At 62.3% G+C, this 55,274-nt stretch carries 57 protein-coding genes (1 of these 57 cut by a window edge); 36 read left to right on the top strand and 21 right to left on the bottom strand.

Annotated features, from left to right (window positions below; genetic code table 11):
* From HU767_RS13375 to HU767_RS13360, 4 genes are all read left to right on the top strand, one after another.
* Nucleotides 1-336, top strand: partial view of a TRAP transporter substrate-binding protein gene (locus tag HU767_RS13375; RefSeq protein WP_186729726.1) — the 3' end only. The gene continues 633 nt to the left of window position 1, outside the view; the window shows 336 of its 969 coding nt (coding positions 634-969); the start codon falls outside the window, past its left edge; its stop codon occupies nucleotides 334-336.
* Between the two features lie 76 nt (nucleotides 337-412).
* Complete coding sequence (locus tag HU767_RS13370) at nucleotides 413-940, top strand: TRAP transporter small permease (RefSeq protein ID WP_186706158.1); 528 nt, start codon at nucleotides 413-415, stop codon at nucleotides 938-940.
* Nucleotides 940-2,220, top strand: a complete 1,281-nt coding sequence (locus HU767_RS13365) for a TRAP transporter large permease (RefSeq protein ID WP_186706157.1) — start codon at nucleotides 940-942, stop codon at nucleotides 2,218-2,220. The genes HU767_RS13370 and HU767_RS13365 overlap by 1 nt, the downstream gene beginning before the upstream one ends.
* Nucleotides 2,221-2,418: 198 nt before the next feature.
* Entirely contained in the window at nucleotides 2,419-3,288 is an 870-nt protein-coding gene (locus tag HU767_RS13360; RefSeq protein WP_186729725.1) for an aldose 1-epimerase, read from the top strand.
* A gap of 176 nt (nucleotides 3,289-3,464) precedes the next feature.
* Here the strand turns inward: HU767_RS13360 and HU767_RS13355 are convergent, their stop codons facing one another.
* A complete protein-coding gene (locus tag HU767_RS13355) occupies nucleotides 3,465-4,265 on the bottom strand; it encodes a sulfite exporter TauE/SafE family protein (protein WP_186729724.1) in 801 nt (266 codons plus the stop codon).
* Nucleotides 4,266-4,491: 226 nt separating this feature from the next.
* Between HU767_RS13355 and HU767_RS13350 the strand changes: the two genes are divergently transcribed.
* Nucleotides 4,492-5,355 (top strand): MBL fold metallo-hydrolase, encoded by an 864-nt coding sequence (locus HU767_RS13350; protein ID WP_186729723.1) that lies wholly within the window; start codon nucleotides 4,492-4,494, stop codon nucleotides 5,353-5,355.
* A gap of 252 nt (nucleotides 5,356-5,607) precedes the next feature.
* Here HU767_RS13350 and bkdR read toward each other — a convergent pair whose 3' ends face one another.
* Nucleotides 5,608-6,096: a Bkd operon transcriptional regulator BkdR gene (gene bkdR / locus HU767_RS13345; protein WP_003202929.1), complete on the bottom strand. Its 489-nt coding sequence runs from the start codon at nucleotides 6,094-6,096 to the stop codon at nucleotides 5,608-5,610.
* Nucleotides 6,097-6,290: 194 nt separating this feature from the next.
* Here bkdR and HU767_RS13340 point away from each other — a divergent pair, with 194 nt between their 5' ends.
* The 5 genes from HU767_RS13340 to HU767_RS13320 all read left to right on the top strand — a co-directional run bounded on the left by HU767_RS13340 (nucleotide 6,291) and on the right by HU767_RS13320 (nucleotide 12,542).
* On the top strand, nucleotides 6,291-7,526 hold the full coding sequence (locus HU767_RS13340) for a 3-methyl-2-oxobutanoate dehydrogenase (2-methylpropanoyl-transferring) subunit alpha (RefSeq protein WP_030141238.1): 1,236 nt from the start codon (nucleotides 6,291-6,293) through the stop codon (nucleotides 7,524-7,526).
* A gap of 1 nt (nucleotide 7,527) precedes the next feature.
* Nucleotides 7,528-8,586, top strand: coding sequence for an alpha-ketoacid dehydrogenase subunit beta (locus tag HU767_RS13335; protein ID WP_030141237.1), 1,059 nt, complete (start codon nucleotides 7,528-7,530; stop codon nucleotides 8,584-8,586).
* The gene (locus tag HU767_RS13330) at nucleotides 8,587-9,855 is read left to right on the top strand and encodes a dihydrolipoamide acetyltransferase family protein (protein WP_186729722.1); all 1,269 of its coding nucleotides are present in this window, start codon (nucleotides 8,587-8,589) and stop codon (nucleotides 9,853-9,855) included. It begins immediately after the preceding gene.
* A 3-nt stretch (nucleotides 9,856-9,858) separates the two neighbouring features.
* A complete protein-coding gene (lpdA, locus tag HU767_RS13325; RefSeq protein WP_186729721.1) occupies nucleotides 9,859-11,241 on the top strand; it encodes a dihydrolipoyl dehydrogenase in 1,383 nt (460 codons plus the stop codon).
* A 281-nt stretch (nucleotides 11,242-11,522) separates the two neighbouring features.
* A complete protein-coding gene (locus HU767_RS13320) occupies nucleotides 11,523-12,542 on the top strand; it encodes a branched-chain amino acid aminotransferase (RefSeq protein WP_186706271.1) in 1,020 nt (339 codons plus the stop codon).
* 105 nt (nucleotides 12,543-12,647) lie between these two features.
* Here HU767_RS13320 and HU767_RS13315 read toward each other — a convergent pair whose 3' ends face one another.
* Nucleotides 12,648-13,577, bottom strand: coding sequence for a DMT family transporter (locus HU767_RS13315; protein ID WP_186729720.1), 930 nt, complete (start codon nucleotides 13,575-13,577; stop codon nucleotides 12,648-12,650).
* Between the two features lie 113 nt (nucleotides 13,578-13,690).
* On the opposite strand from HU767_RS13315, the gene HU767_RS13310 reads away from it, so the two are divergent.
* Nucleotides 13,691-14,485 (top strand): helix-turn-helix transcriptional regulator, encoded by a 795-nt coding sequence (locus tag HU767_RS13310; RefSeq protein WP_186706150.1) that lies wholly within the window; start codon nucleotides 13,691-13,693, stop codon nucleotides 14,483-14,485.
* Nucleotides 14,486-14,830: 345 nt separating this feature from the next.
* Here the strand turns inward: HU767_RS13310 and HU767_RS13305 are convergent, their stop codons facing one another.
* Entirely contained in the window at nucleotides 14,831-15,586 is a 756-nt protein-coding gene (locus HU767_RS13305) for a metalloregulator ArsR/SmtB family transcription factor (protein WP_186729719.1), read from the bottom strand.
* A gap of 82 nt (nucleotides 15,587-15,668) precedes the next feature.
* Here HU767_RS13305 and HU767_RS13300 point away from each other — a divergent pair, with 82 nt between their 5' ends.
* Nucleotides 15,669-16,790: a cytochrome P450 gene (locus tag HU767_RS13300; RefSeq protein ID WP_186729718.1), complete on the top strand. Its 1,122-nt coding sequence runs from the start codon at nucleotides 15,669-15,671 to the stop codon at nucleotides 16,788-16,790.
* Nucleotides 16,791-16,805: 15 nt separating this feature from the next.
* Here the strand turns inward: HU767_RS13300 and HU767_RS13295 are convergent, their stop codons facing one another.
* Nucleotides 16,806-17,147: an FKBP-type peptidyl-prolyl cis-trans isomerase gene (locus tag HU767_RS13295; RefSeq protein ID WP_092254046.1), complete on the bottom strand. Its 342-nt coding sequence runs from the start codon at nucleotides 17,145-17,147 to the stop codon at nucleotides 16,806-16,808.
* Between the two features lie 144 nt (nucleotides 17,148-17,291).
* On the opposite strand from HU767_RS13295, the gene HU767_RS13290 reads away from it, so the two are divergent.
* Both HU767_RS13290 and HU767_RS13285 read left to right on the top strand, forming a co-directional pair.
* Nucleotides 17,292-18,353, top strand: coding sequence for a M4 family metallopeptidase (locus HU767_RS13290; protein WP_186706147.1), 1,062 nt, complete (start codon nucleotides 17,292-17,294; stop codon nucleotides 18,351-18,353).
* Nucleotides 18,353-18,676, top strand: a complete 324-nt coding sequence (locus HU767_RS13285; protein WP_053122893.1) for a protealysin inhibitor emfourin — start codon at nucleotides 18,353-18,355, stop codon at nucleotides 18,674-18,676. Before HU767_RS13290 ends, HU767_RS13285 begins: the two co-directional genes overlap by 1 nt.
* On the opposite strand, the gene HU767_RS13280 is transcribed toward HU767_RS13285, so the two are convergent.
* Entirely contained in the window at nucleotides 18,673-18,981 is a 309-nt protein-coding gene (locus HU767_RS13280; protein ID WP_186706146.1) for an RcnB family protein, read from the bottom strand. The two genes, HU767_RS13285 and HU767_RS13280, sit on opposite strands and share 4 nt — an antisense overlap.
* Before the next feature lie 296 nt (nucleotides 18,982-19,277).
* Here HU767_RS13280 and HU767_RS13275 point away from each other — a divergent pair, with 296 nt between their 5' ends.
* Nucleotides 19,278-20,378, top strand: coding sequence for a DNA alkylation repair protein (locus HU767_RS13275; RefSeq protein ID WP_186729717.1), 1,101 nt, complete (start codon nucleotides 19,278-19,280; stop codon nucleotides 20,376-20,378).
* Nucleotides 20,379-20,385: 7 nt separating this feature from the next.
* Here the strand turns inward: HU767_RS13275 and HU767_RS13270 are convergent, their stop codons facing one another.
* Entirely contained in the window at nucleotides 20,386-22,464 is a 2,079-nt protein-coding gene (locus HU767_RS13270; protein WP_186729716.1) for an EAL domain-containing protein, read from the bottom strand.
* 445 nt (nucleotides 22,465-22,909) lie between these two features.
* Here HU767_RS13270 and HU767_RS29075 point away from each other — a divergent pair, with 445 nt between their 5' ends.
* Complete coding sequence (locus HU767_RS29075; RefSeq protein WP_272972273.1) at nucleotides 22,910-23,044, top strand: hypothetical protein; 135 nt, start codon at nucleotides 22,910-22,912, stop codon at nucleotides 23,042-23,044.
* 38 nt (nucleotides 23,045-23,082) lie between these two features.
* Nucleotides 23,083-23,724, top strand: coding sequence for a DUF1345 domain-containing protein (locus tag HU767_RS13260; protein WP_186706143.1), 642 nt, complete (start codon nucleotides 23,083-23,085; stop codon nucleotides 23,722-23,724).
* Between the two features lie 87 nt (nucleotides 23,725-23,811).
* On the opposite strand, the gene HU767_RS13255 is transcribed toward HU767_RS13260, so the two are convergent.
* The 4 genes from HU767_RS13255 to HU767_RS13240 form a co-directional block, all read right to left on the bottom strand.
* Nucleotides 23,812-25,113 carry an ATP-binding protein gene (locus HU767_RS13255; protein WP_186729715.1) on the bottom strand — a complete coding sequence of 434 codons (1,302 nt, stop codon included), beginning with the start codon at nucleotides 25,111-25,113 and terminating at the stop codon, nucleotides 23,812-23,814.
* A 4-nt stretch (nucleotides 25,114-25,117) separates the two neighbouring features.
* The gene (locus tag HU767_RS13250) at nucleotides 25,118-25,819 is read right to left on the bottom strand and encodes a response regulator transcription factor (RefSeq protein WP_122566285.1); all 702 of its coding nucleotides are present in this window, start codon (nucleotides 25,817-25,819) and stop codon (nucleotides 25,118-25,120) included.
* Nucleotides 25,820-26,027: 208 nt separating this feature from the next.
* Complete coding sequence (locus HU767_RS13245) at nucleotides 26,028-27,212, bottom strand: aminotransferase class I/II-fold pyridoxal phosphate-dependent enzyme (protein WP_186729714.1); 1,185 nt, start codon at nucleotides 27,210-27,212, stop codon at nucleotides 26,028-26,030.
* Nucleotides 27,213-27,451: 239 nt separating this feature from the next.
* Nucleotides 27,452-28,588: a glycerate kinase gene (locus HU767_RS13240; RefSeq protein WP_186729713.1), complete on the bottom strand. Its 1,137-nt coding sequence runs from the start codon at nucleotides 28,586-28,588 to the stop codon at nucleotides 27,452-27,454.
* Between the two features lie 401 nt (nucleotides 28,589-28,989).
* Here HU767_RS13240 and HU767_RS13235 point away from each other — a divergent pair, with 401 nt between their 5' ends.
* Nucleotides 28,990-30,003, top strand: a complete 1,014-nt coding sequence (locus HU767_RS13235) for an aldo/keto reductase (RefSeq protein WP_186709346.1) — start codon at nucleotides 28,990-28,992, stop codon at nucleotides 30,001-30,003.
* A gap of 153 nt (nucleotides 30,004-30,156) precedes the next feature.
* Nucleotides 30,157-31,041 (top strand): EamA family transporter RarD, encoded by an 885-nt coding sequence (rarD, locus tag HU767_RS13230; RefSeq protein WP_186729712.1) that lies wholly within the window; start codon nucleotides 30,157-30,159, stop codon nucleotides 31,039-31,041.
* A gap of 174 nt (nucleotides 31,042-31,215) precedes the next feature.
* Here the strand turns inward: rarD and hppD are convergent, their stop codons facing one another.
* Nucleotides 31,216-32,292 carry a 4-hydroxyphenylpyruvate dioxygenase gene (gene hppD, locus HU767_RS13225; protein WP_186729711.1) on the bottom strand — a complete coding sequence of 359 codons (1,077 nt, stop codon included), beginning with the start codon at nucleotides 32,290-32,292 and terminating at the stop codon, nucleotides 31,216-31,218.
* A 252-nt stretch (nucleotides 32,293-32,544) separates the two neighbouring features.
* Nucleotides 32,545-33,489 (bottom strand): DMT family transporter, encoded by a 945-nt coding sequence (locus HU767_RS13220; RefSeq protein WP_186709332.1) that lies wholly within the window; start codon nucleotides 33,487-33,489, stop codon nucleotides 32,545-32,547.
* Between the two features lie 222 nt (nucleotides 33,490-33,711).
* On the opposite strand from HU767_RS13220, the gene HU767_RS13215 reads away from it, so the two are divergent.
* The 3 genes from HU767_RS13215 (at nucleotide 33,712) to HU767_RS13205 (ending at nucleotide 36,944) form a co-directional block, all read left to right on the top strand.
* The gene (locus HU767_RS13215; RefSeq protein WP_186729710.1) at nucleotides 33,712-34,575 is read left to right on the top strand and encodes a LysR family transcriptional regulator; all 864 of its coding nucleotides are present in this window, start codon (nucleotides 33,712-33,714) and stop codon (nucleotides 34,573-34,575) included.
* A 235-nt stretch (nucleotides 34,576-34,810) separates the two neighbouring features.
* Nucleotides 34,811-36,355, top strand: coding sequence for an EAL domain-containing protein (locus tag HU767_RS13210; protein WP_186729709.1), 1,545 nt, complete (start codon nucleotides 34,811-34,813; stop codon nucleotides 36,353-36,355).
* Nucleotides 36,356-36,578: 223 nt separating this feature from the next.
* Nucleotides 36,579-36,944: a histone-like nucleoid-structuring protein, MvaT/MvaU family gene (locus HU767_RS13205; protein ID WP_072411532.1), complete on the top strand. Its 366-nt coding sequence runs from the start codon at nucleotides 36,579-36,581 to the stop codon at nucleotides 36,942-36,944.
* A 100-nt stretch (nucleotides 36,945-37,044) separates the two neighbouring features.
* Here the strand turns inward: HU767_RS13205 and HU767_RS13200 are convergent, their stop codons facing one another.
* Nucleotides 37,045-37,572 carry a DUF4946 domain-containing protein gene (locus tag HU767_RS13200; RefSeq protein WP_186729708.1) on the bottom strand — a complete coding sequence of 176 codons (528 nt, stop codon included), beginning with the start codon at nucleotides 37,570-37,572 and terminating at the stop codon, nucleotides 37,045-37,047.
* Between the two features lie 193 nt (nucleotides 37,573-37,765).
* Here HU767_RS13200 and gloA point away from each other — a divergent pair, with 193 nt between their 5' ends.
* Complete coding sequence (gene gloA, locus HU767_RS13195; RefSeq protein WP_186729707.1) at nucleotides 37,766-38,287, top strand: lactoylglutathione lyase; 522 nt, start codon at nucleotides 37,766-37,768, stop codon at nucleotides 38,285-38,287.
* A gap of 276 nt (nucleotides 38,288-38,563) precedes the next feature.
* On the opposite strand, the gene ahpF is transcribed toward gloA, so the two are convergent.
* The 4 genes from ahpF to galU form a co-directional block, all read right to left on the bottom strand.
* Nucleotides 38,564-40,126 (bottom strand): alkyl hydroperoxide reductase subunit F, encoded by a 1,563-nt coding sequence (ahpF, locus tag HU767_RS13190; RefSeq protein ID WP_186729706.1) that lies wholly within the window; start codon nucleotides 40,124-40,126, stop codon nucleotides 38,564-38,566.
* A 123-nt stretch (nucleotides 40,127-40,249) separates the two neighbouring features.
* Entirely contained in the window at nucleotides 40,250-40,813 is a 564-nt protein-coding gene (gene ahpC, locus HU767_RS13185; protein WP_053122943.1) for an alkyl hydroperoxide reductase subunit C, read from the bottom strand.
* Nucleotides 40,814-41,041: 228 nt separating this feature from the next.
* On the bottom strand, nucleotides 41,042-42,397 hold the full coding sequence (gene gorA, locus HU767_RS13180) for a glutathione-disulfide reductase (protein WP_186729705.1): 1,356 nt from the start codon (nucleotides 42,395-42,397) through the stop codon (nucleotides 41,042-41,044).
* 318 nt (nucleotides 42,398-42,715) lie between these two features.
* Complete coding sequence (galU, locus tag HU767_RS13175) at nucleotides 42,716-43,555, bottom strand: UTP--glucose-1-phosphate uridylyltransferase GalU (RefSeq protein ID WP_003182953.1); 840 nt, start codon at nucleotides 43,553-43,555, stop codon at nucleotides 42,716-42,718.
* Nucleotides 43,556-43,788: 233 nt separating this feature from the next.
* Between galU and HU767_RS13170 the strand changes: the two genes are divergently transcribed.
* Complete coding sequence (locus tag HU767_RS13170) at nucleotides 43,789-44,001, top strand: hypothetical protein (protein WP_060741669.1); 213 nt, start codon at nucleotides 43,789-43,791, stop codon at nucleotides 43,999-44,001.
* Between the two features lie 129 nt (nucleotides 44,002-44,130).
* Complete coding sequence (locus tag HU767_RS13165) at nucleotides 44,131-44,412, top strand: hypothetical protein (RefSeq protein ID WP_186709309.1); 282 nt, start codon at nucleotides 44,131-44,133, stop codon at nucleotides 44,410-44,412.
* A gap of 13 nt (nucleotides 44,413-44,425) precedes the next feature.
* Here HU767_RS13165 and HU767_RS13160 read toward each other — a convergent pair whose 3' ends face one another.
* Together HU767_RS13160 and HU767_RS13155 are read right to left on the bottom strand one after the other, a co-directional pair.
* Nucleotides 44,426-44,656, bottom strand: coding sequence for a hypothetical protein (locus tag HU767_RS13160; protein WP_186709307.1), 231 nt, complete (start codon nucleotides 44,654-44,656; stop codon nucleotides 44,426-44,428).
* A gap of 109 nt (nucleotides 44,657-44,765) precedes the next feature.
* Nucleotides 44,766-45,116, bottom strand: coding sequence for a hypothetical protein (locus tag HU767_RS13155; protein ID WP_053122953.1), 351 nt, complete (start codon nucleotides 45,114-45,116; stop codon nucleotides 44,766-44,768).
* A gap of 202 nt (nucleotides 45,117-45,318) precedes the next feature.
* Between HU767_RS13155 and HU767_RS13150 the strand changes: the two genes are divergently transcribed.
* From HU767_RS13150 to ada, 5 genes are all read left to right on the top strand, one after another.
* Nucleotides 45,319-45,621 carry a DUF1883 domain-containing protein gene (locus tag HU767_RS13150; protein ID WP_003182962.1) on the top strand — a complete coding sequence of 101 codons (303 nt, stop codon included), beginning with the start codon at nucleotides 45,319-45,321 and terminating at the stop codon, nucleotides 45,619-45,621.
* 28 nt (nucleotides 45,622-45,649) lie between these two features.
* Entirely contained in the window at nucleotides 45,650-45,820 is a 171-nt protein-coding gene (locus HU767_RS13145) for a hypothetical protein (protein ID WP_186709303.1), read from the top strand.
* Between the two features lie 277 nt (nucleotides 45,821-46,097).
* Nucleotides 46,098-46,817, top strand: coding sequence for a 2OG-Fe(II) oxygenase (locus HU767_RS13140; RefSeq protein WP_186729704.1), 720 nt, complete (start codon nucleotides 46,098-46,100; stop codon nucleotides 46,815-46,817).
* Nucleotides 46,804-47,484, top strand: coding sequence for a DNA oxidative demethylase AlkB (gene alkB, locus HU767_RS13135; RefSeq protein ID WP_186729703.1), 681 nt, complete (start codon nucleotides 46,804-46,806; stop codon nucleotides 47,482-47,484). The genes HU767_RS13140 and alkB overlap by 14 nt, the downstream gene beginning before the upstream one ends.
* Before the next feature lie 87 nt (nucleotides 47,485-47,571).
* Complete coding sequence (gene ada / locus HU767_RS13130) at nucleotides 47,572-48,645, top strand: bifunctional DNA-binding transcriptional regulator/O6-methylguanine-DNA methyltransferase Ada (RefSeq protein ID WP_186729702.1); 1,074 nt, start codon at nucleotides 47,572-47,574, stop codon at nucleotides 48,643-48,645.
* Here the strand turns inward: ada and HU767_RS13125 are convergent.
* On the bottom strand, nucleotides 48,609-49,097 hold the full coding sequence (locus HU767_RS13125) for a GyrI-like domain-containing protein (protein ID WP_186709297.1): 489 nt from the start codon (nucleotides 49,095-49,097) through the stop codon (nucleotides 48,609-48,611). The genes ada and HU767_RS13125 overlap by 37 nt on opposite strands.
* A gap of 149 nt (nucleotides 49,098-49,246) precedes the next feature.
* On the opposite strand from HU767_RS13125, the gene HU767_RS13120 reads away from it, so the two are divergent.
* From HU767_RS13120 to HU767_RS13095, 6 genes are all read left to right on the top strand, one after another.
* The gene (locus HU767_RS13120) at nucleotides 49,247-50,320 is read left to right on the top strand and encodes a nitronate monooxygenase family protein (RefSeq protein WP_186729701.1); all 1,074 of its coding nucleotides are present in this window, start codon (nucleotides 49,247-49,249) and stop codon (nucleotides 50,318-50,320) included.
* A 396-nt stretch (nucleotides 50,321-50,716) separates the two neighbouring features.
* The gene (gene modA, locus HU767_RS13115) at nucleotides 50,717-51,427 is read left to right on the top strand and encodes a molybdate ABC transporter substrate-binding protein (RefSeq protein ID WP_238349465.1); all 711 of its coding nucleotides are present in this window, start codon (nucleotides 50,717-50,719) and stop codon (nucleotides 51,425-51,427) included.
* Nucleotides 51,428-52,108, top strand: coding sequence for a molybdate ABC transporter permease subunit (modB, locus tag HU767_RS13110; protein WP_186729699.1), 681 nt, complete (start codon nucleotides 51,428-51,430; stop codon nucleotides 52,106-52,108).
* A 3-nt stretch (nucleotides 52,109-52,111) separates the two neighbouring features.
* Complete coding sequence (gene modC, locus HU767_RS13105; RefSeq protein ID WP_186709289.1) at nucleotides 52,112-53,191, top strand: molybdenum ABC transporter ATP-binding protein; 1,080 nt, start codon at nucleotides 52,112-52,114, stop codon at nucleotides 53,189-53,191.
* Between the two features lie 206 nt (nucleotides 53,192-53,397).
* On the top strand, nucleotides 53,398-54,453 hold the full coding sequence (locus HU767_RS13100) for a DNA topoisomerase IB (RefSeq protein ID WP_186709287.1): 1,056 nt from the start codon (nucleotides 53,398-53,400) through the stop codon (nucleotides 54,451-54,453).
* A 118-nt stretch (nucleotides 54,454-54,571) separates the two neighbouring features.
* On the top strand, nucleotides 54,572-55,135 hold the full coding sequence (locus tag HU767_RS13095; RefSeq protein ID WP_186709285.1) for an ATP-dependent Clp protease proteolytic subunit: 564 nt from the start codon (nucleotides 54,572-54,574) through the stop codon (nucleotides 55,133-55,135).
* Nucleotides 55,136-55,274: the final 139 nt, after the last annotated feature.

The raw sequence follows: 55,274 nt of genomic DNA, 5'->3' as shown, positions 1-55,274 counted from the left end.
ACCATGCTCGAGCACAACCACTACCAGAACGCCAAGTTCTACAGCCTGACCGGCCACCTGATCCTGCCTGAGCCAATCGTGATGTCGAAAATCACCTGGAACAAGCTCACCCCAGAGCAGCAGGACATGGTGAAAAAAGCCGCCAAGGCTGCCCAGGCTGAAGAGCGCGTGCTGTGGGACAAGAAGTCCGCCGCCAGTGAAGAAAAACTCAAGGCCGCCGGCGTCGAGTTCATCACCGTCGACAAGAAACCCTTCTATGACGCCACTGCGCCAATCCGGGCCAAATACGGTGCGCCGTACGCCGACCTGATCAAGCGCATCGAAGCTGTCCAGTAAGGCCTCTTAATCTGTACTCATGAAACGGCTGGGCGCGCCTGCGGTTAAGAGGCGCGCCCAGTTACGGTGGAACCCGATGAAGAATTTGCTGCTGCGTATCAACGACAAGATTTACATGACTTGCATCTGGGTCGCCGGCCTCTCCGTCCTGGCAGTTGCCCTGATGATTCCATGGGGGGTATTCGCCCGCTACGTGCTGGGCTCAGGCTCGAGCTGGCCGGAACCCACCGCCATTTTGCTGATGATCGTCTTCACCTTCATCGGTGCCGCCGCCAGTTACCGCTCCGGCTCGCACATGGCCGTGGACATGGTCACCAGCCGCCTGCCACCTCACTTGAAAAACGCAGCGTCGATTTTCTCCCAGCTGCTGATGGCGGCCGTGTGCATTTTCATGACTATCTGGGGCACCAAGCTGTGCATGACCACCTGGAATCAATTCATGAGCGCCATCCCCACCTTGCGCGTCGGCATCACGTACATGCCGATCCCGGTCGGTGGCTTCCTGACCCTGATTTTTGTCCTGGAAAAACTCTTGCTGGGTGATCAAAGCCAGCGTCGGGTCGTGCAGTTCGACCTGGTTGAAGAAAACGAAGGTGCCGCTTAATGGACGCTCTGATTCTGCTGGGCAGTTTTTTGCTGTTGATCCTGATCGGCATGCCGGTCGCCTACGCGCTGGGCGCTGCCGCCCTGATCGGGGCGTGGTGGATCGATATTCCGTTCCAGGCCATGATGATTCAGATAACGGGCGGGGTGAACAAATTCTCGCTGCTGGCCATTCCGTTCTTCGTCCTGGCCGGTGCGATCATGGCCGAGGGCGGCATGTCCCGCCGCTTGGTGGCCTTCGCCAGCGTGCTGGTAGGTTTCGTGCGCGGTGGCTTGTCCCTGGTCAACCTCGTGGCCTCGAGTTTCTTTGGCGCGATCTCCGGTTCCTCGGTGGCCGATACCGCCTCGGTCGGCTCGGTGCTGATCCCGGAAATGACACGCCGGGGCTACCCGCGTGAATACGCCACCGCCGTCACCGTCAGTGGTTCGGTACAAGCGCTGCTGACACCGCCCAGCCACAACGCGGTGCTGTACTCCCTTGCCGCCGGCGGCACCGTCTCCATCGGTTCGCTGTTCATGGCCGGCATCGTCCCCGGCATCATGATGAACCTCTGCCTGATGGCGCTGTGCCTGGTTTTCGCGAAAAAGCGCAATTACCCCAAGGGCGAAGTGATTCCGCTCAAACAAGCGTTGAAGATCTGCAAGGAAGCCATGTGGGGCATGATGACCTTGTTCATCATCCTTGGCGGCATTCTCTCGGGTGTGTTCACCGCCACTGAATCGGCCGCCATTGCCGTGGTGTGGGCGTTCTTCGTCACCATGTGCATCTATCGCGACTACAAGTGGAGCGAGTTGCCGAAACTGATGCACCGTACGGTGCGCACCATCTCCATCGTGATGATCCTGATCGGCTTCGCCGCCAGCTTCGGCTACATCATGACGCTGATGGAAATCCCGGCGAAGATCACCACCGCGTTCCTGACCCTGTCGGACAACCGCTACGTGATCCTGATGTGTATCAACGTGATGTTGCTGCTGTTGGGCACCGTAATGGACATGGCGCCGCTGATCCTGATCCTGACGCCGATCCTGATGCCAGTGATCGTCGGCATCGGCGTGGACCCGGTGCAGTTCGGCATGATCATGCTGGTGAACCTGGGTATCGGCCTGATCACGCCACCGGTGGGCGCGGTGTTGTTCGTCGGTTCCGCCATCGGCAAGGTCAGCATCGAAAGCACGGTCAAGGCCCTGCTGCCGTTCTACGCCATGCTGTTCCTGGTGCTGCTGCTGGTGACCTACGTGCCTGCCATTTCGCTGTGGTTGCCGCATTTGGTGTTGTAACCCTGTAGGCGAGCAAGCCCCCTTGTGGCGAGGGAGCTTGCTCCCGCTGGACTGCGCAGCAGGCCCACCCGGTTTGAACTCGGGCGTCTGCTCCGCAGCCGAACGGGAGCAAGCTCCCTCGCCACAAAAGCTATCTGCCCTTCCCAAAAAAGCTATCTGCCCGTCCTATATCTGCTCTTCCCAATAGACGCGACCACCATGACGCAGCCCCTTCTCTACCTCGAAGACGAACTGACCCACCTGACCCTGGCCCCGCACCTGGGCGCCAGCCTCGTTGAATGGACATTGCGCAGCACCGGCGCTCCCCTGCTACGCCCGCCCGCGCCGCACGCACTGGAAAACGGCCTGCCAGGCAAACTCGGCTGCTTCCCGTTGATCCCGTGGTCGAACCGGATCGCCCAAGGCGGTTTCGATTGCCCAAGCGGCTGGCTCGCCCTGGAGGCCAACAGCCCCAACGATCCGTTTCCGATCCATGGCAGTGCCTGGCAGCAACCGTGGCAGGTCACCGAACAGAACGACCAGGAAGCGCTGCTGCAACTCGACAGTCGAACCCCGTTCGCCTATTGCGCCAGCTTGCGGATCCGCTTGAGTGGCGGCCAGTTGCAAATGGCATTGCATGTGACACATATGGCCGAACAGGCCGCCTGGCACGGGCTGGGTTTGCATCCGTATTTCCCGCGCACAAGCGGTACCCGTCTGCAAACCGGTGCCAGCGAAGTGTGGATGTGCGACGCCTCGAAACTGCCAACGAAATTGAGGGGCGTTCCCTCGGAGTGGGATTTCCAGCAATCCCGGTTACTGCCGGACACCCTTGTCGACAACGGCTTCGGTGGCTGGGATGGGCAGTGCCTGATCCAACAACCGGACCTGGGTTATGAACTGGAATGCCGTGCCAGCGGCAGCGAATTTTTCCTGCTGTACTGTCCAGTCGGTTTGGATTTCTTCTGCATCGAACCGGTCAGTCATCCGGTCAATGCCCACCACCTGCCAGGACGGCCGGGGTTGCGTTTGCTTGAGCAAGGACAATCGGTGGCGTTGGGGTTTTCGATGCAGTGCCGAACGTTGTAAACATCACGCGATCCCTGTGGTTAGGCGGATCACATCGCCCCCTGTGGCGAGGGAGCTTGCTCCCGCTCGGCTGCGAAGCAGACGCCGTGGGTCAAGACCGTATGGGCCTGCTTCGCAGTCCAGCGGGAGCAAGCTCCCTCGCCACAAAGGCAATGTGCAATCCTGATTCGTCGTTGCTAAGCCCGCACCAACATGAACACCGCCACCCCCAGGCACACCCCGGCAAACCCCACCTGCAACGCCCGGGCCGGGACCTGGGTCGACAATCGCCGCCCGAGCACCATCCCAGCAATACTCGCCGCAATGAACACCGCACCGACCCGGTCGATGCTCACGCCGGCATGAAACGCGCCCACCACTCCAATCAGCGAAATCAGGCTGATGACCATCAAGGACGTCGCGACGATCCCGCGCATCTGCACGTCAGTCAGTTGCTTGAACGCCGGCACGATCAGGAAGCCGCCGCCCACGCCCAGTAGCCCCGAGACCATGCCTGTCACTGCCCCCAATGCCGACAGCGTAGCTGTGCAGCGGGCGGTCCAGGCCAGGCGCCCGGTCTGGCGGTCGAGCATGCAATTCTTCTGGCCCCAACTGGCGGCACCGTGATCGCTGGGCCCCGCTTGCGGCGTTTCCCGGCGCAACATGCGCGCCGCCACCAGCACCATCAACAGGCTGAACAGGATCATCAGGATTTTTTCCGAAAGCTGGTGGGCAAGGTAGATGCCCAGCGGCGAGAACACCGCACCCAGCAGCGCAATCAGCAATGCCGCCCGATAGCGCACCAGCCCATGACGCAGCCCATCGATGGCCCCCACCGCCGCGGCGCTGCCCACCGCGAACAACGCCACCGGCGCGGCCTGGGTCATGCTCCAGCCCAGGCCCAACACCAATGCTGGCACCGCCAGGATGCCGCCGCCCGCGCCCGTCAGGCCAAGGACCAGGCCCATGACCACACCAAAAAAACTTGCCAGTAACATTCCGGTTCTCTCAAGCCGAGCACACCTGTTGGCAGGTGCGATCGCATTTGCAGGACGCCTTGGTCCTCACTAAGCTGCGGACCATAAGTTGTAAACCTCAAGGTTTGCAACACATGCCATTTATCCAAGATAGAGAGGTGGCGAGGGAGCTTGCTCCCGCTGGGCCGGTCCGACGCCTCGGGCGTAGCAGCCCCCTCATGAGTTCTTCCCGCATAGGTTCGCTGTCATGCCCGCGCAGATCCAAAGTTTTCTCGACCCCGCCTCCAAGACCTTTACTTACGTCGTGTACGAACACGACGGCGGGTACTGCGCGGTGGTCGATCCGGTGCTCGACTACGACCCGGCTTCAGGCCGTAGCGGCACCGTGCAGGCCAATCGGGTAATCGCGTTTGTGCGTGAACATCGGTTGACGGTGCAATGGCTGCTGGAAACCCATGCCCACGCCGATCACCTGTCCGCCGCGCCTTATCTGCGTCGGGAACTGGGCGGCAAGATTGCCATTGGCGAGTCCATCGGCCAGGTGCAGAACGTGTTCAAGGCCCTGTTCAACCTGGAGCCGCAATTCGCCGTCGACGGTTCGCAATTCGACCACCTGTTCGCGGCCGACGAGTCCTTCCTGATCGGCAACCTCAAGGCCACCGCGCTGCACGTGCCCGGCCACACCCCGGCGGACATGGCCTACCTGATCGATGGCGACGTGATATTGGTGGGCGACACGCTGTTCATGCCCGACGTGGGCACCGCCCGTTGCGACTTTCCCGGTGGCAACGCCCGTCAGCTTTACGCCTCGATCCGCAAGCTGCTGGCCTTCCCCGCGGGCGTGCGGCTGTATGTGTGTCATGACTATCCACCGGAGGAGCGGGAGCCCCAGTGCGTGAGTACCGTGGGTGAACAGCGCCAGCACAATATTCATGTCCGCGATGGGATCGATGAAGCCGCGTTCGTGGCCATGCGTACCCAGCGCGACAAGACCCTGGGCATGCCAACCCTGCTGCTGCCAGCGATCCAGGTGAATGTGCGCGCCGGACACCTGCCACCGGCCGAGGGCAATGGCGTGACTTATCTGAAGATTCCGATCAACCAGCTCTAAGGTCGCCACCTATCCAATGTGGGAGCGAGCCTGCTCGCGATAGCGGTGGGTCTGCTTACATCAGAGCTGAATATGCCGACGCCTTCGCGAGCAGGCTCGCTCCCACAGGGTTCAGCGGTGATCGCAGAACTCGACCAACAGTACAATCCGGTGTGGGAGCGAGCCTGCTCGCGATGGCGGTGGGTCAGGCAACAATGAGCCGTCAGCAAACCACAACTGTAGGAGCTGCCTAAGGCTGCGATCCTTTGATGTTCAGGTGCCCAAGGTCAACCCATTGGCCGGCAACGGTAGCGCGGTCTTGTAGCGCACCTGCTTGAGGGCAAAGCTGGAGCGGATGTTCGCCACGCCCGGGACCTTGGTCAAAAAGTCCATCATGAACCGCTCCAACGACTGGATCGTCGGCACCAGCACGCGAATCAGGTAATCCGGGTCGCCGGCCATCAGGTAACACTCCATCACCTCCGGCCGGTCGGAAATCGCCTCCTCGAAGTGCTGCAGCGCCTCTTCCACCTGCTTCTCCAGGCTCACATGGATGAACACGTTGACGTGCAACCCCAACAAGTCGGCATCCAGCAGCGTGACCTGCTCGCGAATCACCCCCAGCTCTTCCATGGCCCGGACGCGGTTGAAGCACGGCGTGGGTGACAGGTTGACCGAACGGGCGAGATCGGCGTTGGTGATGCGGGCGTTTTCCTGAAGGCTGTTCAGAATGCCGATGTCGGTGCGATCCAATTTACGCATGAGACAAATAGTCCTGTTTTTTATCGTTGTGCAGATTTTTTATCTGCAAATGATCTGAACAGCAAGCGAACAGAGAAAAATATTCTTCTTCGTCGAGCCTATGATTGTTGTAGGACAATTTCCCACCTACCCAGGGAAATTCGTCAGCTAGCGCGCCCACTACAAGAAATTCACAAGATCGAGCGTAGAAAGCCATGAACCCAGCGTATGAACCGCTACGCCTGCACGTTCCCGAACCCTCGGGCCGTCCCGGCTGCAAGACCGACTTTTCCTACCTGCATCTGTCCGATGCCGGCACGGTGCGCAAACCACCCATCGACGTCGAACCCGCCGACACCGCCGACCTGGCCCGCAGCCTGATCCGCGTGCTCGATGACCAGGGCAATGCCCTGGGCGATTGGGCTGCGGATATCCCCGTCGAGATCCTGCGCAAGGGCATGCGTGCCATGCTCAAGACGCGCATCTACGACAACCGCATGGTGGTCGCCCAGCGCCAGAAAAAGATGTCGTTCTACATGCAGAGCCTTGGCGAAGAAGCCATCGGCAGCGCCCAGGCCCTGGCGTTGAACATCGACGACATGTGCTTCCCCACCTACCGCCAGCAAAGCATCCTGATGGCCCGCGAAGTGCCGCTGGTGGACCTGATCTGCCAACTGCTGTCCAACGAGCGCGATCCGCTCAAGGGCCGGCAGTTGCCGATCATGTACTCAGTCAAGGACGCCGGTTTCTTCACCATTTCCGGCAACCTCGCCACGCAATTCATCCAGGGCGTGGGTTGGGGCATGGCCTCGGCGATCAAGGGCGACACCAAGATCGCCTCGGCCTGGATCGGTGATGGCGCCACCGCCGAATCGGACTTCCACACCGCCCTTACCTTCGCCCACGTCTACCGCGCGCCGGTGATCCTCAACGTAGTCAACAACCAGTGGGCGATTTCCACCTTCCAGGCCATTGCCGGCGGTGAAGCCACCACCTTCGCCGGACGCGGCGTCGGTTGCGGCATCGCCTCCCTGCGTGTCGATGGCAACGATTTCATGGCGGTCTACGCCGCCTCGCGCTGGGCCGCCGAACGCGCCCGCCGCAACCTCGGCCCGGCGCTGATCGAATGGGTCACCTACCGCGCCGGCCCGCACTCCACCTCGGACGATCCCTCCAAGTACCGCCCCGCCGACGATTGGAGCCACTTCCCCCTGGGCGATCCGATTGCCCGCCTCAAGCAGCACATGGTGAAGATCGGCCAGTGGTCCGAAGAGGAACATGCCGCCGTCACCGCCGAACTCGAAGCCGAGGTGATCGCCGCGCAGAAGGAAGCCGAGCAGTACGGCACCCTCGCCGGCGGGCAGATTCCAAGCGCCGCGACCATGTTCGAAGACGTCTACAAAGAGATGCCGGAGCACTTGAAGCGCCAGCGTCAGCAGTTGGGGATCTGACATGAACGATCACAACAACAATATTGCGTTGGACACCGCCATGACCACTACCACCATGACCATGATCCAGGCCCTGCGCTCGGCCATGGACGTGATGCTCGAGCGCGACGACAACGTCGTGGTGTTCGGCCAGGACGTCGGTTACTTCGGCGGCGTGTTCCGCTGCACCGAAGGCCTGCAGAACAAGTACGGCACCTCGCGGGTATTCGACGCACCGATTTCCGAAAGCGGCATCGTCGGCGTGGCAGTGGGCATGGGCGCCTATGGGCTGCGACCGGTGGCCGAAATCCAGTTCGCCGACTACGTCTACCCGGCGTCGGACCAGATCATTTCCGAAGCGGCGCGCCTGCGCTATCGCTCGGCCGGCGAGTTCACCGCGCCGATGACCCTGCGCATGCCCTGCGGCGGTGGTATCTATGGCGGCCAGACCCACAGCCAGAGCATCGAGGCGATGTTCACCCAGGTCTGCGGCCTGCGCACCGTGATGCCGTCCAACCCCTACGACGCCAAGGGCCTGCTGATCGCTTCCATCGAAAACGATGACCCGGTGATCTTCCTCGAACCCAAGCGCCTGTATAACGGCCCGTTCGACGGCCACCACGACCGCCCGGTGACGCCGTGGTCCAAGCATCCGCAGGCACAAGTGCCGGACGGTTACTACACCGTGCCGCTGGACGTCGCCGCCATCACCCGTCCGGGCAAGGACGTGACCATCCTCACCTACGGCACCACGGTCTACGTTTCCCAGGTCGCCGCCGAGGAGACCGGCATCGACGCCGAAGTCATCGACCTGCGCAGCCTCTGGCCGCTGGACCTGGAGACCATCGTCAAGTCGGTGAAGAAAACCGGCCGCTGCGTGGTGGTCCACGAAGCCACCCGCACCTGCGGTTTCGGCGCCGAGCTGGTGTCGTTGGTGCAAGAACATTGCTTCCACCACCTGGAAGCGCCCATCGAGCGTGTCACCGGTTGGGACACCCCCTACCCGCACGCGCAGGAGTGGGCGTATTTCCCAGGGCCGTCCCGTGTGGGCGCGGCGTTGAAACGGGTCATGGAGGTCTGAATGGGCACGCACGTTATCAAGATGCCGGACATCGGCGAAGGCATCGCGGAAGTTGAACTGTCGGTGTGGCACGTCAAGGTCGGCGACATGGTGGTCGAAGACCAGGTGCTGGCCGATGTCATGACCGACAAGGCGATGGTCGACATCCCGTCGCCGGTGCATGGCCGGGTCATCGCCCTGGGTGGCGAGCCCGGTGAAGTGATGGCGGTGGGCAGCGAACTGATCCGCATTGAAGTCGAAGGTGCGGGTAACTTGAAAGAATCGGCGCAACCGGCTCCAGCAGCGGCGGCTGTACAGGCGCCAACGCCAGCGCCAGTGGCCACGCCTGAACCGGTGGTGGAAAAAGCCGCCGCGCCACGCTGCGCCCCGCAAGCGCCTGTGGCCCGCGACCCGGAAGAGCGCCCATTGGCCTCGCCGGCCGTGCGCAAACACGCGCTGGACCTGGGCATCCAGTTGCGCCTGGTCCAGGGCAGCGGCCCTGCCGGGCGAATTCTGCATGAAGACTTGGAAGCCTATCTGGCCCAGGGTTCGTCGACCCAGGCCAAGGGCCGCTCGGGTTATGCCGAGCGCCATGACGAGCAGCAGATCCCGGTGATCGGCATGCGCCGCAAGATCGCCCAGCGCATGCAGGAAGCGACCCAGCGCGCCGCGCACTTCAGCTACGTCGAGGAAATCGACGTCACCGCATTGGAAGAGCTGCGGGTTCACCTGAATGAAAAACACGGCGCCAGTCGCGGCAAGCTGACCTTGCTGCCGTTCCTGGTCCGCGCCCTGGTCGTGGCCCTGCGGGACTTCCCGCAAATGAACGCGCGCTACGACGACGAGGCCCAGGTCATCCATCGCTCCGGTGCGGTGCATGTCGGTGTTGCCACCCAGAGCGACGTCGGCCTGATGGTGCCGGTGGTGCGTCACGCCGAGGCTCGCAGCCTGTGGGACAGCGCGGCGGAAATTTCCCGCTTGGCCACGGCGGCCCGCACGGGCAAGGCCAGTCGCGATGAACTCTCCGGCTCGACCATCACCCTGACCAGCCTTGGCGCGTTGGGCGGCATCGTCAGCACGCCGGTGTTGAACCTGCCGGAAGTGGCGATTGTCGGCGTGAACAAGATCGTCGAGCGGCCCATGGTGATCAAGGGCCAGATCGTGATTCGCAAGATGATGAACCTCTCCAGTTCCTTCGATCACCGGGTGGTCGACGGCATGGACGCGGCGCAATTCATCCAGGCCCTGCGTGGCTTGCTCGAACAACCTGCCACTTTATTTGTGGAGTAAGCCATGCAAACTCTGAACACCAAGCTGCTGATCATCGGCGGCGGCCCGGGCGGTTACGTAGCGGCAATCCGCGCCGGCCAACTGGGCATTGAAACGATCCTGGTGGAAGGCCAGGCGCTGGGCGGTACCTGCCTGAATATCGGCTGCATCCCGTCCAAGGCGTTGATCCATGTGGCCGAGCAGTTCCACCAGACCCGGCATCACAGCCAGGGCTCAGCCTTGGGCATCACGGTTTCGGCGCCATCGCTGGACATCGGCAAGAGCGTGGAATGGAAGGACGGTATCGTCGATCGCCTGACCACCGGCGTCGCCGCGTTGCTGAAGAAGCACAAGGTCCAGGTCATTCACGGCTGGGCCAAGGTCATCGATGGCAAGACTGTCGAGGTCGGTGATACCCGCATCCAGTGCGAACATCTGCTGCTGGCCACCGGCTCGAAAAGCGTCAACCTGCCGATGCTGCCCGTGGGCGGGCCGATCATTTCCTCCACCGAAGCCCTCGCCCCCACCTCGGTGCCCAAGCACCTGGTGGTGGTCGGCGGTGGCTACATCGGCCTGGAGCTGGGCATTGCTTATCGCAAGCTCGGCGCCGAGGTCAGCGTGGTCGAGGCCCAGGAGCGCATCCTCCCGGCCTACGACGGCGAGCTGACGCAACCGGTGCACGAGGCGCTCAAGCAATTGGGCGTGAAGTTGTACCTCAAGCACAGCGTTGAAGGTTTCGACGCCCAGGCCAGCACCTTGCAAGTGCGTGATCCCAATGGCGACACGTTGAACCTGGACACCGACCGGGTGCTGGTGGCGGTTGGGCGCAAACCCAACACCCAGGGCTGGAACCTCGAAGCACTGAACCTGGCGATGAACGGTGCGGCGGTGAAGATCGACAGCCGTTGCCAGACCAGCATGCGCAATGTCTGGGCCATCGGCGACTTGAGCGGCGAACCGATGCTCGCCCACCGGGCCATGGCCCAGGGCGAGATGGTCGCCGAGCTGATCGCCGGCCAGCACCGGGAGTTCAACCCGACGGCCATCGCGGCGGTGTGCTTCACCGACCCGGAACTGGTCGTGGTGGGCAAGACGCCGGACGAGGCCAAGGCTGCCGGTCTGGATTGCATCGTGTCGAGCTTCCCGTTCGCCGCCAACGGCCGGGCCATGACCCTGGAATCGAAAAGCGGTTTCGTCCGCGTCGTGGCGCGCCGGGACAATCACTTGATCGTCGGCTGGCAAGCGGTTGGCGTGGGCGTGTCGGAGCTGTCCACCGCATTCGGCCAATCCTTGGAAATGGGTGCGCGCCTGGAGGACATCGCCGGCACCATCCATGCCCATCCAACCCTGGGCGAGGCCGTGCAGGAAGCGGCGTTGCGGGCGTTGGGGCATGCGTTGCATCTGTAGGCTTGCGCTGCACCCGTGGCGAGGGAGCTTGCTCCCGCTGGGCTGCGAAGCGGCCCTAATCCAAGCGACGGGATTATCCAGTCACACCGCGTTCACCGGGATACGACTGCTTCGCAGCCGAGCGGGAGCAAGCTCCCTCGCCACGGGGAGTCGGCAGCAAATATCTCCTGCTCCTCATCGCGCAGGCTGCGAAACACCCCCGGAATGAAGTATTGTTGTCCCCATTCAAAACGTCAGAAGCCTTGAACCGTTTCGACGGTTGTCAGGAAATAGAGGGTGTCATGGGTAACGAGAGCATCAATTGGGACAAACTGGGCTTTGACTACATCAAGACCGACAAGCGCTACCTGTCGCACTGGCGCGATGGCGCCTGGGACACAGGCACCCTGACCGAAGACAACGTGCTGCACATCAGCGAGGGCTCCACTGCCCTGCACTACGGTCAGCAGTGCTTCGAAGGCCTGAAGGCCTATCGTTGCAAGGACGGTTCGATCAACCTGTTCCGCCCGGACCAGAACGCCGCCCGCATGCAACGCAGCTGCGCCCGCCTGCTGATGCCGCACGTAGACACCGAGCAGTTCGTCGAAGCCTGCAAGCAAGTGGTCCGCGCCAACGAGCGCTTCATCCCGCCGTATGGCACCGGCGGCGCGCTGTACCTGCGCCCGTTCGTGATCGGCGTGGGTGACAACATCGGCGTGCGCACCGCACCCGAGTTCATCTTCTCGATCTTCTGCATCCCGGTCGGCGCCTACTTCAAGGGCGGCCTGACCCCGCACAACTTCCTGATCTCCAGCTTCGACCGTGCCGCCCCGCAAGGCACCGGTGCGGCCAAGGTCGGTGGCAACTACGCCGCCAGCCTGATGCCCGGTTCCCAGGCCAAGAAGGCCAGTTTCGCCGACTGCATCTACCTGGATCCGCTGACCCACTCGAAAATCGAGGAAGTCGGCTCGGCCAACTTCTTCGGCATCACCCACGACAACAAATTCATCACCCCCAATTCCCCTTCGGTCCTGCCGGGCATCACCCGCCTGTCACTGATCGAACTGGCCAAATCGCGCCTGGGCCTGGAAGTGATCGAAGGCGACGTGTTCATCGACAAACTGGCGGACTTCAAGGAAGCCGGCGCCTGCGGTACCGCTGCGGTGATCACGCCAATTGGCGGCATCAGCTACAAGGACAAGCTGCACGTGTTCCACAGCGAAACCGAAGTCGGCCCGATCACCCAGAAGCTCTACAAAGAGCTGACCGGCGTGCAGACCGGCGACGTGGAAGCGCCGGCGGGTTGGATCGTCAAGGTTTGAGCCAAAGCTTTTGTGGCCACACCTGACTGAGTGGTGAGGTCAGTAACAAAAAGCCCACGCCTGTTCTTGCAGGGGTGGGCTTTTTTTACACTTCACTTCGCTCAGTTACTCGCGCCGTAAAACCGGCCATCGCCCCCAACGCTGGCGAAACCATCCGTAACCACTGACCAGCAAGATCCCGCCGAGCACCATCACCGCGCCAACGATAAAGTTCGGCTCCAGCGGCTCATCCAGCAACCAGACGCCAAATCCGACGCCGTACAGCGGCGTCATGAACGACAGCACCCCCAGTTGCGAAGCCAGGTAACGGCGTAGCAGGGAGAACCAGACCAGGAAACTGGCGAAGGACACCAGCAACACCTGGAACGCCATACTGGCGATGAGTTGCGGCGTGGGATTGATCGTCGTTTGTCCCAGCACCGCCGACATTCCGATCAACAGCACCCCGGCGCCCACCAATTGATACAGCAGCGTCTGGCTGGCCGGTACGTCGGTCAACCGCGAACAACGAACCGTCACCGTGGTTGCGCCCCACAGCGCACCCGCCAGCAAGCCCATGCCATCGCCAAGCAATGAGCTACCGTTCGCTGCACCCGAGCCGCCACTGAAGGCCACCACGACCCCGCCGAATGCAACGGCGATGCCCAACCATTGCGCCGGTTTGAGACGCTCGCTCGGCAGTTTCCAGTGCAAGCCGAGGGCGGCGAACATCGGTGCGGTGTAGAGGAAAATCACCATGTGCGAAGCCGTCGTATGGCGCAGGCCTTCGCCCACCAATACGAACTCCAAGGCAAACAACAACCCCACCAGCAGGCCGGGGCGCCAACTGCCATCGGTCAGGGACAGACGCTCACCGCGGGCCAGCACCAACAGCCAGACCAGTACCGCGGCGATGGCCGAGCGCACGCCCAGTTGCAGCATCGGCGCCATGTCGACGGCACCGGCCTTGATCGCGACTTGCTGGAAACCCCAAATGGCACAGAGGCCGGTCATCAGGGCGCAGACCTGGCCATCCAGGGCACGGCGGGTGGTCATGGGAAAGGTCCTTTGGGCAGAAATAACAGATGAAAGGATTGTCTGCCTGACACCTTTGCTGGATATAGTGATTACCCGACAAGCCATCCCGGTAATCCGCCATTGCGGTCGATATGCAGCCTCCAGCCCAACACCTGAAGATTCCTCCGTTCGACGCGGCCCTGCCCTCGCCGATTTTCTTCCGCAGCGCCTGCATGCCGGCCCACGCCACTTACCCGCGGCACCGGCATGCCTGGGGTGAGTTCGTCTATTCCTACAGTGGGGTGATGGAAATCGAGATCGCCCAGCACCATTACCTGGCGCCACCGCAGTACGGCATCTGGCTGCCGCCGGACATGGAACACGTGGGCTTCAATCGGCATGAGGCCTGCCATTGTTCGCTGTACCTGGCGGCTGAACTGTGCGCTGCGCTGCCGGCGGTACCCTGCGCGCTGACCTTGAGCCCGCTGATCCGCGCGTTGCTGGAAGAGCTGCGCAGCGACCCACCGAGCCAACCGCAGACGCCCGAGCAGCAGCGCTTGTTGCAGGTGCTGGTGGACAAGCTGACGCAAGCGCCCCATGTCGGCAGTTACTTGCCTTTCTCCGATGACCCACTGCTGGGGCCCGTATTGCGGGCCCTGGAGGCGAACCCCAGCGACCCGCGTTCCTTGCCGCAACTGGCCCGCGCCGCCAACACCACCGAGCGCACACTGATGCGCCGGGCCCAACGGGACCTGGGCATGTCCTTGGTGGAATGGCGCCAGCGCCTGAAAGTCATCGAGGCCCTGGCCCTGCTCGAACGCGGCCAGAGCGTGGAAACCATCGGCCTGGACCTGGGCTACAGCAGCGCCTCGGCATTCATCAGCATGTTCCGCAAAATGATGGGCACCACGCCGGATGAATATCGGCGCAGGCACATGGCTGGATGACGAGGGTGGTGCTGGAATGGCTATCGCGAGCAGGCTCGCTCCCACAGGGATCTTGGGTGGTCAGGGGTCTTGTGTTCAGCGCAGATCCACTGTGGGAGCGAGCCTGCTCGCGAAAGCGGTGGATCAGCTTGCATGGAGGGTGGATGTGAAGGCCCCTTCGCGAGCAGGCTCGCTCCCACAGGGATCTTGGGTGGTCAGGGGTCTTGTGTTCAGCGCGGGTCCACTGTGGGAGCGAGCCTGCTCGCGAAAGCGGTGGATCAGCTTGCATGGAGGTTGGATGTGAAGGCCCCTTCGCGAGCAGGCTCGCTCCCACAGGGGATTTGGGGGTGGCCATGAGTCTTGTGTTCAGCGCAGGTCCACTGTGGGAGCGGGCTTGCTCGCGATAGCGCCAGTGGGTTTGACGTCGATTTCGGCATTGATCCCAAACCGCGACACCATCTCCCTGCGACCACTGGCCGTCACTCCCAGCGCCCGGCTGTCCAAATCCTGGATCACCCATTTGCGCTTGATCGCCACTTGCAGCAACGCCGCGCCCAAGGCTCCCCCCAGATGCGGGCGGCGCATGCTCCAGTCCAGGCAGGGGCAGGCAAATCGGCGGCGTTGCGTGGCCAGGCGCTGGACATCGATACCCAATCCGTCGAACAGCGCCTCGCCGGATTCACTCAGTCGATAACCCTCGCCCTCCACCTCCACCAACCACCCCATCTCGAGCATGCGATCGTGCAGGCGCACCGCCAAGGTGCCGGCCATGTGGTCGTAGCAGGTGCGGGCAAATTGCAGGCGATCCGGCGTGCGCGGCGTGAAGGTCGGCGCGGCGCTCTGGCCGATCACCATCAGCGCCTCCAGTGCCTGGGCCACGCGCGGGTCCGCCAGACTGTAATAACGATGCCGCCCCTGGACATGCAGGCGCACCAGGGTCATCTGCTTGAGTTTCGCCAGATGGGCGCTGGCGGTTGAAGCGCTGACCTCGGCGATGCTCGCCAACTCGGTACTGGTGCGGGCATGGCCGTCCATCAGCGCACAGAGCATTCGGGTGCGGGCCGGCTCGGCGATGGCCGCGGCCACGTGGGACACACCCAGATCATGCTGTTCTGCGTTCATATTTCGCTCCCTGACGAATCAAGCCATGCATCGACTGGAGATAGTAGCAACACTTTCTTCCTCACGAACAAGGCAGCGCTTCATGGACCCGATCACCGCCGCGACGCATCCCGACCCTTACCCTTTCTACGCCACCCTGCGCGCCGCCGGCGGTCTGGCCTTCGACCCCGGGCTGAACCTGTGGATCGCCAGCAGCGCCGAGGCAGTGTGTGCAGTCTTGCATCATCCCGATTGCCACGTGCGCCCGGCCCACGAGCCCGTGCCCAAGGCCATCGCCGCGGGGCCGGCCGGCCGCGTGTTCGGCCACCTGATGCGCATGAACGAAGGTGAACGCCAGCGGTGCCCGAGGGCAGTGATTGCGCCGGGGTTGCAGGACATCACCCCCCGACAGGTCGAAGCACGGGTCAGGGCCCGCTTGCTCCGGGACGGCGCCGAAGGCCTGCATCAGGCCCAGTTCATCGGGCCGGTCAGCGTGGTCGCGGCGTTGCTGGGTTTCAACCCGACGGACAGTCACCTGATCAGCGAATTGACAGGGAGCTTCGTCGCCTGCCTGTCGCCCCTGAGCCAGGCGCCGCAACTGGACGCGGCGCACCGGGCCAGCGAGCAACTGGCCAGGTTGTTCGAGGAACGGATCGAGGCGCAGGACAACCCTTTGTTGACGCACATTGATCAAGGCTTCGAAAACACGGCGCCGGACAGCAAGATCGCCAACCTGATCGGCCTGCTCTCGCAAACCTACGAAGCCACGGCTGGCCTGATCGGCAACGCGCTGCTGGCGCTGATCGGCGACCCGGCGTTGCGCCAGGCACTGCGGGACGATCCGGCACAACTCGGCCCGTTGCTGGCCGAAGTCCAGCGTTTCGACCCGCCCGTGCAGAACACCCGCCGCTTCGTCGTCGCCCCTTGCGAAATCCTCGGCAGCGCCTTGAACCCCGGCGAAACGATCCTGGTGCTGCTGGCCTCGGCCAACCGCGACCCGCAGCTCAACCCACGACCGGACACGCTGTTGCTCGACCGACCGAACCGCCGCAGTTTCAGCTTCGGCAGCGGCCGTCATGAATGTCCGGGCCAAACCCTGGCCATGGGCATCGCCCACGCCACCCTGGCGGTACTTCTGGAAAGCGAACCCGGATTGGAGCAGTTGACCTGGCGCTACCGTCCCTCGGTCAACGGACGCATCCCAGTGTTCAGCGAGCGATCCTGACCCGCTCCACGCCCCTCAATCGTCCCGGGTCAGGACTTCCAGCAACTCGATTTCGAAAATGAGGTTGGCGTTGGGCTTGATATGGGCGCCCATGGACCGCTCACCGTAGGCCAGGTGCGCCGGCACCAGCAGCTTGCGCTTGCCGCCGACTTGCATGCCCATCAGGCCCAGGTCCCAGCCCTTGATGACGCGGCCGGTGCCGATCACGCATTGGAAGGGCTTACCGCGACTGTAGGACGAATCGAATTCGGTGCCGTCTTCAAGGGTGCCGCGGTATTGGGTGGTGATCAGCGCACCTTTGACTACGCTTTTGCCGTCGCCCTGTTGCAGGTCGATGATTTGCAGTTCTTCATTCATGGCGTATCCCTCGTGTGATCCAGGCGCGGGGTTTTCGCAGAAATCAGGGCCCATGGCAAACGTTGTCTGCCATGGCCAGGGAACCGCAACGGCCTCTTCGGTTCACATGGGTATCGACCCTGCATTTCAGATAAGGATTTTCTGATGATCGACTCTCGCCCGCTCCACGGTTTCATTCCGCCGTACATCCTCAATCGCATCATTGCCCATGGCTCCGAGCAGCAACGCTCCAGCGCCCTCGGCACCTTGACCCACGTGCGCAACCTGCGGCACAACCCTGGACCGCCCAGCCACCCGCCCGTCGCGGCCGCGCTGCCCAAGCCCGGCAAGGCCGGACACCCGCAACGCAGCGTGCACGACGCCCAGAACCGCATGGAACTGCCCGGCCAGCCGGTACGCCTGGAAGGCCAGCCGGCCAGTGGCGACCCGGCCGTGGACGAAGCCTACGATGCCCTCGGCGCCACCTATGATTTTTTCTGGAAGGTCCTGGGGCGCGACTCCATCGACAACAAAGGCTTCGCCCTGGTGGGCAGCGTGCATTATGGCCAGGGCTATGAAAACGCCTTCTGGAACGGCGCGCAGATGGTATTCGGCGACGGCGATGGCGAAATCTTCCAGCGCTTCACCCGCTCCCTCGACGTGGTGGCCCACGAACTGGCCCATGGCGTCACCGAAAGCGAAGCCGGGTTGATCTACGCCAACCAGTCCGGTGCGCTGAACGAGTCCATCTCCGACGTGTTCGGTGTGCTGGTCAAGCAGTTCGTGCTCGAACAGACCGCCGACCAGGCCGACTGGCTGATCGGCGCCGACCTGCTCACCGACAAGATCAACGGCGACGGCCTGCGCAGCATGTCCAACCCCGGCACCGCCTACGACGACCCGTTGCTGGGCAAGGACCCACAACCGGCGCACATGCGCGAGTTCGTGATCACCCGTGAAGACAACGGTGGCGTGCACATCAACTCGGGCATTCCCAACCGGGCCTTTTATCTGGCGGCGACCACGCTGGGCGGATTTGCCTGGGAAAAGGCCGGCCGGATCTGGTATGAAACCTTGTGCGACCGAAGACTGGCCAATGACGCGTCCTTCAGCGCCTTCGCCCGCCTGACTGTCGAGCACGCCCGCCAGCGCTTCGGCACGCGGGAAGTGCAAGCGGTGCAGAACGGCTGGGCCCAGGTCGGCGTCGACCTGACACAGGAGAACTGATGAAAACCCTTCCAGACCTCGACGACAAGGCCGTGGTACGGCTGTCGCGCCAGGGCGGCGTGGCCGCCATCCATGCGCTGACCCGGCCACGGGAAATCGAGTTCGCCCAGTGCGACCTCGACCAGCGCACCCGCATCTGCTCGGTCCTGGAGGGCTGCCTGCCACTGACCTCCTCCACGCCCGGGCGCGGGGACCAGCGGTTTTTCCAGATCGAGGTGCGTTATCGCGCCAACGATCAGGACGACGAGATGGTGCTGCAGGTGCCCGAGGACCGGGCACCTGGCGAGTTGGTGCATTTGTGGGACAAAGGCGAAGTGCTTTAACGGGTGGCCGGAACGATCTTGACGATGGCACCGGACACGGTTTCGATCAGCAAGTACTTGTCGTCGATCTGCACCCATTGCTGGTCGTTTGTCGGCTGCTCGAGTTCCTTCTGCTTCCAGTCTTTCACGGCCCTGTCCGCACGCTGGTAGTCCGCCGGTACCCGGTCGTTCTCCACCAACCTGCGGCCATTGCTCGGCGAATGCTCCAGGGCGTCACCGGTTTTCTCGACCGCTTGCGCGACAGGCCCAAAGGCGGTGAGGCCGGCGATCAGGAACAGGCTGGCGATCAGGGTGGGTTGGCGCATAGAAAAACTCCAAATTATTCAAAAGACTAGAATCTGGGACTGCGCGGGCGGCGAATCATTCCGTTTACTGTAGTGCCTGGAATCTCGGAACCCTCCATATCCCCGTGGCGAGGGAGCTTGCTCCCGCTGGGTTGCGCAGCGACCCCAATCCAGGCAACGCGTTCATCCAGTGAGACCGCATTCACCGGGTTTGCGACTGCTGCGCAGCCGAGCGGGAGCAAGCTCCCTCGCCACAGGTGGTACCTGGCATGGCATAGTGACGGGCCTTGGCCCAACACCCGCCGGACGGACCCACCATGAGCACCACCACCTCTTCCCCTGCCCTCAAGGAAATCTTCAACAACGCCCGCCTGGAGCACATCGCCGGCGAAATGCGCGGGGTGTACCCTGCCTTCGACGCCAAGGCGTTCTTGCACATGGCCAACGATGGGCTGGCCGATTTGTCGGTGATGCAGCGCATGGCCCGGGTCAGTGAGTGCCTGCACGCGGTGCTGCCCCTCGATTACGAGGCGTCGCTGGAGGTGCTGCGCGCCCTGGCCCCGCGCCTGAACAGCATGTTCGTCAGCATGTTCCTGCCGCACTATGTGGCGTCCTACGGCCGGCAGCACTTCGACGTGTCGTTGGACGCGCTCAAGTATTTCACCCGGTTCGGTTCGTCGGAGTTCGCCGTGCGCCACTTTCTGCGCGATGACCTGGAACGCACCCTCAAAGTCATGCACGACTGGGCGCTGGACGCCAACGAGCACGTGCGCCGCCTCGCCAGCGAAGGCAGCCGGCCCCGCCTGCCGTGGTCGTTTCACCTGGAGCCGATCCAGGCCAACCCCGACCTTGCCGCCGCGATCCTCGACACGCTCAAGGCCGACGACAGCCTTTATGTGCGCAAATCCGTGGCCAACCACCTCAACGATGTCACCAAGCAGCATCCCGACTGGGTGCTGGACCAGATCGAAGGCTGGCCACTGCACGACCGTCACACGGCGTGGATCGCCCGGCATGCGCTGCGTAGCTTGATCAAGCAAGGCAACCCCAGGGCACTGGGGGTGATCGGCGCCGGCGGCAAGGCGCAGGTCCAGGTGTTGGATTTGCAGGTGACGCCAGCGGTGATTCGCCTGGGGGAACAGGTCACGCTGTCCTTCACCGTGCAATCAACCCTCGAACAGAGCCAGCGCCTGGTGATCGACTACGCCATCGACTACGTGAAGGCCTCGGGCGGCACCTCGGCGAAGGTCTTCAAGCTCAAGACCTTCGACCTGCCCGCCCAAGGTCGCGTCAACCTCAGCCGTTCCCAATACATTCGCGAGCTGACCACCCGCAAACACTACGCGGGCCGGCATGCCGTTCACCTGCTGGTCAACGGCGAGCGACTGGGTAGCACGGCGTTCGATATCGTTCCCTGAGGGCGTCTCAGACCACCGCCAGGCGTTTGGCCTGGCGAATCTCCTGCAGGAAACGCTCGGCCGGCAGCGGATGGCCCAACAGGTAACCTTGCAGCGAATCGCAGCCCAGCTGGGTCAGGAAGTCTTGCTGCACATCGGTCTCCACGCCTTCGGCGACGATCCGCAGGCCCAGCGCCTGGCCGAGGGCGACGATGGCCGAGACGATGGCCGCGTCATCGCTGTCGTGCTCCAGGTCACGCACGAAGCCGCGGTCGATCTTCAGCTCGTTGGCCGGCAGGCGCTTGAGGTACATCAGGCTCGAATAGCCGGTGCCAAAGTCGTCGATGGACAGATCCACGCCCATGTCAGACAGCTGTTGCAGCACCGTCATGCTTGCGTCCGCATCGCTCATGGCGGTGGTTTCGGTGATTTCCAGGGTCAGGCTGTTGGCCGCCAGCTTATGCGTTTCCAACGCCTTGGCCACGCTCTGGACCAAACCGGTGTGGCAGAACTGCAAGGCCGAGAGGTTCACCGCGATGCGCCAGTCGGTATAACCGAGCACGTACCATTCGCGCATCTGCCGACAGGCCTCGTTCAAGACCCATTCGCCGATGGGGATGATCAAGCCGGTCTTTTCCGCCAGGTCGATGAACGTGTCGGGCATCAACAGGCCCTGGGTCGGGTGGGTCCAGCGCAACAAAGCCTCGGCCCCGACCGGACGGCCATTGGCCGCATCGAACTTGGGCTGGTAATGCAGGCTGAACTGCCGCTGTTCGACAGCCGTGCGCAGATCTTGCAGCAACTGCAATTGCTTGCGGGCGTTGCTGTTCATCGAGGCGTCGAAAAAGCTGTAGCCGTTCTTGCCGGCGCCCTTGGCGTGATACATCGCCGCGTCGGCGTTCATCAACAGCTCTTCGGCGCTCTGGCCATTGCCAGGGTAAACGGCGATGCCGACGCTGGCGGAGATCTGCAAGTCATGGTCAGCCACCCGGAACGTGCGCCCGATCAAGCCGACCTGACGGGCTGCCAGGCGCAGGGCATCGTCGGGCTCGGCCAGTTGCACCAATAGCACGAACTCGTCACCGCCGATCCGCGCCAGGGTGTCCTGGCTGCGCAGGTCTTCGCGCAGGCGCAGGGCCACGTCCCGCAGCAACAGATCGCCCATGTGGTGACCAAAGGCGTCGTTGACTGGCTTGAAACCGTCGAGGTCGATGAACATCAAGGCGAAGCAACCGCCCTGCTCTTGCACCCGATGCATGGCCTGGTCGATCCGATCGGCCAGCAGCACACGGTTGGGCAGTCCGGTGAGGGGGTCGTGCAGGGCCAACTGGGTCAGTTCCCGGTTGGCCTGGGTCAGGGACTGGGCCAGCTCGGCGGTGCGGGCTTCCAGGCGCGCATCGAGAATCGAGGTCAGCAGGGCAATGGCCAGTACCGCCAGGGTGGTGATCAATACCAGATTGTCCAGGCCCTTGCCGCTCAAGCCATCCAGCGAGCCGCAAAAGCTGCCCTCGCTGAAGCGCGCCCCTGCCATGCCGGTGTAGTGCATGCCAACGATGGCGATGCCCATGATCACCGCGGCGCCCGCCCGGGCCAGACGCACATGGGGGGTGTTCTGGCGCAGGCGAAAGGCAATCCACAGCGCCGCGGCAGACGCGCCGACGGCAATCACCAACGAAGCGGCGAACAGCGTCGGGTCGTAATCAATGCCCGGCTGCATCCGCAGCGCGGCCATGCCGGTGTAATGCATGGCGCTGATTCCGGCGCCCATGATCAGCGCACCGAAAGCCAACTGCCACGCCGGCAATCGCGGCTGGCTGACCAGCCACAAGGCAAACCCGCTGGAAAGAATCGCGGTCAGCAACGACAGCGCGGTGATCGGTAGGTCGTAGCCAAGCTCGATCGGCAAGGTGAACGCCAGCATGCCGATGAAATGCATGGACCAGATGCCCACTCCCATCGCCAGCGCGCCCCCGGTCATCCACAAATGCGCGGCGCGCCCCTTGGCGGTCGCGATCCGCCCGGCCAAATCCAGCGCGGTGTAGGAAGCCAGCACGGCAACAAACAAGGAAATCGAAACAAGGGCGGGGGAATAACTGCCGATGAGCATGGTTTTTTCTCGTAACAGGAGAACCGGACGGCTTCCATGCCCGGTGGGGCCGGCGATTGTACTGAATCGTGGCTGGGACGCACGAACCAAATGTCAAAAAGCCATCAAACCTGGAATATTTTCGACGAAAGACACTACCGGCAGCAGGGTGAATATTTTTTTGGGGAGCCATCGCGATCTGCTCACCGCAGATGGCCTGTGGGAGCGGGCTTGCTCGCGAAGGCGGTGGATCAGCTTGCATAGATGTGGGATGTGCCGGCCTCTTCGCGAGCAAGCCCGCTCCCACAAGGTTAACCGGCTAGCCATCGGCCATGCGTCCACCGCAAATCCATTGTGGGAGCGAGCCTGCTCGCGATGGCGGTGGGCCAGCTTGCAGGGATGTTGGATGTGCTGGCCTCTTCGCGAGCAGGCTCGCTCCCACAGGTTAACCGGCTAGCTATCAGGCATGCGTTCATCGCAAATCCATTGTGGAGCGAGCATCGATCAGGATGGCTCGTTGGCGGCGGCGATCCGGCGGATGCAGGAAGCGGGTGTGCAATTGATCGAGTCGAGCGCGATAGACGGCCGGCCGGTTGCCTGATGGCTCATACTAGGTTCTTTTCCGGACAGTGAGCCTCCATGCCCCTCCTCGCCCGCACCCACCCGCGTCTTTCCAGCGCCACGGTCCTTGGCCTGGCGGTGGGAATCCTGGTTCCCGTGGACTCGATCATCAGCAAGGTCCTGATCGGCTGGAATGCCGGGGTCTGGACCTACCTGGTGCTGATGTTCTGGCTGACCGTGCGGGCCAAGGCGCCCGATGTGAAGCGCATCGCCGAAATCGAAGATGAAAATGCCGGGCTGGTGCTGCTGATGGTCTGCGTCGCGGCATTGGCCAGCCTGGCAACCATCACCTTCGAGCTGGCAGGCAGCCGCGACCTGCAAGCCGTCGGCAAGCTGTTGCATTACGGCTTCACGGCGATGACGGTGATCGGTTCATGGTTGCTGATCGGGGTGATTTTCAGCGTTCACTACGCGCGGTTGTATTACACCTGGGAAGGCAAGGAGCCGGCGCTGCGGTTTGCCGAAGGGCTGACCACGCCCAACTATTGGGACTTCCTCTACTTCTCTTTCACCATCGGCGTGGCGGTGCAGACCTCGGATGTGGGGGTTGCCACGCGGCAATTGCGCAAGATCGTGCTGGCGCAATCGTTGATCGGGTTTGTGTTCAACACGGCGATCCTGGGGTTTTCGATCAATATTGCGGCGGGGTTGTTTGGGTGAGGCGCATTTGGGGCCGCTTGGCGGCCCAGCGGGAGCAAGCTCCCTCGCCACAGGGTCAGCGTCGGGCAATAGACAGTGCGGGGAAGCTCAGGACGGTGTCGGCAACCACAACTTGAAACGCGCCCCGCCCAGTGGCGAAGCCTCGACAGTCAACGTGCCGCCCTGGGCTTCCAGGGCCCGGCGGCTGATGGCCAGGCCGAGGCCAAAACCGCCCGTGGCGCGGTCGCGGCTGCGGTCCAGGCGATAGAACGGTTCGAACACGCGCTCGCGCTCGCTGTCGGGAATGCCGATGCCGTCGTCGTCGACCCAGATCTCACAGCCTTGGTCACCGACCAGCACACCGACCTGGATGCGCTTTTCGCAATATCGCATGGCATTGCGCAGCAGGTTCTGCAACGCTCGGGCGGTCAGGCGCGGGTCCAGCACGAAACGCTCCAACGCCCCGTGCAACAGCACGTCAATGACCACGTCCGGCGCCGCCAAGTCCTCGTCGACGCTGCCCAGGATGCTGTCGATGAATTCGTCCAGCGCCACGTCGACCCGTTCGGGCAGGCGCTGCGGGTTTTGCAAACGGCTGTAGGAGAGCAGTTCCAGCACCAACTCATCGAGTTCGCGAATGTGCGCCACCAACCCTTGCAGGCGCTCGCGGCTGGGCGCCGGCAGGTCATCGGACAGCGCCAGGGCCAGGCCGAAATCGAGCCGCGTCAGGGGCGTGCGCAATTCGTGGGACACGGCGTTGAGCAAGTCCCTCTGTTGGTTGAGCAGATTCTCGATGTCCCCCGCCATCGTGTCGAACACATGGGCCAGGCTGCCAATGTTCGAGCTGGAAGCGATGTGCGTACGCTCATCCAAATGACCTTTACCAAAACGTTCGGCGGTGCGCCTGAGGCGTTCCAGGTCACGCCAGTGCGGCCGCAGCCAGAGCAACAGGCAGGCCAGCATCGTCGCGCCGATCAACACGTTGATGCTCCAGTACAACCAACTGACATCGGCCGGGTCCGGCGGCACGACCATCTTCACCGCCGTGCGCTCGTCCAGCGGTGCCGCCGCCAGGGTTCGCCAGGCCCAGTCGCCGAGGCGTACCACGTTCTCGCCGCGCTTGAGACGCGCCTGCTCATCGGCGCTGAAGCCCTCGTCATCGACCGCGGCCAGTTCGATGCGCAGCGGCTCGAACTCCTTGTCCATCTGCGCCGCCAGCGCCGGCCACTGCTCGCTGGGCACGGCGCGGAACTGCTTGACCATCAGGGTTTGCAGGCCCCGGGAATAATCGAGGTTGTAGGTCAGGAAACGCTCCTGGAACAGGCGGATCACCAGCTCCGGCATCAGGTAGATCGCCGCGCTGTAGGAGACGATGGTGACCAGGTACAGACGAATCAGCAGCTTCCACATCGGCTCAGCATTCCCACTCGGAACGACTGAACAGATAACCCTTGCCCCACACGGTCTTGATCTTGCGGGCTTCGTCGGCGTTGTCATCGAACTTGCGCCGCAGCTTGGAAATCGCCACATCCACCGAACGGTCGGTGCCGTTGAATTCGATGCCCCGCAGGCGTTGCAGGATCTGGTCACGGCTCAGCACTTCGCCGGAATGCCGGGCCAGCACCACCAGCAGGTTGTATTCACCACTGGACAACTCCACCGGCTGCCCGCGCCAGGTCACGGTGCGCTCGGAGAGGTCGATGCACAGGTTGCCCATGAGGATCCGGTCGTTGGCCGTCTGCGGCTCGGTGAGGCTGCTGCGGCGCAACAAGGTGCGCACCCGCGCCAGCAACACCCGGGGCTCGCAAGGCTTGGTGACGTAGTCGTCGGCGCCCATTTCCAGGCCCAGTACCTGGTCGTGGCTGTCGTCCCGGGCGGTGAGCATCAGGATCGGCAAAGTCGCCGAGTCGGCCCGCAGCAGGCGGCAGACCTGCAAGCCGTCCAGCCCCGGCAGCATCAAGTCGAGGATCACCAGGTCCGGCGGGTCAACCCGCGCCCGCTCACGCACATGATCGCCACGGCTGAGCACGCTGACCTGATAGCCGTTGCGTTCCAGGTAACTGGCGATCAGTTCGGAGAGTGCGGTGTCGTCTTCGACCAGGAGGATGTTGGGCATGGGTGTTTCCAGAAAAAGTACTGTGGCGCCCAATAGACCGCCTTCGCGAGCAAGCCCGCTCCCACAGGGTTCGCGTGACCACTGTGGGAGCGGGCTTGCTCGCGAAGGCGTCACTACAGTCACCAAGGAATCAAGCTGCCAAGGATATACGCCCCCGCTCATCCACGAGCAAAACCCTTACACAATTTCACACAGCCTCTACAAAACTTTACCGCTGGGCCCGTAGCAGATCCGCCGCACACGAAGCAATCCGCTGGCACGCATCCGCCAGTTTCAGTTGATCGACCACCAGCCCGATGCGGATATGCCCCGCCGCACTGGGCCCAAACGCCTCGCCGGCCAATACCGACACGCCGTGATCGTCCAACAAGCGCTCGGCAAACGCCTGAGCATCGAGGCCAGTCTGGCGAATGTCGACCATCACAAACATGCCGCCATCGGGCCGCACCGGCTTGAGCCCCGGGCAATCGTCGAGCATGGCGCAAACCAGGTCGCGGCGCTGGCGATATTCTTCATGCATCTGCGCGACTTCCGGCAATTCTTGCTCGAGGGCAACCTGGGCTGCCCGCTGCACGAAGTCCGGCAGGCCGAACAGCATGCACAACGACAGGTTCGCCAGATGCTCAGTGAGGGCTTTGGGGCCAACCACCCAGCCGATCCGCCAACCGGTCATGGCGTGGGATTTGGACAGGCTGTTGATCGTCGCGGTGCGCTCGGCCATGCCCGGCAGGCTGGCCGGACTGATGTGTTCGCCGTCGTAGAGCAGGTCGCTGTAGACCTCGTCACTGATCAGCCACAGGTCATGTTCAATGCACAACCGCGCCAATGCTTGCCAAGTGGACATCGGCAGGCTGGCGCCGGATGGGTTGTTCGGGCTGTTGAGCAGCATCGCCCGGGTACGCGGGGTGACAAGACGGGCGACGTCCGCCGGCTCGACCCGAAAACCGTTCTCCGGGCGGACCGCCACCGGCAGCGCTTTCGCGCCGCAGGCACCGAACACCGCTTCGTAGGTGACATACATCGGCTCGGCGACGATGACTTCGTCGCCGGGGTTGAGCAGGCATTGCGCGACCGCATACACCGCACACTGCGCGCCCGGCAGCACGACGACCTGTTCGGCCCCCACCGGCTGGCCGCAGCGCAAGCGATGACGCCGGGCAATGCTGGCCCGCAAGGTGTGCAGGCCGCGGATGTCCGAATAGTGGGTCTCACCGGCCCGCAGGCTGCCCACGGCGGCCTCGACAATGGCGCGCGGGGTGTCGAAGTCCGGATCGCCTACTGACAGCAACAACACATCCATGCCCTGTTCGCGCATGGCCAGCGCCCGATCGTGAATCTGCCAGGCGGCGGCACCGTCGCCGGTGATGCGTTGGGTCAAAGCTGAGAAGCGCATGTATCTCTCCTGATTGCGCGATATCCAGCCTCAACCCTATCTCAAATCACACACCACGCCACCCTCGCAGCGCTTTTGTGGCGAGGGAGCTTGCTCCCGCTGGGGCGCGAAGCGGCCCTGAAACCATTCACTTCAATGCATCTGGTCGGCACTTCCATTTGGGGCCGCTTCGCAGCCCAACGGGAGCAAGCTCCCTCGCCACAGGTTCACCCTACTCCTGGGCCAAGTGCCTATCGAGCTTACCGCGCGGCCACCCGCCAAAGCCGGGCGATGTCCCGGGCGCGCTCGCTCAGCAGGCGCGGGGCGTCGGTGCAGGCTTCTTGCAGGGTCATCGGCCCGCTTGCCAGGGCGAAGGCGGCGTCGATGCCATGTTCATACAGCGCCTGGTAGCCCTCCCCCAGCGTGCCGGCAATGACCACTACCGGTACGCCATGCTCGCGAGCGATGCGGGCCACGCCGAAAGGGGTCTTGCCGCGCAGGGTCTGGGCATCGAAACGGCCTTCGCCGGTAATCACCAGGTCGGCGCCGTTGACCGCTTCGGCCAGCCCGGTCAACTGGGCGACCACGTCCACCCCGGTACGAAACTGCGCCCCCAGGAACGCCTTGGCCGCGAAGCCCAGGCCACCGGCGGCGCCGCTGCCCGGCTCGTCGCGCACATCCTTGGCCAACGCCCGGGCGCACTGTTCGGCGAAATGCCCAAGGGCCCGGTCCAGCGCCTGCACTTGCTGGGCAGTGGCGCCCTTCTGCGGACCGAAAACCACAGACGCGCCGTGGGGGCCGCACAGCGGGTTATCGACATCGGCGGCAATCTCGAAGCTGACCTGGGCCAGGCGCGGGTCGAGGCCGCTCAGGTCGATGCGCGACAGGTTCGCCAAGGCCAGGCCTCCGGGTGGAAGGGGTTGGCTTTGCTCATCCAGCAACGCCACGCCCAGGGCCTGCATCGCACCGGCACCGCCGTCGTTGGTGGCACTGCCGCCAATCGCCAGGATCACCCGCCCGGCGCCTGCATCGAGGGCCGCGCGAATCAGCTCGCCAGTGCCGTAGGTGCTGCTGGAACAGGCATCGCGTTGCCCCGGCGGCACCCATTGCAAACCGCTGGCCTCGGCCATCTCGATGATCGCGGTGCGGCTCTCGGCCAACCAGCCCCAGCGAGCCTCGACGGCGACACCCAACGGACCGCGGACCCGGGTGCGGCGCCACTCACCGTGACAGGCCGCCAACACCGACTCCACCGTCCCCTCCCCGCCGTCCGCCATCGGGCATTTGATCAACTGCGCGTCCGGCCAGACCTCGGCCAGCCCTTGGGCGATGGCATCGGCGACGCCCTGGGCGCTGAGGCTGTCCTTGAACGAGTCGGGGGCGATGATTATTTTCATATTATTCTCCGGTTCCGATGCACTGCATGCTGCCAGCTGACCGCAGCCGTGACGCCGGTCCGCCGGTCCGCCGCACAAAAGACACTGGGCATTATTGTTCAAGATTACAAAAACTGGTTTTCCAGGGAAATTCAGGTTGAAGCGGCCGGCCTCATCGCGAGCAGGCTCGCTCCCACATGGGCCTGTGTAACCTCAGGATCTGCATACAACACAGACCCACTGTGGGAGCGAGCTTGCTCGCGATGACGGTGTATCAGTCGATATCAATGTTGGCTGACCTGACGTTATCGCGAGCAAGCCCGCTCCCACAGTTGATGGGTGAGGGGTTGAGAAATCGGTTGGATCCACGCGGCGGTTCTGGTATTTGATTGGACCTTTCCCAAGGATAAAAGGATCTTGTCATGAGCTACCGCACGCTAGGCCATTCCGGGTTGCAAGTCTCGACGTTGACCCTGGGCACGATGATGTTCGGCGAACAGACCAGCGCCGAGGATTCGCTGCGGATCATCGACAAGGCCTGGGACCAGGGCATCAATTTCATCGACACCGCGGACGTCTACACCAACGGCCGTTCCGAAGAGATCGTCGGCGAGGCGATCGCCCGTCACCGCCAGGAATGGGTGCTGGCCACCAAGGTCGGCTTCGGCCCGCCGGACGGCGTGCCCAACCGCAGCGGCCTGAGCCGCAAGCATCTGTTCAATGGCATCGAGGCCAGCCTGACGCGCCTGGGCACCGATTACCTGGACATCTATTACCTGCACCGCGAAGACCACAACACCCCGCTGCACGTGACCGTGTCGGCCATTGGCGACTTGATTCGCCAGGGCAAGATCCGCTACTGGGGCCTGTCGAACTACCGTGGCTGGCGCATCGCCGAAGTGATACGGATCGCCGACAGCCTGGGCATCGACCGGCCGGTGATCAGCCAACCGCTGTACAACATCGTCAATCGCCAGGCGGAAACCGAGCAGATCACCGCGGCCCAGAACTACGGCCTCGGCGTGGTGCCGTTCAGCCCCCTGGCCCGTGGCGTGCTCAGCGGCAAGTACGCGCCGGACGTGGCGCCGGACGCCAACAGCCGCGCCGGCCGCCAGGACAAACGCATCCTGGAAACCGAATGGCGGGTCGAATCCCTGCGCATTGCCCAGCAAATCCTGCAGTACACCCAGGGCCGAGGCGTGGGCATCGTCGAGTTCGCCATCGCCTGGGTGCTGAACAACAGCGCCGTGACCTCGGCCATCGTCGGACCGCGCACCGAGGAACAATGGGATTCGTACATCAAGGCGCAAGCGGTGAAGATCAGCGCGGAAGATGAAGCCTTCATCGATTCGCTGGTGACGCCGGGGCACGCTTCGACGCCGGGGTTCAATGATGTGAGTCATTTCGTGCCTGGGCGAGTGCCGCGTACGTCGTAACATGCACAGACTGTGGCGAGGGAGCTTGCTCCCGCTCGGCTGCGCAGCAGTCGCTCTTTTGGGGCCGCTACGCGACCCAGCGGGAGCAAGCTCCCTCGCCACGGGTAAACGGCTTTCCGTATCGTGCTGCAATTCCAATAACAAGAGGCATCCGTGTCCAAAGGCATCGCTCTATCGGTCTCGGCCTCTGCGCTGTTCGCCGTCATGTATTACTACACCTCGTTGCTCACGCCACTGACCGGCCTGGAGATTTTCGGTTGGCGGATGTTGTTGACGATGCCGTGCATGACCGCGTTCATGCTGATTTCCCGTGAATGGAAGCTCGTTTCGGATCTGGTTGCACGCTTGATCAGCACACCGCGCTTGCTGCTGGGCGCGATAGCGTCATCGGCCTTGATGGGCGCACAACTGTGGCTGTTCATGTGGGCGCCACTCAACGGCTACAGCCTGGACGTGTCGCTGGGGTACTTCCTGTTGCCGCTGTCGATGGTCCTCACCGGGCGGCTCGTCTATGGCGAGCGCCTTTCCTATCTGCAGAAAGTCGCGGTGTTCTTCGCCACCCTCGGCGTGTTCAACGAGTTGTACCAAGTGGGTGGTTTTTCCTGGGCAACGTTGCTGGTGGTGATCGGCTATCCGATCTATTTCATCCTGCGCAAACGCATCAAGACCGACAACCTCGGCGGGCTCTGGCTGGACATGACGCTGATGTTGCCCGTGGCACTGTGGTTCGTGCAAAGCGGCGAACAAGGTTTCGCCGTGTTCGATCAATACCCGCGGTTGACCTGGCTGATTCCATTGCTCGGCGTGATCAGCGCCAGCGCGCTGGTGTCCTACATCGTCGCCAGCCGGTTGCTGCCATTCAGCCTGTTCGGATTGTTGAGCTATGTGGAACCGGTGTTGCTGCTGGGGGTTGCGCTGTTGCTGGGGGAAAGCATCAAGGCCGAGGAATGGCTGACCTATATCCCCATTTGGATGGCCGTGGCGGTGCTGGTGTTCGAAGGGTTCAAGCACTTGGTACGGCAGCGGCGCAGGACCTGAGCCTGCATCGAACCTGTGGGAGCGGGCTTGCTCGCGAAAGCGGCGTGTCAGGCGCCATTTATATCGACTGATACACCGCTTTCGCGAGCAAGCCCGCTCCCACATTCGGGACTGCATCGGCAACAAAAAAAACCCGCCCGGCATCACTGCCGGACGGGCTTTTTTCATCAGGCCTTACTCGGTCGCGAGCACACCACGACGCACTTGGTCACGCTCGATCGACTCGAACAGCGCCCTGAAGTTGCCTTCGCCAAAACCATCGTCGCCCTTGCGCTGGATGAACTCGAAGAACACCGGCCCCATCAGGGTTTCCGAGAAGATCTGCAGCAGCAGGCGCTTATCACCCTGCTCGGAAGCACCGTCCAGCAGAATGCCCCGCGATTGCAGTTCATCCACCGGTTCGCCGTGGTTCGGCAGGCGGCCTTCGAGCATTTCGTAGTAAGTGTCCGGCGGCGCGGTCATGAAGCGCATGCCGATGCTTTTCAACTGGTCCCAGGTCTTGATCAGGTCATCGGTGAGGAAGGCCACGTGCTGGATGCCTTCGCCGTTGAACTGCATCAGGAACTCTTCGATTTGCCCGGCGCCCTTGGACGACTCTTCGTTCAACGGGATGCGGATCATGCCATCCGGCGCGGTCATGGCCTTGGAGGTCAGGCCGGTGTATTCGCCCTTGATGTCGAAGTAGCGGATCTCACGGAAGTTGAACAGTTTCTCGTAGAAGCCGGCCCAGTAGGCCATGCGCCCGCGGTAAACGTTGTGGGTCAGGTGGTCGATGATCTTCAGGCCCGCCCCCACCGGGTTGCGATCAACGCCCTCGATGAACACGAAGTCGATGTCATAGATCGAGCTGCCTTCGCCAAAACGGTCGATCAGGTACAGCGGCGCGCCGCCGATGCCCTTGATGGCCGGCAGGTTCAGCTCCATCGGGCCGGTCTCGATGTGGATCGGCTGGGCGCCGAGTTCCAGGGCGCGCTTGTAGGCCTGCTGCGAATCCTTGACCCGGAACGCCATGCCGCACACCGACGGGCCGTGCTCGGCAGCGAAGTACGAAGCGACGCTGTGGGGTTCGTTGTTGAGGATCAGGTTGATCGCGCCCTGGCGATACAGGTGCACGTTCTTGGACCGGTGGGTGGCCACCTTGGTGAAGCCCATGATCTCGAAGATCGGCTCCAGGGTGTTGGGGGTCGGGGATGCGAACTCAATGAATTCGAAGCCCATCAGGCCCATGGGGTTTTCGTATAGATCTGCCATGTCGGCGCCTCATCATGCGGGTCAATTAACAAAAAAAACGTTAGTTGCAGGCAGTGCTGAGGGCACGGGGCGGCGCGCAGGAAATGCCACGAACGCTGCGGGCGAGGAAATCGCCGTAGATCAGTTGAAACCCAAGTATCTTCATTGTCGACCCAAGGCTCTTGCGGGCGAGGCTTCTGCTGCCAGAAGACGTTATTCTTATATGCGTAAATCGATTCTACACAGCGTAACCGAATTTGTCCGCCTCCTGTATCAAATCGCCTTTTCCTTCGACCGCGCAAGGGGTTTGTTACAGAGGAAGATGCCCAGCAGAATCACGGCCCCACCGACGCACATCAACGCCGTGAGCCGTTCGTCCAGCAACAGCGCGCCCAGCAGCACCGCCGTCAGCGGATTGAGCGCGATAAATACGCCGGAGCGGGTCGCGCCGATCCGACGAATGCCGTCGTACCAGGCGATATATGCCAGGGCCGAGCCCAGCACGCCGAGGTACAACAGGCTCAACCATTGCTCCACGTCCAGCCCGCCCAGGGCTTGGAGACGAATCTCCCCCGCCGCCGCGCAGGCCAGCCACAACATCAGCGTGCCCAGCAGAATCGACCAGGTCACGGTCTGCAAGGGGCCGAGGCTTTCGTTGAGTTTTTTCGAAAACAGCGAATAGATTCCCCAGCCCAGCACACAGCCAAAAATCAGCAGGTCGCCGATCCAGGCCTGCGCCGCGCCTTGTAACAAGGACGGATCACGACTGACGATCACCAATCCCGCCCCGCCGATGCACAGCACGATGCCGGCCACTTTCAAGCGGCTCAGCCGTTCCTTGAACAGCCACCAGGACGCCAGCCCGATCACCGCCGGATTCAACGCCACGATCAGCGAGGCCCGGGATGCATTGATGTACTGCAAGCCGTAGAAGAAACACAGGTTATAGAAAAAGATCCCGAAGAACCCCAGCGCAGCCAGCTGCAGCCCTTGCTTCACACTGGGCCGGACCAGCGCAATCCCGGCCAACGCGAGAAACACCAGCAGCGCGATGCTTGCCAGCAGGAAACGCAGGCTGGCGGCAAACATCGGTGCCAGGGCATCGGAAAGGATCCGGCCGGCCACAAAGGTTCCGCCCCAGATCATGGTGACCATGGCGAGCTTCAGGTAGACCGGCAGGTCCGAGGGGATTGGGACGGCTTGTTCGAGGGTTTTCATGGTTTCACCACATTGAAATAAGACGAATGACCTGTGGCGAGGGAGCTTGCTCCCGCCGGGCTGCGAAGCGGCCCTCTGATTCACCCGCAATGGGCCCGCTGCGCGGTCCAGCGGGAGCAAGCTCCCTCGCCACGGAAAAGCGCCTGGGCCACGGTTCCGTGTACGGTTGGGATGCCGTATTGTTCGGCTCATGTCCGATCATCGTAAAATGAGTAATCCCTCATGACCCTCACCCAACTCGAAATCTTCTCCCTGGTCGCCGAACTGCGTGGCTTCACCGCTGCGGCCACGCGCTTGGGCATTGGTCAATCCGCGGTGTCCCACGCCATCAAATCCCTGGAACAAGAACTGGGCGTGGAATTGCTCAGGCGGCATCAGTCGGTGGTGGAGCTCAGCGATATTGGCCAGCAATTGCTGCTGCGGGCCCGGGCCATGCTCGGGCTGGCGAACACCTTGCGCCAGGAAGCCGCCGATGCCCGGGGCATGCGCCGGGGCACGTTGCGCATCGGCTCGTTCGGGCCGACGTCATCGATGAAACTGCTGCCCGGGATCCTGCGGCGCTATCGAGCCTTGCACCCCGGCATCGAAGTGCACATTGATGAAGGGCCCGACAGGCAGGTGGTCCAATGGCTGGACGAACGGCGGATCGATGTCGGTTTCGTGGTGCTGCCCGAGGAGCGTTTCGATACGTTCATGCTGATGGAAGATCAGATGGTCGCCCTGCTGCCCACCGCACACCCCCTCGCCGCCCAGGCCAGCCTAAGCCTTGCGGACCTGTGCAACGACCCCTTCGTGCTCACCGAGGCGGGATCGTCGGAGTTGGTCACGCGCCTGTTCAATGCCGCCCGGCTGACACCGAACGTGCGTTTGCGTTGCTCGCAATTGCTCAGCACCCTGGATGTCGTCAGGCGTGGCGAGGCGGTGAGCGTGGTGTCCGAAGGGTCGTTGCCAGATGACAGGAACCCTGGTTACGTCGCCAGGCCCTTGTCGCCCCGGGTGCCGCGCCAGATCGGCCTGGCGGTATTGGACAGCCGCCAGGCCTCGCCCGCCACCCTGGCGTTCATCGAACTGGCCCGGCAGTCATGAGCCCGGCATCAAACCTGGGGGAGCCTGGCATTGAACCTGTGGGAGCAAAGCTTGCTCGCGATGAAGGCACCTCGGTTCTCCAGGTGGACCGCATGATCGTTCATCGCGGGCAAGCCTTGCTCCCACAGACCTTGCTCCTACAGTCACACTGGTGCCAGCAAGTCACCGACAGGCCATCTATCATGGTCGGCATCCAATGCTTCCCCCCTACCCCCTTTTTCATCAGGTCGTGCCGATGCCCCTGACCACCACCCGCTCGCACACTCGGCCCCGCCGCTACCTGGTCACCCTGCTGTGCGGCCTGGTGCCGATGCTGTCAGGGCTGGCTATTTTGTACATGCAGGCCGAACGGACGCTGGCGCAACACACCCGGCAGACCGCCGAGGAACTGGTCCGGCAGATTGAGCTGATGCTCGACAACACCGCCATGGCGGCCCGTGAATTGTTGCCCCTGGCCGGCCAGCCCTGCGAAGCGGTGAAGCTGGCCCTACGCGAACAAGTGACGCGCCGGCCATTTGTCCGCTCGACCAACCTGATCTGGGACGACAGCCTGTATTGCAGCTCGCTGTTCGGCGCCTTCGAAGAACGGGTCAACCCGAGCGACTATCATCAGGGCACGCTGTGGCTCATGGATGGCAACCCGGTTACGCCGGATACCGCACTGCTGATCTACAGGCTCAATGAGGGTCGGCAAGGCGCCTTGGCCACACTTGATGGGTATCACTTGGCCAATGTCCTGCGCCTGATCGGCGGCCAGACCCGGCTGCGGCTGCAAATCGGCCCGAATTGGCTGGCGGCGGACGGCAAGGTCCGGCCAGCGCCCTTGCCCGGGCTGCCGGTGGCCCAGAGCGAGCTGGGCTCATCGCGCTACCCCTTTCATGTGGAAGCCGGATTCGAGGAGGGTGAAACCTGGCGCTACATGGCCAGGGAATATCCTCCACTGTTCAGCCTGCTGATCTTCTTTGGCGCTGTGGCGGGGACACTCGGACACTGGCTGCAAAAGCGCGCCTCGTCTCCCAGCCGTGAACTGCAACGGGCGCTGGAAGCCGGCGAGTTCGTGCCCTACCTGCAACCAGTCGTGCACAGCGACAGCAAACGCTGGGCCGGTGTCGAGGTGCTGATGCGCTGGAACCACCCCAAGGAAGGCCTGGTCCGTCCGGACCTGTTCATTCCCTTCGCCGAACACAGCGGCGTGATCGTGCCGATGACCCGTGCGCTGATGCAGCAGACCATGCGCCTGCTGGTGCCGCTCGCGCCACGACTCGAAGCGCCGTTTCACGTCGGCATCAACATTACCGCCCGCCACTGCCAGGACCTGGCGCTGGTGGACGATTGTCGCGAGTTTCTCGGCGCCTTCGCGCCGGGTGCGATAACCCTGGTGCTGGAGTTGACCGAACGCGAGCTGATCGAACCGACGCCCGTGACCCGGCAACTGTTCGACCTACTGCGAGAACTGGGGGTCAAGATCGCGCTCGACGATTTCGGCACCGGCCATTCCAGCCTGGCGTATTTGCGCCAGTTCAACGTGGATTTTCTGAAGATTGACCAGAGTTTTGTCGCGATGATCGGTGCCGACGCGCTGTCGCGTCACCTCCTTGATAGCATCATCGAACTGTCGGGCAAGTTGGATCTGGACATGGTGGCCGAGGGCGTCGAAACCGTCGAACAGAGCGACTACCTGAGCGCAAATGGGGTTAACTTTCTGCAGGGTTATCTATTTGGTCGCCCCATTAGCGGGCAGGCATTCGCTGAGGCGTTGACCGGCACTAATGGCAGTTAACTGCCGTCGATCTATTGACGACGACCTGCCCATTGATAAAACGCTTGCTGTTGTTACATAACGAAAAAGTTACGATTTACACTTTCCGGATTAACTACTACAATTTTTCTACCTGTGCCACATAACAGGAGAGAGTCATTAACACCGAGTCGCTTCAAGGCGCTTGGCTTATAGCTTTGTTTGCGGTTGGTATCAGCCAAATATTTTGATTGGAGTAATCATTTTGTCCAGACTCGCTGAATTTCGTGCAGCCGAAAAGGCCCTTCAAGAACAGCTCAAGCAGCTGGAATCGCTGAAGAACGATGCCGGGCTCAAGAAGGAAATCGAATTCGAGGAAAAGCTCCAGGGACTGATGAAAACCTACGGCAAGAACCTGCGCGACATCGTCGCGATCCTCGACCCGAACCCGTCCAAGGCAAGCCTGCAGTCGACCAAGCCTACCAAGACCCGTCGTGCGCGCGTGGTGAAGGTCTACCAGAACCCGCACACCGGTGAGTTGATCGAGACCAAGGGCGGCAATCACCGCGGCCTGAAAGCCTGGAAAGAACAATACGGTGCAGCGACTGTTGATTCTTGGTTGCGTGGTTGACAGTGCGTTGACAGCCCAGGCCAAAAAGCCCTGAATATTCAGGGCTTTTTTATGGACTAAACTTTAGGGTTAACCCCTTTGGGGTATTACGTTGAAGGCATCATAGTTTCAAACTGTTTCGCAGCGACTGTATTTCATCCTGGCTTTCAACAAACGCCTGCGCCTGCCCGGCATAGGACAGCACATAAGCCTTGCCCTCATTTAGTGCCGCGACGAGTGCCTGAGACAATACATGTCGTCCGTTTTGCGTGATCGTGCAAGTGGTTTCCAATGCAGTTACGCCCCCTAACATGGAAGCATGCACCTTAGTGCACACACTTTGATAACCGCCCTGGAAAAAATCCTTCTGGATTGATTTGCGCATTTCCAGCAACACGCCCTGCAAGTTGACTTGGTGATCGGGGGCAACGGGGGTCGTGGTCAGTTCCAAGACCATCATGGCATTGCCGGCCGGATCACTCTTGGTTGCCCGTTGGCGCAGGGTTCCCGGGGCTGCCGAGGTCGATGCCTGCGCCGGCAGCGGTTCGACGACCCAGCCCTGGGGCCAGGTAATTTGCGGTTCGGACGCCTGGACGCCGCCGACGCTCACCAGCAGCAGGACAAACAGCGAAAGGAACGGTCGAATCATTGCGTTGGCACTCAAGGACGAAGCGTGAAGTCTGAAGGCCGAGGCAGAACCAGGCAATAGCCGCGCGCGGTTTGGCGACACCGTGTCCCTTGCGTATCATGGGCGCAGCTGCAAGGAAGCCGTTGACGCAAGCCCAGGAACCGTCGCGACCACGCTTGCGACGCCGTTTGCCCCACTTTTTTCCGGAGGGCCCATGAGCCTGCACGAACTCAATACTTTCCCTGGCGTCACCGCCCAACCTGACGCCGCCACGGCCCAGTTCGTCTTCAACCACACCATGCTGCGAGTCAAGGACATCACCCAGTCCCTGGATTTCTACACCCGCGTGCTGGGTTTTTCGCTGGTGGAAAAGCGCGACTTCCCGGAAGCCGAATTCAGCCTGTATTTCCTGGCGTTGGTGGACAAGCATCAGATCCCGGCGGACGCGGCGGCGCGTACCGAATGGATGAAGTCGATCCCTGGCATCCTGGAACTGACCCACAACCACGGCACCGAAAGCGACCCGGCGTTCGCCTACCATAACGGCAACACCGACCCTCGCGGCTTCGGCCATATCTGCATCTCGGTACCGGACGTCGTCGCAGCCTGCGAGCGCTTCGAAGCACTGGGCTGCGACTTCCAAAAGCGCCTGAGCGACGGACGCATGAAAAGCCTGGCCTTCATCAAGGACCCGGATGGCTACTGGGTCGAGATCATCCAGCCTGCGCCGTTGTAAACCTCACCACCGTCCATTGTGATAGCTCGATAGCTGTTTACCTGTCGACGGTGATGCTGGATTTGAGGGCCTCTTCGCGAGCAAGCCCGCTCCCACACTGGACCGTGTCGTTCACAGGTTTTGCGTACGACAGCGATCCAGTGTGGGAGCGGGCTTGCTCGCGAAGGAGGCAACTCGATCTAGTAGGGTGAATACCACGTCTGCCACAGAATGCGCAGATAAAAAACCCCATGAGCCAATGGCTCATGGGGTTTTGTGTTTTCCGCTATTGGTTGTTCAGGCCGGCGCGGAGGTGCGGATCAGGTGGTCGAAGGCGCTCAGCGAAGCCTTGGCGCCCTCGCCCACGGCGATCACGATCTGCTTGTACGGCACGGTGGTCACGTCACCGGCGGCGAACACGCCAGGGATCGAGGTTTCGCCACGGGCATCGACGATGATCTCGCCACGGGGTGACAACTCGACGGTGCCCTTGAGCCAATCGGTGTTAGGCAACAGGCCGATCTGTACGAAGATCCCTTCCAGCGCCACGTCGCGCACTTCACCGCTCGGACGGTCCTTGTAGCGCAGGCCGTTGACCTTCTGCCCATCCCCCGTCACTTCGGTGGTCTGGGCGTTGGTGATCACCGTCACGTTCGGCAGGCTGTGCAGTTTGCGCTGCAATACCGCGTCGGCACGCAATTGCACATCGAACTCCAGCAAGGTGACGTGGGCGACGATACCGGCCAGGTCGATCGCCGCTTCGACGCCGGAGTTACCGCCGCCAATCACCGCCACGCGCTTGCCCTTGAACAGCGGGCCGTCGCAGTGCGGGCAGTACGCCACGCCCTTGTTGCGGTATTGCTGCTCGCCCGGCACGTTCATTTCGCGCCAGCGGGCACCGGTCGCCAGGATCACGGTCTTGGCCTTGAGGCTCGCACCGCTGGCGAACTTGATTTCATGCAGCCCGCCGTCCTTGCCCGGCACCAGGCCGTCGGCACGTTGCAGGTTCATGATGTCCACGTCGTACTGCTTGACGTGTTCTTCCAGGGCGACGGCCAGTTTCGGCCCTTCGGTTTCCTGGACCGAGATGAAATTCTCGATGGCCATGGTGTCGAGCACCTGGCCGCCGAAACGCTCGGCCGCCACACCGGTGCGAATGCCTTTACGGGCCGCGTAGATCGCCGCCGAAGCGCCGGCCGGGCCACCGCCGACCACCAGCACATCAAAGGCATCCTTGGCGCTGATTTTCTCGGCCTGGCGTTCGATACCGCTGGTATCGATCTTGGCGAGAATCTCTTCCAGGCCCATGCGGCCCTGGCCAAAGTTCACGCCGTTCAGGTAAATGCTGGGCACGGCCATGATCTGGCGCTCATCGACTTCGGCCTGGAACAGCGCGCCGTCGATGGCGACGTGGCGAATGTTCGGGTTCAGCACCGCCATCAGGTTCAGCGCCTGGACCACGTCCGGGCAGTTCTGGCACGACAGCGAGAAATATGTCTCGAAGTTGAACTCGCCCTTGAGCGAGCGGATCTGTTCGATGACTTCGACACTGGCCTTCGACGGGTGGCCCCCGACTTGCAGCAGGGCCAGCACCAGCGAAGTGAATTCATGCCCCATGGGAATGCCGGCGAAACGCAGGCTGATATCGGCTCCCGGGCGGTTCAACGAAAACGAAGGCTTGCGCGCATCGGTGCCGTTGTCGAGCAACGTAATCTGGTGGGAAAGACTGGCAACGTCTTGGAGTAACGCGAGCATTTCCTGGGATTTCGCACCGTCGTCGAGGGAGGCGACGATCTCGATCGGCTGGGTGACCCGTTCCAGGTATGACTTCAACTGAGCTTTAAGATTGGCGTCCAACATACGGGCGATTTCCATTTTTTAATTTCAGAAAAAACAACGCCCGAGCGAATCTCGCCCGGGCGTTTTGTGGGGCGAAGCGGCTTACTTGATTAAGAGCGGATCGCCCTCGGATGACTCACCGGTTTAGATCTTGCCGACCAGGTCCAGGGACGGAGCCAGGGTGGCCTCGCCTTCTTTCCACTTGGCTGGGCAGACTTCGCCTGGGTGAGCGGCAACGTACTGAGCGGCCTTGATCTTGCGCAGCAACTCGGAAGCGTCACGGCCTACACCGCCGTCGTTGATTTCAACGATCTTGATCTGGCCTTCTGGGTTGATCACGAAAGTACCGCGGTCAGCCAGGCCGACTTCTTCGATCAGCACGTCGAAGTTGCGGGAGATGACGTGGGTCGGGTCGCCGATCATGGTGTACTGGATCTTGCCGATGGCTGGCGAAGTGTTGTGCCAGGCCGCGTGGGCAAAGTGAGTGTCGGTGGAAACGCTGTAGATCTCGACGCCCAGTTTCTGGAATTCGGCGTAGTTATCGGCCAGGTCTTCCAGTTCGGTTGGGCAGACGAAGGTGAAGTCAGCCGGGTAGAAGAACACGACAGACCACTTGCCTTTCAGGTCGGCGTCCGAGACTTCGACGAAAGCGCCGTTTTTGAAAGCGGTGGCGTTGAACGGTTTAACTTGGCTGTTGATGATAGGCATCGATGTTTCTCCGTCAGGGTTGAAAAGTTGATGGAGAGGATCTTACCCACTCATCTCCAGGCTGGCTCATTGGCAAACCTGATGCGAATGATTGGTTTTGGCTATCAGGAATCTATATAGATAGAAGAAATCTGTAGGAGGTGGGGATGGCTGCGATCTTTGATCTTTCGCTTGGGGCTCAAGTGTCGGTAGAAAGATCGCAGCTTCTATGCAGCGGATATAGCTGCGTCAGGCGACGGGGGTACGCATCGTCACGAATTCTTCGGCGGCAGTTGGGTGCACGCCGATGGTTTCGTCGAAGTCGCGCTTGGTGGCGCCGGCCTTGAGGGCGATGGCCAAGCCTTGGACGATTTCCCCGGCGTCCGGTCCGACCATGTGGCAGCCCAAGACTTTATCGGTGTTGGCATCGACGACCAGTTTCATCAAGGTGCGTTCCTGGCAGTCGGTGAGGGTCAGCTTCATCGGCCGGAAACGGCTTTCAAAAATCTGAACCTCGTGCCCCTCCTCCCGGGCCTGCTCTTCGGTCAGGCCCACCGTGCCGATGTTCGGCAGGCTGAACACGGCGGTGGGGATCATCCGGTAATCCACCAGTCGATACTGCTCGGGCTTGAACAGCCGCCGCGCCACCGCCATGCCTTCGGCCAGGGCCACCGGCGTAAGCTGCACACGGCCGATCACGTCGCCAATGGCCAGGATCGATGGTTCAGAGGTCTCGTACTTTTCGTTGACCTGCACGAAGCCTTTTTCGTCCAGCTTGACGCCCGTGTTCTCCAGCCCAAGGTTGTCCAGCATCGGTCGTCGGCCCGTGGCGTAGAACACACAATCGGTCGACAGCGTGCGGCCATCCTTGAGTGTCACCTTGAGGCTGCCGTCGGCTTCTTTATCGATGCGCTGGATGTCGGCGTTGAATTGCAGGTCCAGGCCACGACGTTGCAGCTCTTCAGCCAGATGCTTGCGCACGGCGCCGTCGAAGCCACGCAGGAACAAGTCGCCGCGATAGAACAAGGACGTCTGCGCGCCCATGCCATGGAAAATCCCGGCGAATTCAACGGCAATGTAGCCGCCGCCCACCACCAGCATGCGCTTGGGCAACGTCTTGAGGAAAAACGCCTCGTTGGAACTGATGGCATGCTCGCGACCTGGAATGTCAGGAATCACCGGCCAGCCACCCGTGGCGATCATGATGTGTTCGGCGGTGTAGCGCTGGCCGTTGATCTCGACTTCGTGCGGGCCGCTGATCCTGGCGTGGCCTTCATGTAACGTCACGCCACTGTTGACCAGCAGGTTGCGGTAGATACCGTTGAGGCGATTGATCTCGCGGTCCTTGTTGGCGATCAACGTGGCCCAGTCGAAACTCGCCTCGCCCGCCGTCCAGCCATAGGCCGATGCCTGCTCGAAGTCCTCGGCGTAATGCGCGCCGTAGACCAGCAGCTTTTTCGGCACGCAGCCCACGTTCACGCAGGTCCCGCCCAGGTAGCGGCTTTCCGCCACGGCCACCTTGGCCCCGAAACCGGCGGCGAACCGCGCAGCCCGCACGCCACCGGAACCGGCGCCAATCACATACAAGTCAAAATCGTAGGCCATCTTCTATCTCCTTCGGCAGGTCACCAGCATACCTGCTGTTTTCGCCTGAGGCAGCGTTGCGATGGTTATGGGGGCGGAAAATGGAAAAGCCAGTTGGACTGGATCATGTCGAGCGGTCAAGCCCAAAACCTGTGGGAGCGGGCTTGCTCGCGAATGCAGTGTGTCAAACGACATCAATGCTGGTTGTGCCGCCCTCTTCGCGAGCAAGCCCGCTCCCACAAGGTGAATCCCTTGTATGGCTTGCGAGAGATTTTTTCCCAAGCCAAAAAAAACGCCCCGAACCAGTCGGGGCGTTTTTTATGGCGTGGCGCAGGCTTATCAGTAAGCCTTGCCCGTCTTGTAGAAGTTCTCGAAGCAGAAGTTGGTCGCGTCGATGTAGCCTTCGGCGCCACCGCAGTCGAAACGCTTGCCCTTGAACTTGTAGGCCATGACGCAGCCGTTCTGGGCCTGTTTCATCAAGGCGTCGGTGATCTGGATTTCGCCGCCCTTGCCTGGCTCGGTCTGTTCGATCAGGTCGAAGATGTCCGGGGTCAGGATGTAGCGACCGATGATCGCCAGGTTGGACGGCGCGTCTTCAGGCTTTGGTTTTTCAACCATGCTGTGGACGCGGTAGATGTCGTCGCGGATCATTTCGCCGGCGATCACGCCGTACTTGTTGGTTTCCTGCGGATCGACTTCCTGGATCGCCACGATGGAGCAGCGGAACTGCTTGTACAGCTTGACCATCTGGGTCAGGACGCCGTCGCCTTCGAGGTTGACGCACAGGTCGTCCGCCAGGACCACGGCGAACGGTTCGTCACCGATCAGTGGGCGACCGGTCAGGATCGCGTGGCCCAGGCCTTTCATTTCGGTCTGGCGGGTGTAGGAGAACGAGCACTCATCCAGCAGTTTGCGGATGCCGACCAGGTACTTTTCCTTGTCGGTGCCTTTGATCTGGTTTTCCAGCTCGTAGCTGATGTCGAAATGGTCTTCCAGGGCGCGCTTGCCACGGCCAGTCACGATGGAAATTTCAGTCAGACCCGCATCAAGGGCTTCTTCGACGCCGTACTGGATCAGTGGCTTGTTCACCACCGGCAGCATTTCTTTGGGCATGGCTTTAGTCGCTGGCAGGAAGCGAGTACCGTAACCGGCTGCTGGGAACAAGCATTTCTTGATCATATAAGTCCTTGAAAAGGCGGTGTGTACGAGTTTCGGCGCAGTCTAATCAGGCGACGGGCACCTTACAATGCCCGCACTGGCCAACCGGTGCCATCATAGAGAAATAAAAAACGGCGGATAGTTCAATCGCCTTTCGTTTCGATGGCTGCAGCGGTCCACTGTACGCCAGTGAGGGCTGTTTGCGGGCATTTGACGTATCATGGCGGCCTTGATCACGCCAACGAGGCAGTTAGATGTCGGCAAGAAACGCAAACGGTTATTCGGTCAGCCAGGGCAAGGACGGCCAGTGGTGGATTATCAACTACCACGGCGAGCAGGTCGCCGGTCCCTTGCCCAGCAAGGCCATGGCAGTGGAAGTGGCTGCGGTATTCCAGGACGAACGCGCGGCTCCAGCGACGAAAGAACGCGAAAGCGCCCCCGCCCGCAGCCCCCGCCGCAAGAAATGAGCCGCAGGAAATAAACAGACGAGCCTCTAGTAAATGCCACCGGCGCATCGAACGAGGCTTGTTTAGCTGTACCGCAATGGCCATTCGCTATAACCTCGCCATTGCCCTTCCCTCCTCGATGACGATCCCATGAAAACACTTCTGGCGCTGTTTACAGTCCTGGCCCTGGCGGGCTGTGCCTCGGCCGAAAAAACCTATCTCGATAATGGCGAACAAGGCTTGGCGATCGACTGTTCGGGCGAGGCCAATTCCTGGGCGACTTGCTATGAAAAGGCCGATGCGTCCTGTGCCGGCACCGGCTACCGCATCGTCGGCACCGACGGCACGCCCCAGGCCAAGGACAGCGAGAAGACCCTGGGCGTCGACGTCGGCAATTTCAGCAGCCGCAGTGTCGTGGTGGTCTGCAAATAAGTTTGCAAAGAAATCAGATGTGAATCTCGGCGAACTTGATGCCCAGCCCACGTATGGTCTCGACCAGGTCATCGAGCTGGCTGAAGGACTCGACTTCGTCCTGCTCATCCACCAGGAAAAAACTGCGCCCGGCGCTTTTCTTGAAGAACACGATCCATTCGCCCGGGCTCGCCGGGTTCTGGATCACGTGGGTGGCAAAGATAAGGCCTTCTGCATGGCGCTCGCGCACCTGCTCGCGTTTCATCGAATGACTCCATGAATGACAATGCCGCCAACGTTGACCGTGGCGGCATTTTTGTCGAGGGACAGCAGTTTATCCGATGGCCGGTCCGCTCGTCAGGCGCTGACGGTGTTCAGCCGGAAATGCAGGCGTTGGCTGCGTCCTGCACATCGCCCGGACGCACGGGCACGTTGGACATGCTTTCATGCAGCTTGATGCTGCTACCACTGGAACGCTCGTCAATGTCGAACACTGCCGCTGGCAGGGTCGACAGTTTGCCCGGGACGATCAGCCGCACGCCGTTCTTGTGCGGCTCCATTTGCAGCGAACCACGGCTGCTGGCCAGCTTGTCGGCCACGCACTTGGCATATTCGTGGGGTTTCTTTCCGGAGATGACGCTCATGGTGGGGGGCGTCTGGTTGATGTCCGATACCGATGCACATCCACTCATGGCCAATGCCAACACCCACACGCTGCGCTTCATATGTTTCCTCCAATAAAGATGCTCCGACAGTGCAAACACCGTTTTGCTCCGGTGCCGCACCGCTTTTTTTTCCCGCTACCTGCGATAAATGAACAAAGCCTGGCGCGCGGGCCGGATATTAACACTCGGGGCTGATAAACTGCGCCTCATTGCCCCTTGCTATCGTTTTGATTTTGTAGAAAAAGCCCTTCTGGAGGCGCCCATGAAATTCATTCACCAGCGCGAGCACCTGAACGAAGACGACATTGTCGTCATCGAATGCTCGCAAATGTGCAACATCCGTTTGATGAACGACGCCAACTTCCGCAGCTTCAAGAACGGCGGCCGGCACACGTATCACGGCGGCGCGTTCGACACCTTCCCGGCGAGGATCACGGCGCCGAGCACCGGTTTCTGGAACATCACCATCGACACCGTCAACCGCCGTGCAATCAGCGTCACGCGCAAGCCGACCCTGACCCACAAGATCAAGATCATCCGGCGTTCCAGCTCGAAACTGAGCTGAACATCGCCCTTTCAAGAAAGGCAAAACCGTGGCCCAGACGACCAAATACGTCATCAAGTACAAGCTCAACGACGAGCGCCGCTTCGAATTCGCGCAACTGGAAACCGGCACCGAGGAAGAAGCCCGGGCCGCATTGCAAAAACTGCACGGCGAGACCGGCGATGTGATCAGCGAGGTCAAGGTCAGCAAGGCGCTGTAATGGCTCATCCTGATTGATTTTTGTAGCCACTGGGTCGGCACGATGCTTTTGTGGCGAGGGAGCTCGCTCCCGCTCGGCTGCGCAGCAGTCGCAAAACCTGCTGGCGCGGTCTGCCTGCAAGAACACATCAGTCATTTTGGGTCGGCTTCGCCGCCCAGCGGGAGCAAGCTCCCTCGCCACAAGAGCATTGTGCTCAATGGTGCACCGCAAGAATCGGAGTGCCCGGCATCGCCGCACTGCGCAGACTGAACAGTCCTTTCCAACAAGGATTGCCATCGTGCCCCCTACGTCTTCCCTGCCCCAGCACCTCACCAACCTTGACTGGCCCACCCTGGAGCAAAGTCTCGACCAGGACGGCTGTGCAGTCATTCGCAACCTGCTGCCGCCATCGCAATGCCGGCAACTGGCTGGTCTGTACGCAGAACCCAGCCTTTTTCGTTCACGGGTGATCATGGCCCGCCATGGATTCGGGCGCGGCGAGTATCAGTATTTTCGCTATCCGCTACCGGACCTCATCCAACAGCTGCGTCAGTCGCTGTACCCCATGCTGGTGCCGCTGGCGAACCGCTGGAATGAATGCATGGGCCTGGACGTGCGCTACCCCCACAAACACGTCGACTTCATCCAGCGCTGTCACGATGCCGGACAATCGCGCCCCACACCGTTGTTGCTGCAATATGGCCCCCAGGACTACAACTGCCTGCACCAGGATCTGTACGGCGAACAGGTGTTCCCCTTGCAGGTCGCGATCCTGCTGTCGGAACCGGGCCAGGACTTTACCGGTGGCGAGTTTGTCCTCACCGAACAACGCCCGCGCATGCAGTCGCGGCCCCTGGTCATGGATCTGAAACAGGGCGATGCGCTGGTATTTGCCGTGCACCAGCGGCCGGTCAAAGGCGTTCGCGGTTATTATCGGGTGAACATGCGCCATGGCGTCAGCTGCGTGCGCAGCGGCAGACGGCACACCTTGGGAATCATTTTTCATGATGCGCAATAACGACACACCGGTCACCTTGGACCTGTTCGCCGAGCAGGCGCCCACCACGCCCGGCCAGGTCGAACAAATCGGCCAGCAAACGTTCGTGCTGCGCGGGTTCGCCCTGCCCTGGCTCGAGCGTTTGCTGCCGGCGCTGGAGAGCGTCTTGCAAGCTGCGCCGTTCCGGCAGATGGTCACGCCCGGCGGCTTTACCATGTCGGTGGCCTTGAGCAGTTGCGGCGCGCTGGGCTGGACCACCGACCGCAGCGGCTATCGCTACACCGCCCATGACCCGCAGACCGGCCGCCCCTGGCCCGACATGCCGACGGTGTTTCGCGAACTGGCCCAGGCCGCCGCCCGCCAGGCGGGGTTCGAGGCATTCGAGCCCGACGCCTGCCTGATCAACCGCTATGTGCCCGGCGCGCGAATGTCGCTGCATCAGGACAAGAACGAGCGCTCCCTCGACGCCCCCATCGTCTCGATGTCCCTGGGCTTGCCGGCGGTGTTCCAGTTCGGCGGCTTCGCGCGCAGCGACAAGAGCCTGCGCATCCCGCTGTTCCATGGCGACATCGTGGTCTGGGGCGGCGTGGACCGCTTGCGTTACCACGGCGTGCTGCCGCTCAAGGAAGGACGGCACCCGCGCCTGGGCGCCCAGCGGATCAACCTGACGTTTCGCACCGCCGGGTGAAGGTGCAGAATTCAACCGCAAGACCCGGAGTGTCGCCCTCTCGCAGGCTGGCTAATGTAGCCAAAACGGGCCAATGGAATAACGACCATGAACAGCACTTCAAACAATCTCGCCCCTGAACAGGATCCCCGCTGGGCCGCCGTGCTCGCCCGCGATCCGCGCGCCGACGGAACATTTGTCTATGGCGTGAAAACCACCGGCATCTACTGCCACCCCAGCAGCCTGTCGCGCCTGCCCAACCCGCGCAACGTCGAATTCTTCGACACGCCGGAACAGGCCCAGGCCGCCGGCTACCGGCCCAGCAAGCGCGTGGCCCGGGACCAGACCCAGGTCGCCGCCCAACAAGCGGCCCGGGTCGCGGCGGCCTGCCGGCAGATCGAGGCGGCCGAGGCGCTGCCCGGCCTGAATGAACTGGCAGACAGCGCCGGCTTGAGTCCCTTTCATTTCCATCGGGTCTTCAAGGCCGTCACCGGCCTGACGCCCAAGGGCTACGCCGCCGCCCACCGCTCACGCAAGGTCCGCGAACGCCTGGCCGATGGCGGCACCATCACCGAGGCGCTGTACGACGCCGGTTTCAATTCCAACAGCCGTTTCTATGAGGCCGCCGACAAGGTGTTGGGCATGAAGCCCGCCGACTACCGCGCCGCCGGGCAGAACACCGACATCCGTTTCGCCGTCGGCCAGTGCTCCCTCGGGGCGATCCTGGTGGCGCAAAGCGAGCGTGGCGTGTGCGCGATCCTACTGGGCGATGATCCAGATGCGCTGGTGCGGGACCTGCAGGACAAATTCCGCCGGGCCAACCTCATCGGTGCCGACCGGGAGTTCGAGCAGTTGATCGCCCAAGTGGTGGGCTTCATCGAAGCTCCCGCCTTGGGCCTGGACCTGCCCTTGGACCTGCGCGGCACCGCCTTCCAGGAGCGAGTCTGGCAAGCGTTGCGGGACATCCCCGCCGGCAGCACCGCCAGCTACGCCGAGATCGCCCAGCGCATCGGCATGCCCAAGGCCGTGCGCGCCGTGGCCCAAGCCTGTGGCGCCAACAGCCTGGCAGTGGCGATCCCTTGCCACCGGGTGGTGCGCAGCGACGGCAACCTGTCGGGCTATCGCTGGGGCGTGGAGCGCAAGCGTCAGTTGCTGGCGCTGGAACGCTCGTCCGGGGATTGAATGCCGATGTAGATCGCCACCGATTCGGGGCCACTGTAGACCTCGAAATCGGTGGTGAAACGGCGCAGCGTCTGGGGGTTATCGGCGAAGTACGCCCAGATCAAGCCCCAGGTCTGGATCACGCAATCGGGCATCGGCCCCTTGGCCGAAAACACCAGGTAATCCCCGCCCTCGATGTCCACGGCGGGGTAGCCTGCGCTGGTCGCATCCACCTGCACCCCGGCCGTTACGTCGAAGTGGCCGGTGGCGTCGGACTCGTAATGGGAATAGACACCGTAGACGAACGACTCCGACTGCCGGGCCGGAATCGTGTCGAACAACCCTTCGGTGAAGAATCGTTGCCACATCGGGCCGATCCTCGCCGTGTCGGGATGCTGCTCGTCGGCGTTGCGGGTGCGCACCTGCAAACCGGCCACGGTGAAGGGTTCGACAGTCTTGAGTTTCACATCCATGGGTCAGGCTCCTTGATGTATGAAGCCCGCATGGTAACCCTCACGGCGTCGGGATCAAGCGGCAAGCACTCGATTGAAAAACTCGACTGGCCGTCGCCGGCCCACACCTGTTAAAAACGCTGTTTCCTTCTGCCGTCGGAGACCCGTACATGAGCCAGTGGCCAGACACTCGCATTCTTGACTTGCTCGGTATCGAGCTGCCCATCATCCAGGGGCCGTTGGCCGGGGTGACCGGGCCGGCCATGGTGGTCGCGACCTGCAATGCCGGCGGGTTGGGTTCGATGCCAGCGGCGATGCTCGATGTCGAACAACTGCGCCAGGCGCTGACGACCATCCGCGAGCAGACCGACAAGCCGTTCAATGTGAATTTCTTCTCTCACCAGCCACCGGCCTTCGACGAACAACGGGCCGAGGCCTGGAAGCAACGGCTCAAGCCCTACTACGAGGAACTGGGCGTCGACTTCGACGCACCGACGCCGGTGTCCAACCGCACGCCTTTCGATGATGCAGCCTGCCGGGTGCTGGAGGAGATCCGTCCCAAAGTGGTGAGTTTCCACTTCGGTCTGCCGGAAAAATCCCTGCTGGACCGGGTCAAGGCCACCGGGGCGAAGATCCTTTCTTCGGCCACCACCGTCGAGGAAGCCATCTGGCTTGAACAGCACGGTTGCGACGCGATCATTGCCATGGGTTATGAAGCCGGGGGGCATCGCGGAATGTTCCTCAGCGACGACCTCAACACCCAGGTCGGGCTGTTTGCCTTGTTGCCGCAGGTGGTGGATGCGGTGAAGGTGCCGGTGATCGCCACCGGTGGCATTGGCGATGCGCGGGGAATTGTCGCGGCGTTCGCCCTCGGTGCCTCGGCGGTGCAATTGGGCAGCGCCTATCTGTTCACGCCCGAGGCGAAGATCAGCGCGTCCCATCACCGGGCGTTGCGCACGGCCAAGGAAAGCCAGACCGCGGTCACCAACCTGTTCACCGGCCGTCCGGCCCGGGGCATCGTCAACCGGGTGATGCGCGAAGTGGGCCCGATGAGTCCGCTGGCCCCAGCGTTCCCCCTGGCCGGCGGCGCGTTGATGCCGCTGCGGGCCAAGGGCGAAGCGGACTTCAGCAACCTCTGGGCCGGCCAGGCCTTCCCTCTGGGCCGCGAGTTGCCGGCGGCCGAGTTGACGCGGCGGTTGGCTGAAGAGACGCAGGCTCAGCTCAATCGGTTTGGTCGGTCCTGATGGCCGTCATCGCCCGTTAGAACGCCATCGCGAGCAGGCTCGCTCCCACAGGGGACTGCTGGCAACCACGACATTGGGTGACGCCACTGTACCTGTGGGAGCGGGCTTGCTCGCGAAAGCGGTGGGTCAGTTAGCAACGGAGTTGAATGTGCCGCCGTCTTCGCGAGCAAGCCCGCTCCCACAGAGTTCTGGGGTGGACAAAAATCCGGCTCTCACCCCAGGCCTCGTGTGGGAGCGAGCCTGCTCGCGATGGGGCCAGCCCTTGCCCCCACTACCCCAGGCAAAATGCCGCGTTCCGTTTGTCGGTCATTCGCTATATATTCCGGTATACAGCGAATCTGCCCCGGAGCCTCACCCATGCGCCTCACCCACTTCGCGCCGTTACTGTTCCCGTTCATGACGATTGGTGCCGTCCACGCCGCCGAGGTGCAGGTGGCGGTCGCTGCCAATTTCACCGCGCCGATCCAGGCCATCGCCGCCGATTTCGAAAAAGACACCGGGCATAAACTGGTAGCAGCGTACGGCGCCACCGGGCAGTTCTACACGCAGATCAAGAACGGCGCGCCGTTCGAAGTGTTCCTCGCCGCCGATGACACCACCCCGGCCAGGCTCGAAAGCGAAGGCGACACCGTCAAGGGCTCGCGTTTCACCTACGCTGTCGGCACCCTGGCGCTGTGGTCGGCCAAGGCCGGTTATGTCGACAACAAGGGCCAAGTCCTCCAGCACGCCGATTTCCAACACCTGTCCATCGCCAACCCGAAAACCGCGCCCTATGGCCTGGCCGCGACCCAGGTGCTGGACAAGCTCGGCTTGAACGCCCAGGTCAAAGGCAAACTGGTCGAAGGCCAGAACATCACCCAGGCCTATCAGTTCGTCTCCACCGGTAACGCTGAACTGGGCTTCGTCGCCTTGTCCCAGGTGTACAAGGACGGCAAAGTCACGAGCGGTTCGGCATGGATCGTCCCTGCCGACCTGCACGACCCGATCAAACAGGACGCGGTGATCCTCGACAAAGGCCGGGACAACCCCGCCGCCGCCGCCCTGGTGGATTACCTTAAAGGTCCAAAAGCCGCCGCCATCATCCAGACCTACGGTTACCAACGCTAAATGCCCCTGACCAGCGCCGATTACGCCGCCATCTGGCTGACCCTGAAACTGGCGTCCCTGACCACGGTGATCCTGCTGCTCATCGGCACGCCCATCGCCTTGTGGCTGTCGCGCACCCGCTCCTGGCTGCGCGGGCCGGTGGGTGCGGTGGTGGCGTTGCCATTGGTGCTGCCGCCCACGGTGATCGGCTTCTATTTATTGCTGGCGTTGGGGCCGAACGGCTGGATCGGCCAGTTCACCCAAGCCCTCGGGTTGGGCACCCTCACCTTCAGTTTTACCGGGTTGGTGATCGGCTCGGTGATCTATTCCATGCCGTTCGTGGTGCAGCCGTTGCAGAACGCCTTCGCCGCCATCGGCAGTCGCCCCCTGGAAGTCGCCGCCACCCTGCGGGCCGGGCCCTGGGACACGTTTTTCAGCGTGATCCTGCCCCTGGCCCGCCCCGGTTTCATCACCGCGGCGATCCTCGGTTTCGCCCACACCGTTGGCGAATTCGGCGTGGTGCTGATGATCGGCGGCAACATCCCGGAGAAAACCCGGGTGGTGTCGGTGCAGATCTATGACCATGTCGAAGCCCTGGAGTATGCCCAGGCCCACTGGCTGGCGGCGGCGATGCTGGTGTTTTCATTCCTCGTGCTGCTGGCGCTGTACTCCAGCCGCCGAGCCCGCGCTGGCTGGAGCTGATCGATGATTCACGCGCGTTTGCAGCTCGACCATGGGGCGTTTTCCCTGGACCTGGATGTGCAACTGCCGGGCCGTGGCGTGACAGCCTTGTATGGGCCTTCCGGCTCCGGCAAGACCACCTGCCTGCGCTGCATTGCCGGGTTGGAACGGCCGGCCCAGGGGTTTATCGAGGTCAACGGCCAGGTGTGGCAGGACACTGAGCACGGTGTGTTCGTGCCGCCCCACAAGCGTCCCGTGGGGTACGTGTTCCAAGAGGCGAGCCTGTTTGCCCATCTGTCGGTGCGGGCCAACCTGGCATTCGGCCTCAAGCGCATTGCACCGGCACAACGGCGGGTGGACATGGACCAGGCCACCGACCTGCTGGGCATCGGGCACTTGCTCGATCGGCAGCCGCACAACCTCTCCGGCGGCGAACGCCAACGGGTGGGCATCGCCCGCGCCTTGCTCACCAGCCCGCGACTGTTGCTGATGGATGAGCCGCTGGCGGCCCTCGACACCCGACGTAAAAACGAGATCCTGCCTTATCTGCAACGGCTCCACGATGAGCTGGACATCCCGGTGCTGTACGTCAGCCATTCCCAGGACGAAGTGGCGCGCCTGGCCGATCACATCGTGCTGCTCGACGCTGGTCGCGCCCAGGCCAGCGGCCCCATCGGGGAAACCCTGGCCCGGCTCGACCTGCCATTGGCCTTGGGGGATGACGCCGGGGTGGTGATCGAAGGCAAGGTCAGCGGCTATGACCCGGCGTATCAATTGCTGACCTTGAACCTGCCCGACAGCCAACTGAACGTTCGCGTGGCCCATACTTCATTGGCCCTCGGCCAATCGCTGCGCTTCAAGGTCCAGGCCCGGGATGTCAGCCTCAGCCTGGCGAACGATGCCCAGACCAGCATTCTCAACCGCCTGCCGGTCACCGTGATCAGCGAACAGGCCGCCGACAACGCCGCCCATGTGCTGATCCGCCTGGAAGCGGCCGGCACCCCGCTGCTGGCGCGCATTACTCGCTACTCCCGCGACCAGTTGAAGCTGCACCCGGGGCAGGTGTTGTGGGCGCAGATCAAGGCGGTGGCGGTGTTGGCTTAGGGTATCGAGCCACACCACTCTATTGTGGGAGCGGGCTTGCTCGCGAAGGCGACGGCACATTCAATACTTTTGCTGGCTGACCCACCGCTTTCGCGAGCAAGCCCGCTCCCACAGGTTTGGGGGGACCTCAAAATCTTGGCACGACCGCAACGGGCTGCGGTCAATGAATTCACAGGCCACCGGATTCGTTGCCAAGGACTTCTTTCATGCCCGACACCCTGCCGCCGGATGCACTGCCGGCCGACCTGCATTATGTCGATGACACGGCCCCGGGCATCACCCGCAAGAAGCTCCGGGGCAAATTCTGTTATTTCGACCCGCAGGGCCAACGCATCACCGACGCCGCCGAGATCCAGCGCATCAACGCCCTGGCGGTGCCGCCGGCCTACACCGATGTCTGGATTTGCACCGACCCCCGTGGTCATCTCCAGGCCACCGGGCGCGATGCCCGCGGGCGCAAGCAATATCGCTACCATGCGCGCTGGCGTGAGGTGCGCGACGCGGACAAGTATTCGCGGATGCTGGAGTTCGGACGCGCCCTGCCACGCTTGCGCAAACGCCTGGAAGAAATCCTCGCCACGCCCGGCTTCAGCCGGGACAAAGTGCTGGCCACGGTCATCACCCTGCTGGACGTGACCCTGATTCGCGTCGGCAACCCCCAATACGCTCGCGCCAATCGCTCCTACGGCCTGACCACCCTGCGCAACAAACATGTCGAGGTCAACGGCAGCGCCATCGCCTTCCAGTTCCGTGGCAAGAGCGGCGTCGAGCACCAGATCACCGTGAAGGACCGGCGCCTGGCGCGGATCATCAAGCGCTGCCAGGAGATCCCCGGGCAGAACCTGTTCCAGTACCTGGACGAACATGGCGAGCGCCACTCCATCAGCTCCTCGGACATCAACGCCTACCTCAAGACGCTGACCGGCGCCGATTTCACCGCCAAGGACTACCGCACCTGGGCCGGCAGCGCAGCGGCGCTGGCCGGGCTGCGGGCGCTGCGTTGGGAAACCGAGACCGAAGCCAAGAAACACGTCACCGAGATGGTCAGGCAGGTCTCCCGACAGCTGGGCAACACGCCGACCGTCTGTCGTAAATGCTACATCCACCCCGCAGTGGTGGAAGGTTTCCTGCTCGGCGCCCTGAAGGCCTTGCCCAAACCCCGGGCCCGCAAAGGCCTCAGCGAAGAAGAAGCCGGACTGGCGCTATTCTTGAAGCGTATGACCCAAGCGGCCGAGGCCTGCGAACAGGCGCAATCGGGTTAACGCAATGGACCCGCGGCGAGTCAAGGCGGCGGAACATCGGCAGACCACCGGACTCCCAACTGTAGGGCACGACCACTGCGCAGGTATTCAAAAAGGGTGAAATCGACAGGAGTTTCAGATGTCCGAACACATCGTCCATTTTCATTGCCAGATCGACCAGGGAACCACGGAACGCTTTCGCGACAACTGCCTGGAGGCCATCGAGCAAGGCGCCGACTCACTGATGCTCAACCTCTCCACCGTCGGCGGCAGCACCAACTTCGGTTTTACGCTGTATACCTTCATCAAGTCCCTCCCGGTGCCGGTGCGTGCAGTCAATGCTGGCAATATCGAGTCGATGGGCATCGTCATGTTCCTGGCCGCCAGCGACCGCACCACCACTCCGCATTCGCGCTTCCTGATTCATCCGATGAACTGGTATTTCGGCCAGAAATCCGTGGACCACTCACGCTTGCGCGAGTACCTGTCCAGCCTGGACAACGATGTGGCGCGGTACGTGGAGATCTACGTCAAGGAAACCGCCGGCGCGGCGACCCAATTGGATATCTTCAAGTGCCTGTGCGCCGAGGAACGGGTGATTCCGGCCGAGAATTCCCTGGCCTTTGGCATCGCCCACCGGGTCGAACAAGTGGTGTTCCCTGCGCAAGCCAAGCATTGGAAAGTCAGTGGTGGTGAAGATTAAACAATGGCATTAACAAATAACATGTTCGTTGGATTTTCAATTAAAAGCGGCAATCTTGTACAACTTCCAAGCGAAGCGGCTGTATAACTTTTTCCCTGTGTTTATCAAGCTGATTACCGTTCGTCGCCAACGAAACGTT

The organism is Pseudomonas sp. SWRI179, from assembly GCF_014268705.1.
Classification (GTDB): Bacteria; Pseudomonadota; Gammaproteobacteria; order Pseudomonadales; family Pseudomonadaceae; genus Aquipseudomonas; species Aquipseudomonas zanjanensis.
This window is presented reverse-complemented; position numbering and strand designations above follow the sequence as displayed.

Bases quoted from the DNA above. Each gene is read 5' to 3' on its own strand.
- HU767_RS13365 (WP_186706157.1), top strand. From the start codon at position 940: ATGGACGCTCTGATTCTGCTGGGCAGTTTTTTGCTGTTGATCCTGATC.
- HU767_RS13295 (WP_092254046.1), bottom strand. From the start codon at position 17,147: ATGAATGAAGAACTGCAAATCATCGACCTGCAACAGGGCGACGGCAAA.
- HU767_RS13210 (WP_186729709.1), top strand. From the start codon at position 34,811: ATGCCCCTGACCACCACCCGCTCGCACACTCGGCCCCGCCGCTACCTG.
- gloA (WP_186729707.1), top strand. From the start codon at position 37,766: ATGAGCCTGCACGAACTCAATACTTTCCCTGGCGTCACCGCCCAACCT.
- HU767_RS13340 (WP_030141238.1), top strand. From the start codon at position 6,291: ATGAACCCAGCGTATGAACCGCTACGCCTGCACGTTCCCGAACCCTCG.
- HU767_RS13215 (WP_186729710.1), top strand. From the start codon at position 33,712: ATGACCCTCACCCAACTCGAAATCTTCTCCCTGGTCGCCGAACTGCGT.
- HU767_RS13125 (WP_186709297.1), bottom strand. From the start codon at position 49,097: ATGGATGTGAAACTCAAGACTGTCGAACCCTTCACCGTGGCCGGTTTG.
- HU767_RS13150 (WP_003182962.1), top strand. From the start codon at position 45,319: ATGAAATTCATTCACCAGCGCGAGCACCTGAACGAAGACGACATTGTC.
- bkdR (WP_003202929.1), bottom strand. From the start codon at position 6,096: ATGCGTAAATTGGATCGCACCGACATCGGCATTCTGAACAGCCTTCAG.
- HU767_RS13220 (WP_186709332.1), bottom strand. From the start codon at position 33,489: ATGAAAACCCTCGAACAAGCCGTCCCAATCCCCTCGGACCTGCCGGTC.
- HU767_RS29075 (WP_272972273.1), top strand. From the start codon at position 22,910: ATGCGTTCATCGCAAATCCATTGTGGAGCGAGCATCGATCAGGATGGC.
- HU767_RS13240 (WP_186729713.1), bottom strand. From the start codon at position 28,588: ATGAAAATAATCATCGCCCCCGACTCGTTCAAGGACAGCCTCAGCGCC.
- HU767_RS13315 (WP_186729720.1), bottom strand. From the start codon at position 13,577: ATGACCACCCGCCGTGCCCTGGATGGCCAGGTCTGCGCCCTGATGACC.
- HU767_RS13335 (WP_030141237.1), top strand. From the start codon at position 7,528: ATGAACGATCACAACAACAATATTGCGTTGGACACCGCCATGACCACT.
- modC (WP_186709289.1), top strand. From the start codon at position 52,112: ATGATTCACGCGCGTTTGCAGCTCGACCATGGGGCGTTTTCCCTGGAC.
- modB (WP_186729699.1), top strand. From the start codon at position 51,428: ATGCCCCTGACCAGCGCCGATTACGCCGCCATCTGGCTGACCCTGAAA.
- HU767_RS13200 (WP_186729708.1), bottom strand. From the start codon at position 37,572: ATGATTCGACCGTTCCTTTCGCTGTTTGTCCTGCTGCTGGTGAGCGTC.
- HU767_RS13360 (WP_186729725.1), top strand. From the start codon at position 2,419: ATGACGCAGCCCCTTCTCTACCTCGAAGACGAACTGACCCACCTGACC.
- HU767_RS13260 (WP_186706143.1), top strand. From the start codon at position 23,083: ATGCCCCTCCTCGCCCGCACCCACCCGCGTCTTTCCAGCGCCACGGTC.
- alkB (WP_186729703.1), top strand. From the start codon at position 46,804: ATGATGCGCAATAACGACACACCGGTCACCTTGGACCTGTTCGCCGAG.
- HU767_RS13170 (WP_060741669.1), top strand. From the start codon at position 43,789: ATGTCGGCAAGAAACGCAAACGGTTATTCGGTCAGCCAGGGCAAGGAC.
- HU767_RS13355 (WP_186729724.1), bottom strand. From the start codon at position 4,265: ATGTTACTGGCAAGTTTTTTTGGTGTGGTCATGGGCCTGGTCCTTGGC.
- HU767_RS13120 (WP_186729701.1), top strand. From the start codon at position 49,247: ATGAGCCAGTGGCCAGACACTCGCATTCTTGACTTGCTCGGTATCGAG.
- HU767_RS13305 (WP_186729719.1), bottom strand. From the start codon at position 15,586: ATGAACGCAGAACAGCATGATCTGGGTGTGTCCCACGTGGCCGCGGCC.
- HU767_RS13275 (WP_186729717.1), top strand. From the start codon at position 19,278: ATGAGCACCACCACCTCTTCCCCTGCCCTCAAGGAAATCTTCAACAAC.
- HU767_RS13350 (WP_186729723.1), top strand. From the start codon at position 4,492: ATGCCCGCGCAGATCCAAAGTTTTCTCGACCCCGCCTCCAAGACCTTT.
- HU767_RS13160 (WP_186709307.1), bottom strand. From the start codon at position 44,656: ATGAAACGCGAGCAGGTGCGCGAGCGCCATGCAGAAGGCCTTATCTTT.
- HU767_RS13290 (WP_186706147.1), top strand. From the start codon at position 17,292: ATGATCGACTCTCGCCCGCTCCACGGTTTCATTCCGCCGTACATCCTC.
- HU767_RS13095 (WP_186709285.1), top strand. From the start codon at position 54,572: ATGTCCGAACACATCGTCCATTTTCATTGCCAGATCGACCAGGGAACC.
- HU767_RS13245 (WP_186729714.1), bottom strand. From the start codon at position 27,212: ATGCGCTTCTCAGCTTTGACCCAACGCATCACCGGCGACGGTGCCGCC.
- ada (WP_186729702.1), top strand. From the start codon at position 47,572: ATGAACAGCACTTCAAACAATCTCGCCCCTGAACAGGATCCCCGCTGG.
- HU767_RS13250 (WP_122566285.1), bottom strand. From the start codon at position 25,819: ATGCCCAACATCCTCCTGGTCGAAGACGACACCGCACTCTCCGAACTG.
- ahpC (WP_053122943.1), bottom strand. From the start codon at position 40,813: ATGCCTATCATCAACAGCCAAGTTAAACCGTTCAACGCCACCGCTTTC.
- HU767_RS13100 (WP_186709287.1), top strand. From the start codon at position 53,398: ATGCCCGACACCCTGCCGCCGGATGCACTGCCGGCCGACCTGCATTAT.
- lpdA (WP_186729721.1), top strand. From the start codon at position 9,859: ATGCAAACTCTGAACACCAAGCTGCTGATCATCGGCGGCGGCCCGGGC.
- HU767_RS13320 (WP_186706271.1), top strand. From the start codon at position 11,523: ATGGGTAACGAGAGCATCAATTGGGACAAACTGGGCTTTGACTACATC.
- galU (WP_003182953.1), bottom strand. From the start codon at position 43,555: ATGATCAAGAAATGCTTGTTCCCAGCAGCCGGTTACGGTACTCGCTTC.
- HU767_RS13300 (WP_186729718.1), top strand. From the start codon at position 15,669: ATGGACCCGATCACCGCCGCGACGCATCCCGACCCTTACCCTTTCTAC.
- HU767_RS13285 (WP_053122893.1), top strand. From the start codon at position 18,353: ATGAAAACCCTTCCAGACCTCGACGACAAGGCCGTGGTACGGCTGTCG.
- gorA (WP_186729705.1), bottom strand. From the start codon at position 42,397: ATGGCCTACGATTTTGACTTGTATGTGATTGGCGCCGGTTCCGGTGGC.
- HU767_RS13165 (WP_186709309.1), top strand. From the start codon at position 44,131: ATGAAAACACTTCTGGCGCTGTTTACAGTCCTGGCCCTGGCGGGCTGT.
- HU767_RS13255 (WP_186729715.1), bottom strand. From the start codon at position 25,113: ATGTGGAAGCTGCTGATTCGTCTGTACCTGGTCACCATCGTCTCCTAC.
- HU767_RS13330 (WP_186729722.1), top strand. From the start codon at position 8,587: ATGGGCACGCACGTTATCAAGATGCCGGACATCGGCGAAGGCATCGCG.
- modA (WP_238349465.1), top strand. From the start codon at position 50,717: ATGACGATTGGTGCCGTCCACGCCGCCGAGGTGCAGGTGGCGGTCGCT.
- HU767_RS13370 (WP_186706158.1), top strand. From the start codon at position 413: ATGAAGAATTTGCTGCTGCGTATCAACGACAAGATTTACATGACTTGC.
- hppD (WP_186729711.1), bottom strand. From the start codon at position 32,292: ATGGCAGATCTATACGAAAACCCCATGGGCCTGATGGGCTTCGAATTC.
- HU767_RS13235 (WP_186709346.1), top strand. From the start codon at position 28,990: ATGAGCTACCGCACGCTAGGCCATTCCGGGTTGCAAGTCTCGACGTTG.
- HU767_RS13280 (WP_186706146.1), bottom strand. From the start codon at position 18,981: ATGCGCCAACCCACCCTGATCGCCAGCCTGTTCCTGATCGCCGGCCTC.
- HU767_RS13270 (WP_186729716.1), bottom strand. From the start codon at position 22,464: ATGCTCATCGGCAGTTATTCCCCCGCCCTTGTTTCGATTTCCTTGTTT.
- ahpF (WP_186729706.1), bottom strand. From the start codon at position 40,126: ATGTTGGACGCCAATCTTAAAGCTCAGTTGAAGTCATACCTGGAACGG.
- HU767_RS13155 (WP_053122953.1), bottom strand. From the start codon at position 45,116: ATGAAGCGCAGCGTGTGGGTGTTGGCATTGGCCATGAGTGGATGTGCA.
- HU767_RS13310 (WP_186706150.1), top strand. From the start codon at position 13,691: ATGCAGCCTCCAGCCCAACACCTGAAGATTCCTCCGTTCGACGCGGCC.